Raw genomic sequence first — 56,568 nt, 5'->3', positions numbered from 1 at the left:
AAGGCAAAGGCCACGGCCTCGGGCACCAGTGCAAGGGCCACGGTCAGGCCGGATAGCAGCTCAATCCGCAGGCGTGAGAGGGTCAGCCCCTCATCTGGCACCCAGCGCAGATCGGGTATGGCAAGGCGATTGGCAAAGCTTGCCAGCAAGGCTCGGGGCATCAGACAGTCCTATAGGGTTTTATGTTCGCGCGAAGGCGCTGTTGTAGCGGGCGTGCCGGTATTGAGCTACTGCGGTAGGTGGGATGCAGCCATGCACCTGTTGCATACCCCAGGCTCGCGGCAACGTGATTTGCGGCGCAGGTGTCAAGCAATCAACTGTGAAATCATGCGTTGGATCATCCTGTTTGTCTTCTCAGCCCTTCCCGTCCTAGCACAGGATTTGGAAGGCAATGACACAGCCGGAAACTGGCGGGTGACGCATCACGAGATTTTCGGCATCTGGAATTCGATCTGTGACGAGCGAGAAGAAAACGGCGCGTTGCGACAACGGTGTTACATCCGGCGGGCCGAGGTGTTTTCGCTTCGGCCAAAATTTGCGGCACAGTTCGTGTTTATAACGCCAGAACCAGAAGGGTTTAAAGTTGAGTTCGGGATGGAACCCGGCACCTTCTTCAACCCATTCGGCTTTCGCATCGACAAGGGCGAAGAAACCATCTGGCGCACACGGCGTCCGGGGTGCCTGACCGGGTTGAGCTGCACTTTCGAAGATCAACGCGCCAAGGACGTGTTGGACGCCATGCTGACTGGAGATGCATATCGCTTTGTTTTCCGCGACCGGCACGGGCAGTCGCAGGATCTGACCTGGCCTCTGGACACGTTTGCCGCGGCCTGGGCCGATTTCACTGAGCAATCGCAACAACGCAACCTGTTGGCGAAACAGAACTAGCCCCCTTGTCAAACCTGGGCTCAGCCCGCACAAATCCAACAGCAAATCTAGACATGGAGCAGGACAGTGACCCAAACCAAGATAGCCGTCATTGGCGGATCGGGCATCTATGACATCGATGGGCTGGAAAATGCAGAATGGGTAGAGGTTGAGACCCCGTGGGGCAAACCCTCAGACCAGATCCTGACCGGATCACTGGATGGTGTCGAAATGGCCTTTCTGCCGCGTCATGGGCGCGGCCATGTGCATTCACCAACCGATGTACCCTATCGCGCCAATATCGACGCTTTGAAACGGCTGGGCGTAACGGACGTGATCTCGGTTTCGGCCTGCGGATCGTTTCGCGAGCATATGGCACCCGGCGACTTCGTGATTGTCGATCAGTTCATTGACCGCACCTTTGCACGGGAGAAAAGCTTTTTCAGCAGTGGCTGCGTGGCTCATGTCAGTGTTGCCCATCCCACCTGCCCGCGTCTGTCGGACGCTTGTGAGACCGCAGGCAAAGCCGCCGGCATCAAAATCCATCGTGGCGGCACCTACCTGGCGATGGAGGGCCCCCAGTTTTCCAGTCTCGCGGAATCGAAGATGTATCGCGAGCAATGGGGCTGTGACGTGATCGGCATGACCAACATGCCCGAAGCCAAACTCGCCCGCGAGGCCGAGCTTTGTTATGCCTCGATCGCGATGGTCACGGATTATGACAGCTGGCACCCGGACCATGGTGAGGTGGACGTAGCCGCCATTATCGCCACCCTGACCGGCAATGCCGACAAGGGCCGCGCGCTGGTCAAGGGCCTGCCTGCCTTGCTGGGGGCTGAACGTGCGCCATGCCCGCATGGCTGCGACAGGGCCTTGGAGTATGCGATCCTGACTGCACCTGAAAAACGCGACCCGGCGCTGTTGGCCAAGCTGGACGCGGTGGCCGGGCGTATTCTTTAAGGTCAGTTCTGTGGCAGGCGGTCCTGAACGGTTTGCCACAGACCATGCGACCACAAGTCGTTGTGAGTGCCGCCGGGGATCGAGAAAAACTCAGTCCCTTCTCCCCCCATCTCGGCTAGGCGCGCGCTGTGGTGCACAGGAACGGTTCGATCATCTGTGCCGTGGAAGATCAGCGTCGGCACCTCGATCATTTCGATGATGTCCCGGGTGGCAAACTTGTCTTGCATCAGGGCCGATACAGGCAACCACGGATAACGTTCCGCCGCCACGTCCGCAGTTGCGGTAAATGGCGCTTCCAACACCAGCATCTCGACCTCGGGTCGTTGCGCCGCTACTGACGCCGCCACCGCCGTACCAAGGCTTTGGCCATGCAGAACAACCGGCTCTCCAGAATTGCGCAATTGGTCAAAAAGCTCTAGCCCGTCCGAGATCAAGGCCGTTTGAGAAGGCGCGCCTGCGCTGCCCGGATATCCGCGATAGCTGGGGGCCAACAATCCATAGCCGCTGTTCAGTATCTCTCTGAGCCGGTCCGAGCGGTCGCCCAGATTTCCACTTTGACCATGAAAGAACAAAACCGTCGGGGCACCTTCGGTCGCGGCAGGGGCAGCCCATGCAGTCAGAACCGTCCCATCGGACATGGGCAGCGACAGAACATCGACATCCGCAAGGGCAACCGAGGCTGGATCGGGCAGCTCACCTTCAGGTTTGTACAGCAGCGATTGCTGATTGAAGTACATATAGCCGACGATGCCGCAATAAACGACCATCACGGCCAGCAAGACGCGAAGCAGCAGTTGTTTTACGCTATTGATCCGCCAAAAGGTCTTGGCGTCCGTACTTTGGATCTGCACTTTTGCCTCCTCCAATAACGTGCTCTACGAGTCTGGGCAGGTTCGGTGCCGTTTCAAGACGAACGTGCAAAGCTTCATCCAATCTTTAGCCTGTTGCCACAATGCCCGACTGCGTGAGTTTTGCATCTCGGATGGTTGAACTATAGCAGCGACCCGCAATGTTTGCGCTGAATATATTTTTTCAACAGACACTTAGCGACATTGCAAACAGACAAGCGAAGCCGGATGAAACGACTGGACGCGCTGGACATTGCCCGGTTTCTGGCCTTTTGCGGCATGGTTTTGGTGAACTTCCGTGTCGCCGCGCAGGTCGAGCCCGGATTGGACTTGATTAACGCGCTGGAAGGAAGCGCTGCGGCTTTGTTTGTTGTCCTTGCCGGGATTTGTCGCGCGTTCGGATTGGAACACGCACAGCCTGTGTGGCGATCGGGGCGCTGCTGACGCTGTGGCCCAAGCTCGAGCGGTTCCGGGTTGCGCCGATTCTGACCGCACCGGGGTGACAAACCCTGACCCTTTACACGGCGCATATTCTGGTCGGGATCGGCGTATTGGAAGAAGCCCGGATGCTGAATTGGTCGCTGAGCGCGCAACAGATCGTTTCATATGTCCCGTTTTTCTGCGTATTATCCTCGCTTTTCGCGATGGTGTGGTTCCGCAAATTCAAACGCGGCCCGCTGGAAGCACTGATGCGGCGCGTAACCGAGCGAACAAGGGCTTGACCTTGCCACCCCACAGGGGCTTGGTGTGACAATACGTCTGCAGGAGCCCCCATGTCGCTTGAACTCTGGCTGGCCTTTGTCGCCGCTTCCACAGCTTTGCTGCTGATCCCCGGCCCAACCGTGTTGCTGGTACTCAGCTATGCCCTGTCCAAGGGGCGCAGCGTCGCCGTGGCGTCGGCCACCGGGGTTGCGTTGGGGGATCTTGTGGCCATGACTGCCTCACTGCTGGGGTTGGGCGCGCTGGTGCTGGCCTCGGCCACCCTGTTTTCGGTCCTCAAATGGGTCGGGGCCGCCTATTTGGTCTGGCTTGGAATCAAACTGCTGCGCAGCGCGCCTGCAGGCGGGTTGAGCACAGTCGATACCGGGCGTGACGTGACCGCACGTAGCGTATTTGGGCACGCTGCGGCGGTGACCGCATTGAACCCGAAATCCATCGCCTTCTTCATCGCCTTTGTCCCGCAGTTCCTGCGCCCGGCTGATCCGCTGGGTCCGCAATTCGCCATCCTGATCGTGACGTTTGTTGGGCTGGCCGGGCTGAACGCACTGGCCTATGCGCTGCTGGCCGACCGGCTGCGGCGACTGATTGGGCGCGCCAATGTCATCACAACAATGACACGGTTTGGCGGGCTGACCCTGATAGGGATGGGTGTGGCCACAGCGGTTCTGCGCCGCCCGACCTAAGGTGGGCTTAATCCTCGGCGTGTTCCTTCATGAAGCCACGGATAAACCTGCGGATTTCGCGCGCGGCTGAAGTGTCCAGCTCTTTGCACAACTCGACAAAGGCGTCGCGTTCGTCCTTATCCAGACGAAGGACCAGTTGACTGTTTTTCTTGGTAGATCCCTTACCGTCTTTCCTGACCACGCGCACTGTCCTCAGCGAAATTTTGCAATTGCGGGCGATGCATTGTATATACATAGCATAGTGAATGTCGTTATCAGGCACTTAACAACAATAATAGGGATATGGCAATGAACCTTCATACTGCTCAGGCTTTTCTTTTGCGAGATCAACGCAATTGGCGCAAACCACATCTGTCGTGGTTGCCTGCCTCGCTATACCGATACAAAAGCCTGCCCCGCGCAGTCCTACCCCGTCGCCACTAACGGTGCGCCGGAATAGCACCTTGCATGGTGCCATCCGATGGGCCAAACACCCTTGGGTGTTTTGACGCTAAAAGGGTTGGCCCATGTCCAGAAATAAATCTGTCAAAGATTACATCCGAACCATCGTCGATTTTCCCCACGAAGGGATCATGTTTCGCGATGTGACAACCCTGTTTGCGGACCCCCGCGGATTTCGGATGGCGATTGACCAGATGCTGCACCCCTATGCCGGCGAACGGATCGACAAAGTGGTGGGGCTTGAAGCGCGTGGCTTTATTCTGGGCGGAGCGATTGCGCATCAGCTGAGCGTTGGTTTTGTGCCGATCCGCAAAAAAGGTAAGCTGCCCGGCACCACAATCAGCCAAGATTACAAACTGGAATACGGCGAAGCGATAGTCGAGATTCACGACGATGCCATCCAGCCCGGCGAAAAGATCCTGGTGGTCGACGATCTGTTGGCTACGGGTGGTACTGCGGCGGCAGGAATCAAACTGATCGAACGGCTTGGAGGCGAAATCGTCTCGTGCGCATTCATCATCGACCTGCCCGAATTGGGAGGCCGTAAGGTTCTGGAAGCGATGGACATGGACGTACACGTGCTGTGCGAGTTCGAAGGGCTCTGACCAGAAACCTTTTCACAATAACGTGACTGGAAACCTAAAGCCGCGCTGGCTTGGCGCGGCTTTCTTGTTGTTCAAGTCGCAAGTTAGCTCAAAATAAGTGATCTTTCTGTGAGGGCGCCGCGTAGCTCGGGTGATGCTGCTTGAAGCATTTTAACCCAGGGAGTCTCTCTTATGTTCCGCAAATTCGCCGCCGCCGGTGTCACCTCGATCCTGTTCAGCACAACCGCTTTGGCCGATGGCCATGGCAAAGATATCGTTGACACAGCCGTCGCCGCCGGCAGTTTTGAAACACTCGTCGCCGCCGTGCAGGCCGCCGAACTGGTGGACACACTGAAAGGCGAAGGTCCTTTCACCGTGTTTGCCCCCACCGATGACGCGTTTGCGGCTCTGCCTGAAGGGACGGTGGAAGATTTGATGAAGCCTGAGAACAAAGATCAGCTGGTCGCCATTCTGACCTACCATGTTGTGCCCGGCAAAGTGATGTCAGGTGATCTGAGTGATGACATGACGGCTGCAACCGTTCAGGGCGACGATATTACAATCGATCTGGATGCCGGTGTGATGGTGAATGACGCCAACGTTGTTCAGGCCGATATCGAAACAAAGAACGGTGTGATCCACGTGATCGATAAGGTGATCCTGCCTGCATCTTAAGGAATTTACCGGACACGGCTCGGATCTTGGGCCGTGTTCATCCTTTCAGGACCGCGCCAGGGTTCATGATGCCCTGCGGGTCCAAAGCCGTCTTTATGGCCCGCATCGCGCCCAGCTTGGCTGGATCGCCATAGCGTTCCAGATCGTCGGTCTTAAGGCGCCCCACCCCGTGTTCTGCACTGACCGAACCGTCAAAGGCGGCAACCAGATCATGCACTGCATGCTTGATTACTTTCCTTTGATCATCGAACTCTGATCGGCTCTGCCCTTCGGGCGGAAACACATTGTAATGCAGATTGCCATCCCCAAGATGGCCAAAACAATTGATCCGGAACGGCCCGAGGCCAGAGATCATTCTTCCACCTTCGCGAATGAAATCGGGAATTCTGGAAATCGGAATCGAAATGTCATGGCTCGAGACCGAACCGATCAGGCGATTGGCTTCGGGGATGCGCTCGCGTACTGCCCACAGATCGGCGCGTTGCGCCTGACTCTGGGCGATCACACCGTCCGCGACGAGGCCTAGCGTTTCGGCTTGCTCATAGAGATTTTCCAATGCATCTGACGCTGATTGCCCGTTAGCCAATCCCAGCTCGATCAAGACGCTCCACTCCGGGGGAGTGCTGAACGGTTGGCGGACATCCGGTAGAACCTCGGTCAAGAAATCAAGCCCTTGTCGGTGGATCAGTTCAAAAGTGCTGACCGTCTCGCCCACCTGATCCCGGGTCATGGCCAGCAGTTCAATAGCCGCATCGGGCGAGACAACTTGAAACATCGCCGTTCCGACTACGGCAGGCCGGGGAAACAATTTAAGCGATGCCGCAGTGATGATCCCCAGGGTGCCCTCGGCTCCGATCAGCAGGTTGCGCAGGTCATAACCTGTGTTGTCCTTTCGCAATCGGCTGAGACCATGCCAAATCTGACCGTTTGGCAGCACTGCCTCAAGCCCCAGGCACAGGTCGCGGGCATTGCCATAACGTAAAACATTGACGCCCCCGGCATTGGTCGACAGATTTCCCCCGATCCGACAGGATCCCTGCGCCGCCAGCGACAGGGGAAACAACCGACCAACCGCCTCAGCTGCGGTATGAACGTCTTGCAGAATGGCTCCGGCTTCAGCGATCAGTATATTCTCAGTCGGAAAAACAGACCGAATGGCTGTCATTCGTTCCAAAGAAATCAGCAGAGGCGCCGGGCCGTTCGTCATCACCTGCCCGCCGACCAAACCGGTACCGCCGCCATAGGGGACAACCGGCACCCGTTCGCGCGCAGCCAACCTCACCAGCGTCGCCACCTCTTCGCTGGTGCGGGGCAAGGCCAGCAACCCGATCTGTCCGGAAAAGCGCCCGCGCGGTTCTTCCAGATACCGTTCTTCCACGGGGCGCAGCGCGTCGTCACCCAGTTTCGAGCGGATCAACACAGCAAACTTGTCATCGGCGGGGTTCAAACTCATACACTTTCAATGCCCAACCCGCGCAGCCGCGGCAAGTCCTATTCCTGATCAATCAGATAGCGCGGCTCAAGCACTACAACCGTTGGCCGATCGGGCAAATCGCGCAGCGAAACAATGATTTCCGACACCCCATCGCGTTCAACCGGAAACGTGTCCCGGATATCCACCAGGAACCGGTCCAGCGAGAACCCCGAGAACCAGTGCATCGGAATGATGACAGAGCTTTTGAGCCGTTTCAGAACCGAAATCATGTCCGGCAGAGGCATGGTGGTCCCGCCATCGACGGCGGCCATGACCACATCCAACCGTCCAAGCGCAGCGAATTGTTCGTCCGACGGCACATGGTGCAAATGTCCCAGATGCCCAATGCACAGCCCCTCGACCTCGAACACAAAGATCGAATTCCCGCGCTCTTCCACTCCGCCATAGGCAGACCGGATATCGGTTGAGACATTGCGCACCAGCATCTCGCCCAGATCCAGATGATGCTCGATGCCTTGCCCGAACTCTCCCCATCCCGGGAGAACATGCGGGATAGCAGGGTCGGGATGTGCCGTCCAATGCGTGCTGTGGGCATGGTTCATCGTTACAATGTCGGGGATCAAATCTGCGCTTCCGATAAACCCGGTAAAATCCGTAACTGCGTTCAGCCCGCCGCGGGTCTGGATCATGAAAGACGCGTGCGCGATATAGCTGATCCGCACCGAAAACTCTGGCACAGGATCCTGCCACGCCGCTTTGTGCAGATATTCAATTCCGGGTGTGGCATCGGCGATGGCTACACAATGGCTCGACCGCCGTTCCTGCGCCGCAGCCCCGCCCGAAATCATCATCAATGCCGCAACCAACCAGCGCATATCCGAAGTTTAGCGCAGAATGCAGACAAGTCATGCCCCTTGTTGATCTGGCCTTAAATACCTCGGGTGAGGTGCAGCCTGCTGCGACGGGGGCAGAGCCCCTATCCCGCGTCCGTTTTACCGCGACGGTCGGACCGCAGGCTGGCGTACAGAACATGCGTCCGCCATCGTCCGTTAATCTGCAGATAAGACTGCGCCACGCCTTCGTACTTGAAGGACGAGCTTTCCAGCAACCCCCGCGACGCCCGGTTTTCCGGCAGGCAGGCCGCTTCGATCCGGCTCAGGTCCAGGCGGGTAAAGGCATGATGGACCATCGCCCCGATCGCTTCGCGCATGTATCCCTGACGGGCAAAGGCTTGACCGGTCCAGTACCCCAATGTGCCCGCCTGTGCGGGACCACGCCGGATGTTGTCCAGCGTGATGGCCCCAACCAGCACGTTATCCTCCCGACGAAACAGGAAAAGCGGAATCGCCGTCCCGCCCGCGACCGAGCGCTGTGCCCAATAGACACGATTGGTAAAGGACTTGCGGCTCAGATGGTCCTTGGCCCAGATCGGCTCCCAAGGTGTCAGATATTGTTTTGAGGCGCGGCGCAGCGCAGCCCAGTCGTTGAAATCAGAATGTACAGGCGGGCGCAAGCTGAGCCGCGCAGTCTCGAGTTTCAGCTTGCGTCTGCCCAACAGCATCACGCCGCCCGCCTCTCCTGCAGCTCAGCCAGTGTCGGCGCGGCTGAAACCGGTCCGTACAACGCCAGTGCCGCCGGTGCTTGCAGGGCCATGGTCTCGGCGAAGGCGCGCACATCTTCGGTACCGACGGCGTCGATCTTGGCAACGGTATCTTCCAAAGGAGGCACCCGGCCCCAGATCTGCACCAGGCGCGCCAGGCGTTCGGCCCGGTTCGAAGGGCTTTCCAGCCCCATCAGCATACCGGCCTTCATTTGCGCCCGAGCACGGGCAACTTCCTCGGCGCTCATGTCCTCAGCCGCACGCTTCATCTCATCAATGGTGATCGTCGCCAGTTCACCTACCTGATCAGCCGAGGTTCCTGCATAGATCGTTGTTGTCCCGGTATCCGCGTAAGCGCCGGTCTGGGCAAAGATCGTATAGCAGAGCCCGCGTGTCTCGCGCACCTCCTGAAACAGGCGCGAAGACATTCCCCCACCCAGAGCAGTCGAGTAAATCTGCGCCGTATAGATCGCATCATCACGATAGCCGGGGCTTTCCAGCGCCAAGGCGAAATGGGCTTGTTCCAGCTCTTTCTCCTGTCGCGCCTCTCCACCGGTGAACCGGGCCGTTTCGGGGATCAGTCCTTTGCGTGGCTTCAGATGGCCAAACATCTCTTCGGCCATTTTCATCAGTGAATCGTGATCCACCGCGCCCGCCGCCGACAGGATCATCTGCTCAGGTCCGTAGTGCTCAGCCACGAAACCCGACAGGTCCTCGCGCGAGAACGCACTGACCCGCTCGGTCGGACCCAAAATGGTGCGGCCCAGGGGCTGATCGTGATAGCTCTGCTCTTGCAGCCAGTCAAAGATCACATCGTCAGGCGTGTCATAGGCCTGACCGATTTCCTGCAGGATCACCCCGCGCTCGACTTCGATCTCGCGCGGGTCGAAAACCGGGTTCAGAACGATGTCGCCGATCACGTCCATCGCCAGCGCTACGTCGTCCTTCAGGACACGCGCGTAGTAAGCCGTGACCTCGCGCGAGGTATAGGCGTTGATGTAACCACCTACATCTTCGATCGCCTCGGCGATCTGCAATGCCGAACGCCGTTCGGTTCCCTTGAACGCCATGTGTTCAAGGAAATGCGCAATACCGTTCTGCTCGATCCGCTCATGCCGCCCACCGGCGGTTACCCAAATGCCGATGGCCGCCGATTGCAGCCCCGGCATATGTTCACTGACGATACGAAAGCCGTTCTTCAGTTGGTCTTGTCTGACAGTCACTCAGCGATGTGCCTTTTGATATGATCCTCGAGGGCACCCAGATCATTGGCAATCCGTGTCACCCGTTCCGGACGTTCATACAGATCAGACATCCGGGAGGGAAGAGGCGGATGCACATCGCTGGCCTTCTCAACCGCAGCCGGGAATTTTGCCGGATGAGCGGTGGCCAGCGTGATCATCGGTACGTCCGCCACGCGGTGATCTTCGGCAACCTTGATGCCGACCGCCGTGTGCGGACAGACCAGTTCCGCGCTGTGCGCCAGCGTGTGTTTGATCGTCGCCAACGTTTCCTCTTCCGACACGCGACCCGAGTCGAAATTCTCGCGCAAAGCCTCCATCGCACCTTGGCTGACATTGAAACCGCCGGTCTTGAGTTCGTCCATCAACTGCGCCACAGCACTACCATCCTCGCCATAGGCATAGTACAGCGCGCGTTCAAAGTTGGAGCTGACCTGAATATCCATCGACGGGCTGATCGAGGGTATGGTGTCGCCTTTGAAGTACCCCTCGCCAGACAGGCAGCGATGAAGGATGTCGTTCTGGTTTGTCGCCACCACAAGACGGTCAATTGGAAGGCCCATGCGTTTGGCAAGATAGCCCGCGAATATGTCACCAAAATTGCCGGTTGGCACAGTGAAACTGACCTTGCGATGCGGTGCGCCAAGGCTGACGGCGGCCGAGAAGTAATAGACGATCTGCGCCAGCACGCGGGCAAAGTTGATCGAGTTCACGCCCGCCAGTTTCACCCCATCGCGGAAGTCGAAATCATTGAACATGTCTTTCAACGCGGCCTGACAATCATCGAAATCGCCATCCACGGCCAATGAGTGCACGTTGCTGTCCGCAGGGGTGGTCATCTGGCGACGCTGCACTTCGGACACGCGGCCATGCGGATACAGGATGAACACATCCACCGCATCAAGCCCTCGGAACGCTTCAATGGCCGCCGAGCCGGTATCACCGCTGGTCGCCCCCACGATGGTCACACGGTCGCCGCGTCGTTTCAGCGCCACCTGAAACAGTTGGCCGATCAACTGCATCGCAAAGTCCTTAAAGGCCAGCGTCGGCCCGTGGAACAGCTCCAGCAGGAAGTGGTTTTCGTTCAACTGCTTCAGCGGCGCGCGGGCGTCATGACCAAACCCTTCATAAGCGCGGGCTACGATCTCTTTGAACTCATCCTCGGCAAACGATCCGCTGACATAGGGCCACATCACACGGAAGGCGATCTCTTCATAGGGCAATCCAGCCAGCGCCGCGATCTCGTCTTGCGTCATCACCGGGATCTCGGCGGGCAGATACAGGCCACCATCACGGGCCAAACCGGTCAGCATCGCCTCTTCAAAGGTCAGTTCTGGCGCTTGGCCACGGGTCGAGATGTATTTCATTGCTGTTCACTCTCAGAATTGGCACGGCTGCGCCACAGGAAGTAACCGGTCATCGCGGCCCAGACCAGAGCCAGACCAAACCAGGTGATTGCATATTGCAGATGATCGTTGGGGATGCCCGCCGTATCTACCGGCAAAGGTGTCACGTTCGGGTCGGTCTGGGACCGCGCGATCAGCAATACAGGCTCGGCCCCCAAGGCAGCAGCCAGATTGGGCACGTCCCGGGCAAACCAGATGTTGTCATCGATATCCGGTTCAGGCGTGTAACTGTCGATCTCATCCGGCCAGTGCAGATTGCCGGTGATCTCCATCGTGCCGGTCAAACGCTGTGCCTGCTTGGCTGTTGTCGGCACAAACCCCCGATCGACCAGAATTGTGCGGTCCTCGGTGCTGAAGGATTGGATGATGCGATACCCTGCCCCGACCTGTTTGACTGAGACCAGAACATGGATTTCTCCTGATTCCAGCTCACCCGAAACCGTTACCGGAAGGTATTTGTCCGCGTCCTTTGAGACTTGCTGCGGCAGGGCGATGGGGTTGGCTGAGATGCGGCTTTCGATCTCGGCCAGCACCTCCTTCTTCCAGGCCAGACGGTGCACCTGCCAGATGCCAAGCGACAGCAGCACACCCAAACCGGCGAGGCCGAAGATCAGCAGAAACAGAATGCGACGCATGTCAGGATCTAACCTCGTTGCAGAAACCGGCGTCTTGTTAAGGGGCGCGTGGGCCAAATTGCAACCACACAATTGTATGGAGCGCAATCTTGCGCCCGAAATAGAGAAAAAGCCGCCCCGAAAGGCGGCTTCTGCAATTGGAGCACCTGACAGGAATTACATCAGCGGAGCCTGACCCCAGATGTAAACCGCAAAGAACAGGAACAACCAGACAACATCAACGAAGTGCCAGTACCAGGCTGCGGCCTCAAACCCGACATGCTTCTCGGGTGTGAAGTCGCCCTTGAGCGCCCGGATCAGGCAGACCGACAGGAAGATTGTGCCGATGATCACATGTGCGCCGTGGAAACCGGTGGCCATGAAAAAGTTCGAATAGAACTGATCGCCCCCAAACTTCCAGCCATCATGGGCCAGCAGTTCGTAGTATTCGAACCCCTGCAGGAAGGTAAACGCGATACCCAGGGCGATACCAATGGCCAGACCCTGCACCAGCGCCTTGCGGTCATTGCCATGCACCAGCGCGTGGTGTGCCCAGGTGATCGCACAGCCCGACAGCAGCAGGACCAAAGTGTTGATCAGCGGCAGGTGGAACGGGTCAACCGCGTGAATGTCCGGCTGGATATATTCGGTGCCCGCATAGTCGTACATCGGATACATGCGATGTTTGAAGAACGACCAGAACCAGGCGAAGAAGAACATCACCTCGGACATGACGAAAAGAATGAAACCGTAACGCAGACCAATGCGAACGACAGGTGTGTGATCGCCTTGGCGGCTTTCAACCACAACATCGGACCACCAAGCGAACATGGTGTAGAGGACCCCAACGACGCCCATCCAGAAAATCCACGGCGTAACGCCATGCATCCAAAGGACGGCTCCGAACAGCATCACAAAACCGCTGACGGCTCCGATCAGAGGCCAGATCGACGGGGCCAGAATGTGATAATCATGGTTTTTTGCGTGTGCCATCAGCGTCCCTCACCTACAGGCGTTAGTTCGTGTTTGTTTCTGCCTGCGCTTCCAGGGCTGCATAGCCCTCTGGCAGGTCAATTTCGTAGAATGTATACGACAGCGTGATCGTATGAACATACTTTGCTTCAAGATCTTCGACCAGTTCAGGGTCGACGAAGAAGGTCACCGGCATCTCTACGCGTTCGCCCGGTTGCAGCACCTGTTCTTCAAAGCAGAAACAGGCAATTTTCTGGAAGTATCCGCCAGCCGAATAGGGTGCCACGTTGTATGAGGCCTGACCGGCAATCGGGCGATCGGTTGGGTTGTAAGCCTCATAAAAGGCCAGTCCGGTCTCACCGATGCGCACTTCCATCTCGCGCACGACGGGTTTGAATTCCCATGCCATATCTTTGGCCTTGGATGCATCAAACCGTACGGTGATTGTGCGGTCCAGAATTTCTTCGGGGGCAGTTTCGGCAACACCCGTGGTGCCGCCAAATCCGGTCACACGGCAGAACCAGTCGTAGAACGGAACCGCTGCCCAGGCCAGGCTGCCCATCAGGACAACCACCCCCACGGTTTGAGCAACCGTCTTCTGAGGGCCGGACAGAGCCATCAGTTCTGAACCTCTTGGGTGGCCATGTTAAAGTCAGTGCCCGAGACCTTAACGATAGTCAGGCCAAAGATGATTACGATAAAGGCCGCCAACGTCAGGCCAACGCCCAGATTACGGCTGAACCGGCGCTGATGCAGTTCGTGACTTTTGCGAAGGCTCATGACCAACCTCCCAGACCATAAGGTTTCAGCAGAGCTTCGGCCAGAATGGCACCGAAATGCAAGAACAGGTAGAGCAGCGAAAGCTTGAAGAAGCTGCGTTCGACCTTGAAGTTATCGGTTTCAGAGTCATCCTCGGTCCGGCGCGAAATCCGCCACGCTCCACGCAGGAACAACGCGTTCAGCACCAATGCGACCGTCAGATAAATCGGACCACCGATGCCCGAGAATGCAGTGCCTACGGCCAGAATCGCCAGCAGAGCCGTGTAGACAAGTATATGAACACGGGTCGCGCGACGACCATGCGTTACGGTCAACATAGGTACGCCCGCATCGTCATAATCCGAACGCATGAACAGCGCCAGTGCCCAGAAATGCGGCGGAGTCCACATAAACGTCAAAGCAAACATCAGCCACGGCTCAACCGCCATGGATCCGGTTGCGGCCACCCATCCGATCACAGGAGGGAACGCACCTGCTGCTCCACCGATCACGATGTTTTGCGGCGTCGAACGTTTCAGCCACATCGTGTAGATCACCACGTAGAAAAAGATGGTGAAGCCCAGAAACGCGCCTGCGAACCAGTTGGTCGCAAGACCCAGCATGATCACCGACAGGCCGGACAAGCCGAGACCGATCGCCATCGCCTCGCCCTCTTCCACCTTGCCGGATGGGATTGGGCGGCCCTTAGTGCGTTTCATAACCTTGTCGATATCCGCGTCCCACCACATGTTCAGCGCGCCCGAAGCACCGCCACCGATGGCGATGAACAAGATGGCGCAGAAGCCAACGAATGGGTGGACCGGAACGGGGGCCGCCAGTAGACCGACCAGCGCCGTGAACACGACCAGAGACATCACGCGTGGCTTCAGCAGGGCGAAGTAGTCGCCAAAGCTGGCCTCGTCCGCGTGGGCGGTCGCTGTGCTGGCATTGATGCTTGCGTCGGTCATCTTGGGTCCTTTTGGGCGAAAGCTGCGCGGTCCACCCGCACAGCCTGCTTTTGTGTCAGGCAGGTTTCAACCCACCCTTATCGCGGTCAGTTTGAAGCGACCTGATAGCTCTGCGGCAGGCTTGCATATTGGTCGATGGCGCCTTGCAGCCACTCGTCATAGGCTTCCTGGCTGACCACTTTGACGGTGATCGGCATGTACGCGTGGTCTTTACCGCAGAGTTCGGAACACTGACCAAAATATACGCCTTCTTTCTCGGCTTCGAACCACAGTTCAGCCAGACGACCGGGCACGCCATCCTGTTTCACGCCAAAGGACGGGATAGTCCACGAATGGATCACGTCAGAAGCGGTGACCTGCATCACAACGACTTTGCCAACCGGCACGACAACGGCAGTATCGGTGGCCAGAAGCCATTCGTCATCGCTGTAGCCTGCGTCCGCCAGCTTGGCGCGCATGGCGTCATCCAGAACAAAGGGAGTCACATCCGCATCGGCAGGGCGCGATCCTTCATCCAAAGTGGCCGGATGGCCCAGCAAGTAGCTGTCGAATGCAAAATCGTGATCGACATATTCATAAGTCCAGTACCACTGGTTGCCGACAACTTTGATGGTGATGTCACCTTCCGGAATTTCCTGCTGTTTGAACAGAACCGGCAGCGAGAAGGCACCGATGAAGACCAGAATCAGGATGGGGCCGAGGGTCCAGGCAATCTCAACCGGAGTGTAATGCGAGAACCGTGCCGGGGTGGGGTTGACGCGCTGATTGTAGCGCACGATGCAGTAGACCAGCAATCCGGCAACCAGCAGGCAGACGGCGGTGATGATCACCAGAATCATGCCGTCCAGACGCTGAATTCCTGTGGCAAGGCTGGTGGCCGCGGGCTGAAAACCCATACCGCCGTCAACCGGTTTGCCAATAATCTCAAGCTCCTGAGCCATGGCGGGAAGGCTGGAGAGGGCTGTCATAAACCCTGAAAGCATCAAAGCATTCTTCATGTTCTGTCCTGATCGTTTGATCTTTGCGTCCCTGGCGAAAAGGTGTGAATCGGTCGCACCTCTCCCGTTGTCTTTAGCCGCGTTAAAAACCATATTCCCTCGGGTAGATAAAGCAAAATGCTTGCGTCAAACAGACGCTATTTTTGATCTGGATCAAACCCGAAAGGTCCCAACTCATGTCCGACGCCCCGTTTCGCCCCTTTGAAAGCGCTCTTCCGCACGATGAAGCGCTGGCCATTTTGAGCTCGGCCACGGACGGTGCCGAAGACGGAGAGTTGTTTGTCGAGCGGCGAAAATCAGAGTCACTGGTGTTCGATGACGGGCGTTTGCGGACGGCGTCTTACGATGCGTCCGAAGGATTCGGACTGCGTGCCGTACAGGGCGAAGTGGCCGGGTATGCCCATTCAACGGACGTTTCGATTCCCGCTTTGAAACGTGCCGCTGAAACTGCACGCCTGGCCGTTGGTGATGGTGGGGGCGCTCTGGCCGAAGCTCCACGCTCAACCAATACCCGCCTGTATACCGATGAAGATCCCATCGAATCCGCCGACTTCCCGGTCAAGATCGAAACTCTGCGCGAGATCGATGCTTTTGCCCGCGATCTGGATCCACGTGTGGTGCAGGTCAGCGCAATGATTTCAGCCGCCGTTCAAGAGGTCGAGATTCTGCGCCCCGATGGCGTGATGGTCCGCGATGTGCGTCCGATGACGCGGGTGAATGTGTCGGTGATCGTCGAGCAGGATGGTCGCCGCGAAAGCGGATCGGCGGGTGGCGGTGGTCGGGTTGGTCTGAGCGGGTTGATCGACCCTGTCGACTGGCAGGCCAAGGCCCGAGAAGCACTGCGTATCGCCCTGGTAAACCTGGACGCGGTCCCCGCCCCTGCTGGTGTCATGGAAGTTGCGCTTGGCCCCGGCTGGCCAGGAATTCTGTTGCACGAGGCCATTGGCCACGGGCTGGAAGGTGATTTCAACCGCAAGGGAAGTTCGGCCTTTGCCGGGCTGATGGGACAGCAGATCGCCTCGAAAGGCGTGACCGTCGTGGATGACGGTACGATTTCTGATCGCCGCGGCTCGATCACCATGGATGATGAAGGCACGCCCAGTTCGCGCACGGTGCTGATCGAAGACGGCATTCTGACCGGATACATGCAGGACCGCCAGAATGCGCGGCTGATGGGAGTTGCGCCCACTGGCAACGGAAGACGGCAAAGCTATGCGCACAAGCCCATGCCGCGCATGACCAATACGATCATGCTCGGGGGGGAGGCCGATCCAGCCTCTCTTGTCGCCGATATCAAAGACGGCATCTGGGCGGTTGGTTTCGGCGGCGGACAAGTTGACATCACAAATGGCAAGTTCGTTTTCTCGTGCACCGAGGCGTATCGGGTCGAAAACGGCAAGATCGGCGCGCCGGTCAAAGGGGCCACGCTGATAGGCGACGGGCCTTCGGCATTGAAACGTATCCGTGGCCTCGGCAACGATATGGCGCTGGATCCGGGCATGGGTACCTGCGGTAAGGATGGACAATGGGTGCCCGTAGGTGTTGGCCAGCCGACCGTCCTGATGGACGGATTGACCGTCGGCGGCTCAGCAGCCTGAGTCGGGCGCAAGGGTCAGAGAGAGGCGCAGGGTTAACCTTGCGCCACCTTTTTTACGACATTTACGTTTGGTGATGTCAGCAGTCACACAGGCGGGATATTAATTTTTTTATTTATTTTTAAATACTTACCGATATTTGGTTCAGCAATGCTACAAAAAATCGCTTCTAATTTTCGACGATTCACAAGCTGTTAACCGCCCATCCCGTAAACCAGTTCTGCAACAAGGCGGAGCACCGGATGACCGAAGAGCAGCTTTCTTCCAATCACCCCCCACTCCCACCCACCACGGAAGAGGACCGGTTCTCGTGGCTTCGCCTGTTGCGTTCTCGCAAGGTTGGTCCGACGACGTTTCGTCGGCTGCTGCGCGAACATGGCTCGGCGCAGAACGCGCTGGCCGCGCTGCCCGAAATGGCACGCGCTGCCGGTATAAAAGGGTATGAATCCTGCCCCCCCGGCGTGATCGAGGCGGAACTCAAGGCCGCAAAAGCGGCTAAAGCGCGGCTTTTGTGCCTTGGGTCCGCTGATTTCCCCGAGGCTTTGAATAATCTGAACGATGCCCCCCCTCTGCTTTGGGCAGTTGGAGACGTTTCACTTCTGCAAAAACCCGCGATTGCGATGGTCGGTGCGCGGAACTGTTCCTCGCTCGGCGCGCGCATGGCGCGTGGATTGGCTTCTGAACTGGGCGGTAAAGGGCACGTGATTGTGTCTGGTCTGGCGCGTGGCATTGATACTGCTGCGCATATGGCAGCGCTGGGTACCGGCACCATCGCAGTCATGGCAGGTGGGGTCGACGTGATCTATCCTGCCGAAAACACGGAACTGGCCCACGACCTCGCCTCCAAAGGTTTGCGGCTTTCAGAACAACCGATGGGCGTGACACCACAGGCGCGGCACTTCCCGCGCCGCAACCGGATTATTTCGGGCCTCGCGCAGGCCGTTGTGGTGGTCGAGGCCGCTGCCAAATCCGGCAGCCTGATCACCGCGCGTGACGCCCTGGATCAAGGGCGCGAAGTTCTCGCCGTGCCCGGTCACCCTTTCGATGCGCGGGCCGCCGGTTGCAATCTGCTGATTCGCGATGGCGCAACGCTGGTGCGATCCGCCGATGATGTAATTGAAGCCTTGCCCCAGATGAACGATCTGTTTTCTCAATCACCCGAAACGCCCCCTGAACCAATCACACGCCCTGCACGAGCCCTGCATGTGCAAATCCTCGAGCGGCTCGGCCCCTCGCCCATCGCCGAAGATCAATTGTTGCGTGATATCGCGGCCACAGCCGGTGAGCTTGGCCCGGTACTGATTGACCTTGAACTGGATGGGCGAATCCAGCGCCAACCCGGCGGCCTGTTGTCGCTGGCAGGCTGATCGAACCTTTGCCCAGGTCAATCCGGCTTCTGAGTGTCTGTGCTAGCACGCTGAAATCATGACGCTTTTCCAATTGCAAAAGGAACGCATTGACAATTCCTGCTTGCCCCACACATTTTGCACCACCATAGAAGGCGCCAAATTCGTCGAGCGAGGTTTCCCCTTAAATGCCTGTAGTTGTTGTAGAATCTCCGGCCAAAGCAAAGACAATCAATAAGTATCTTGGCCCCGACTACACTGTTCTGGCCTCTTACGGCCATGTGCGGGACCTGCCGCCAAAAGACGGATCAGTCGATCCTGAGCATGAATTTTCGATGAAATGGGAGGTAGGCAATGACAGCCGCAAGCATGTCAAGGCCATCGCCGACGCGCTGAAAGAAGACAACGCGCTGATCCTCGCCACTGACCCCGATCGTGAGGGCGAGGCGATCAGCTGGCACCTGCAGGAGGCGTTGACCAAACGCCGGTCAATCAAGAAGGACACGCCTGTCAGCCGTGTGACCTTCAACGCCATCACCAAGGAGGCTGTCACTCAGGCAATGCAAAACCCGCGCCAGGTCGATATGCCGTTGGTCGAAGCCTATCTGGCCCGCCGCGCGCTGGACTATCTGGTGGGCTTCAATCTTTCTCCGGTTCTGTGGCGCAAACTGCCAGGTGCGAAATCCGCGGGCCGCGTACAGTCCGTCTGCCTGCGCCTGATTGTCGAACGCGAGATGGAGATCGAGGCATTCAAACCTGTCGAATACTGGTCGGTCAAAGCACTGTTCGAGACGCCGCGAGGGCAAACTTATGAGGCGAGACTGGTCACGCTGGCGGGTAAAAAGCTGGACAAACATGATCTGGCCAACGCCACGCAGGCGGAACTGGCGGTACAAGCCGTCACCAGCCGCGCGCTAAGCGTCACTTCAGTCGAGGCCAAGCCCGCTGCTCGAAACCCCAGCGCGCCATTCATGACGTCAACCTTGCAACAAGAGGCCAGCCGTAAATTCGGTATGGGTGCACGCCATGCGATGCAAGTGGCGCAGCGGCTCTATGAGGCGGGGTATATCACATATATGCGGACCGACGGCATCGACATGGCACCCGAGGCCGTGGCGGCAACACGGGATGCCATCGCGGATCGCTTTGGCGCAGAATATGTGCCGGACGGTCCGCGTATCTACAAGAACAAAGCAAAGAACGCACAGGAAGCGCACGAATGTATCCGCCCGACGGATATGTCGCGCGACGCCAAGGCACTGAAGGTCACGGACGAAGACCAGCGCAAGCTTTATGATCTGATCTGGAAGCGTACCATCGCCTGTCAGATGGCAGCCGCCCGTCTGGAGCGGACTACGGTCGAGATTGGCAGCGCCGACGGTCAGGTTGGCCTGCGTGCAACCGGTCAGGTCGTGATGTTCGATGGATTTATGCGAGTCTACGAAGAAGGCCGTGACGACGTGGCAGACGAGGACGAAAAGCGCCTGCCGCAGATCATGCAGGGCGATCCTGCACGCTTTGCCAAGACTTCCCTGAAGGATCAGTTCGCCAAGGCGACCAGCGACAGCGGTGACAAGGTCGCGAAAGAGGCGATCCTGTCCGAGAACGAATCCGTTCTGGCCCTTCAGCATCACACCCAGCCGCCTCCGCGCTATACCGAGGCGACGCTGGTCAAGCGGATGGAAGAGCTGGGGATCGGACGACCTTCGACCTATGCCTCGATCGTAACGACGATTCAGGACCGGGAATATGTACGCAAGGACAAGAACCGGCTGATCCCCGAGGAAAAGGGGCGGATTGTCACGATTTTCCTGCTGAATTTTTTCCGGCAGTACGTGGGCTATGAGTTCACCGCCAATCTGGAAGAAGAGCTGGATGACGTCAGCGCCGGCGACCGCGACTATAAGGACCTGCTGGGCAAATTCTGGCGTGATTTTTCAGCCGCGATTGGCGAGACGTCCGAGCTGCGCATCTCTGAAGTGCTGGACAAGCTGGACGAAGCTTTGGCACCTCAGCTGTACCCGCCGCGCGAGGATGGATCCGATCCGCGTATCTGCCCGAAATGCGGTGCCGGTCAATTGCACCTGAAGACCTCTCGTACGGGTGGGTTCGTTGGGTGCGGAAATTATCCGGAATGTACCTATACGCGCCCGATTGCCGGTGAGGGTGCGGAAGGTGATGAAAAACTGCTGGGCGAAGATGCTGGCGATGAGATCTGGCTGAAATCCGGACGGTTCGGTCCTTACGTTCAGCGGGGCGAACCCACGCCCGAGAACAAAAAGCCCCCGCGCGCATCGCTTCCACGCGGTTGGAGCAAAGATGACATGGATTTGGACAAGGCGCTGACTTTGCTGTCCCTGCCCCGTCAGATCGGTGAACACCCTGAGGGTGGCATGATCAGTTCGAATTTCGGGCGGTTCGGTCCTTATCTGATGCATCAGCTGCCGGAAGAGGCGAAACCGGTTTATGCCAACCTCAAGGACCCCAACGACGTGTTCGAGATCGGCATGAACCGCGCCGTTGAACTGCTGGCCGAAAAGCGCGCCAACCCCGGTCGTGGACAACGAGCCGCCGCGAAACCTCTGAAAGAGCTGGGCGAGCATCCCGACGGCGGTGCGATGCAAGTTCTCGACGGGCGTTACGGACCATATGTGAAATGGGAAAAGGTCAACGCGACCATCCCCAAGGACATCAAGCCCGAAGACGTGACACAAGAATTGGCCATCGAACTGGTTAACGAACGCGCGGCCAAGAAGGGCACCAAGAAAAAAGCAGCGCCAAAGAAGAAAGCCGCTGCCAAAAAGACGACTAAGAAGGCAGCTGGGTAGGTAGAAATACCAACACCCCCTTGGTTTCATTGACTTCCCTATGACGTGGCGGCACAACCTGCCCATCACCATGTCATTGGGGGAGTTTTCCATGAAGAAAGTCTATGCCAATGCCACCGAAGCGCTCGATGGGGTGCTGTCGGATGGCATGCTGATTGCCGCAGGCGGGTTTGGCCTGTGCGGCATTCCGGAGTTGCTGCTTGAGGCCATCAAGGAATCGGGCGTCAGAAACCTGAGCTTTGCGTCGAACAACGCCGGTGTGGACGATTTCGGCATCGGCATCCTGCTGCAGACCAAGCAGGTCAAGAAGATGATCAGCTCGTATGTCGGTGAAAACGCCGAATTCATGCGCCAGTATCTGAGCGGCGAGTTGGAACTGGAATTCAACCCTCAGGGCACTCTGGCGGAACGGATGCGTGCCGGTGGCGCGGGTATCCCCGGCTTCTACACAAAAACCGGTGTTGGAACCGTGATCGCCGATGGCAAAGAGCACAAGGACTTCAACGGCGAGACCTACATCCTTGAAGAAGGTATTTTTGCCGATCTGGCCATCGTCAAAGCCTGGAAGGCCGACGACACCGGCAACCTCGTGTTCCGCAAGACTGCCCGAAACTTCAACGTTCCTGCGGCGACCTGCGGCAAGATCTGCGTGGCTGAAGTGGAAGAGATCGTTCCGCGCGGTTCACTGGAACCGGATTCCATTCACCTGCCCGGCATTTATGTGCATCGCATCATTCAGGGCGATCACGAAAAGCGCATTGAACAGCGCACCATCCGTAAGAAGGAGGAAGCATAATGCCCTGGGACCGCAATCAAATGGCCGCACGCGCGGCAGAGGAACTGGAAGACGGCATGTATGTGAACCTCGGAATCGGCATCCCGACGCTGGTGGCAAACTATGTGGGTGACAAGGACATCACCCTCCAGTCCGAGAACGGCATGCTGGGCATGGGTCCCTTTCCTTTTGAAGGTGAAGAAGACCCTGACCTGATCAATGCGGGCAAGCAGACAATCACCGAATTGTCCCGCACGGCTTACTTCGATAGTGCCACATCCTTTGCCATGATCCGCGGCGGCAAGATCGCAGCTGCGATTCTGGGTGCCATGGAAGTGGATGAGAAAGGCGACCTGGCCAACTGGATGATTCCCGGCAAGCTGGTGAAAGGTATGGGCGGCGCAATGGATCTGGTCGCAGGCGTCGGCCGAGTGATCGTCGTCATGGATCACACCAACAAGCACGGCGATAGCAAGGTTCTGAAGGAATGCACCCTGCCATTGACCGGTAAAGGCGTCGTGGATCGCATTATCACCAATCTGGGTGTGCTTGATGTGGTCGATGGCGGTTTGAAAATTGTCGAACTGGCAGAAGGTGTCAGCGAAGACGAGATGCGCGCCGCCACTGAGGCGACAATCGTTTCCTGATCATGAAGGCCCGCCGGATCACGGCGGGCCTTTTTCAGTTTGAGGTCTGAAAAACGCAGCCATCGGAAATCAGATCCGGCGGCGTCGTGCACAAGGCCCGCGCGATCTGGAACGCGGCCAGGACCTTTGGCACATAGTCTCGGGTTTCAGCATAAGGCGGCACGCCGCTGTGTTTGCGCACTGCCCCTTCACCCGCGTTATATCCAGCCAGTACCAGAATCGGATCATTTCCGAACTCTTCCATCAGCCAGTTGAGGTACTTCACACCGCCGGCGATGTTCTCAGAGGGCTGCAGGCTGTCTTTTACACCAAACCGGGCCGCTGTGGCGGGCATCAACTGCATAAGCCCCTGCGCGCCGGCAGAGCTGACGGCGTCTGCGCGACCAGCTGATTCCACCGAAATTACAGCCAGCACCAACGCGGGTGACACATTTGTTCCCACAGTCGAGCGCAAAATCTCGATCCCGCGCTCTTTAGCTATGTTTTGCAGCGATTGCAGTCGCGGTGATCTGACATTGGTCGCGGCCAAGGCGTTGATAGCTGCGTCAAGCCGCCCGGCCCCGCCTTCATCAATGTTTGGCGAAATCCGATTCCAAAATGCCTTGTACGACCCTTTCGGATCTCTTTTGACTTCCGCACCCGGCACCGATGGCGGAGCGACTTTTGTTCGCGCAATGATTTCGGGAACCACCAGTTCAGTGCCCGTACTGGGCGCAGAAGGGTTGGCTGCATGCTCTTCCGGTGTGATCTGCACGTTTACACGCGGGCGTTCGCCGGGCTTGGGCGCTTTGACTCGCTTGTATACGCCGCGCGGCTCTACCTCGGTCGCATTTACAGATGCGGTACCCGATATCAGAAACGCCAGCACACCGGCGCATTGGAGTGCGTTCCGGAGATTCATTTGCCTGCCTCGTGTTTTCTTTTTACGCGATTTGAACCCCGAATCTTCCCGCAAGGCCAGAAAAACAAAGCGAAATGGGGCAATTTCGCCTCATTTGGCGCAATTTTGCATCGCTACAGGGTCTTCGATTTAGATGTGATGATTTTTTTAATGTTTATTTTCAATGATTTATAAAATTCATAACCAAAAAGTTAAGCCGCTCGAAAAAAAATCGGCGTTTGGCCCAATTCCTGCCACGCCCAACAGTCAAACATAGTCCCATACCGAGACGGACATGAGCGGACTGAGAGAGAATGCTCTGAAAGACGCCGAGGTTTGTTAAACTCTTTTTGATCCTTTAGGAGGGACGTAACATGATCAAGTTCATCAAGAACTTCCGCAAAGACGAAGATGGCGCAGTAACAGTTGACTGGGTTGTTCTGACCGCAGCAGTCATCGGCCTGGCTGCCGTTGCATACAACCAAATCTCCGCAGGCGCGACCGGTCTGGCAACAGACGTAAACAGCGCACTGAACAGCACAACGCTGAGCACCGGCAGCAACACCACCACAGGTGGTATCACCGGCGAAGGCACCAACTAAGTTTTTTGCTTTCGAAAGATTACAGGACCGCGCCTTCCAGGCGCGGTTTTTTTGTTCTTCAATACTGCCTGCGTATAATCTACAAATTTGAATTCAGGCCAATACTCTTGGACAGCACGGCAACTTGGGCACCCCTTCAAACAATCCAAAATCCTGTACTTTGCACTTTTCAAAACAAAAAAAGACCCTCGAAAGTGCAGAAACCTACGTTTTTCTAACAAAATCAACATTTAGCCTGATTTCCGCCACTCGGGCGAACCAGTTATAAGAGACGTTGTGAGAAAGACTGGGACAACACATTGGAGATAAGCGTATGCTCAGCTTCCTAAATCGGTTCAAATCAGATGAGACAGGAGCGGTAACAGTTGACTGGGTGGTGTTGACCGCTGTGGTCATCGGATTGTCTGGCGCGACCTACCTGGTAATCAGCTCAAGCGTTAACGGCTTGGGTGGGGACATCAATGGAGCCATGAGTTCCTCCGTTGTCAGCACTGGCTCAAACACCACCCCCGGCGGTTTTGTTACAGAAGGAACCAACTAAACCTCGACAGGTTTTTTTATGAATTCCTTGGGCCTTTCATCCGACCGGCCGGACGTAAAGCGCTGCGACCCTAGGGGCGCGGCGTTTTAATGTTTCGCTCGATCTGATGCTACGCGGGGACGACCACCGCATCTCCAACGCGGAATTGTGCGTAAGGCGGCGCAGAATCTGACGGCAAGGCTGATTTGTCCCACATTTCGACACAATTTGAAGTTAACAAATAGGCTGTTTCAATGTTGTTCCTTGGCCGCTAAGTAATCGACCAAACAAAATAATGAGGTACACGCATGCGAGCAGTATTCGGACTTGTCCTGATTGTCGGCGTTGCTCTGGCTGGGGGCGCCGTTTACATGGCGCGCAATTATATTGCGGCTTATCAAAACGAGCTGGCACGTCAGAGACTCGCTGCGGAAGAAGCACTGGCCAATGCCAAAGTCGATGTTATTCCGACCGTTACTGTATATGTCTCGAATCGCGCACTGAAATACGGCGAGCGACTGACTGAGGAAGATATCCGCGCTGTTGACTGGCCGGAAAACGCAATTCCGGAAGGTACATTCTCTGATCTCACGGTCCTGTTCCCCCAAAGCGGCGCGAATGAGCGTTTCGTTTTGAGAACAATGGAAAAGGACGAAGCGATCATGGAGGTCAAGATCACCCGACCAGGCGAGAAAGCCGGCCTGACGTCACGTCTGGAAAAGGGTATGCGTGCCTTTGCGATCAGCGTTGACGTGGCCTCTGGCGTTTCTGGTTTCTTGCGGCCCGGCGATAACGTCGACATTTACTGGACCGGCTCCAGTGGAACGATCGAGGGGAGCAGCGGTGGAATCACTCGTCTGATTGAGACCAATGTGCAACTCATCGCCGTCGACCAGACCGCTGGTTCAGACGTCGCCAACACAACGATCGCACGCACTGTTACGGTTGCCGCCACGCCGGAACAGGTCGCCGCATTGGCGCAGGCCCAAAACACGGGGCGTCTTTCCCTGGCATTGGTTGGGGTGCAGGATGAATCCGTTGCGTCTACGATTGAAGTGGATCAACGCAAGCTGTTGGGAATTCAGGAAGCAGCCCCGGAACCCGAGGCAAAAGCTGAAAAGGTCTGCACAACGCGAATTCGCCGCGGTGGCGAGATCGTCAACGTGCCCATCCCCTGCACAAATTGACGCCAATTCAGAATGTTACAGGTTCAGAGCCGCACCATGGGTGCGGCTCATTTTATTGTGATTGTTGCCATTTCCCCACATAAGGAAACTTCCGGAAACCATTGATTATTGCAATAAATTCGGATTTCGCGCAGTCTCTCCCCCTATAGGGCATAAGACCCAAAAAATGAGGCGTGATCGGAGAGGCAGGTCACATGACAGTACGTTCCTGGATCAGCGCAACCCTGCTGGGGTTGTCGCTTGTTATGGCCCCTATCGGCGACACCGCCCGGGCTGAAACTTTACGTGTGGTAAAAAAGGGGACTGTGGAAACACTCGACGTCCCGATGAACCGTGCGATTGTCGTAGAAAGTGAGCAACCCTTTGCAGAGCTCAGCATTGCCAACGCGGGCATTGCAGATATCTCTTCGCTGTCGGACCGCACAATCTATGTTTTGGGTAAGGCCCCGGGCCTGACTACGCTGACGCTGTTTGATGGTGCAGGAAATCTTCTGGCCAATGTACGCGTTCGTGTCGCACCCGATGTCACGGAATTCAAAGAGCGCTTACGTCAGATCCTGCCCAACGAACCGATTGAGGTTCGCACCGCTAATGACGGTATCGTATTGTCCGGTACTGTTTCCGGTTCAGCCAAACTGGCGCGCGCGCTGGAACTGGCCGAGCGGTATGCACCCGAACGTGTCTCAAATCTGATGTCCGTCGGCGGCGTTCAGCAGGTCATGCTGAAAGTTCGCTTTGCGGAAATGAACCGCTCTGTTGCCAAAAGCCTGACGGCGTCGCTTGGCTTCGGCGGTGGTGATGTGACCGGTGGCTTCAACACGCTCAACAACCAGTTCGCACTAAACAACGCTTTGGCAGACAACATTCCGACCATCCAGTCAAATACCGGCGCGATCCTGTTTGGATTCGGTGCTGGATCAACGCAGGTCCGGCTGTTGTTGGAAGCCCTTGAAACCAAGGGCTTAGCACGTAGTCTTGCTGAACCCAATCTGTCTGCCCTGTCCGGTCAGGAAGCATCATTCCTTGCCGGTGGCGAGGTTCCGATCCCGGTTCCGCAGGATGATGGCGTTGTGGCCATTGAGTACAAGGCCTTCGGCGTTGAGATGGACTTCATCCCGCGGGTCGTGGATGGCGATCTGATCAACCTTGAAATGGGGACAGCGGTTTCAAGCATCGATAACAGTTCGGACTTCACCATCAACGGTGATTCGGTTCCGAGTTTCATCACCCGCCGGGCTAACACCACGATTGAACTACGGGACGGTGAAAGCTTTGCTATTGCAGGTCTGATTCAGGACGATTTCGCAGATCTCAGCAACCAGGTCCCTTGGTTGGGTGATGTGCCGGTTTTGGGAGCGCTGTTCCGCAGTGCAAACTATCAGCGCGAACAAAGCGAACTTGTTGTCATCATCACTGCGCATCTGGTTTCACCGACGCGGGGCGAAGCTCTTGCGCTTCCAACAGATCGGGTCAAACCTCCCAGCGAATTTGACTTGTTCGTGAACGGCAAAGTGGCGCGCACACAGCGTACCGGGGCCGGCGGAGCATCAGAAGTTGCCAGGCAGGATTTCGGCAGCTCCTACGGCTACGTCCTAGATTGATCAGGAGGATAGGACCAATGCAGAAGTGGATTATCACACTGGGTCTTTCGGTCGCTGTCGCCGCATGTACGCGCGAGGCCGGGTACGAGATCGATACAGGTACTTTTGGCAATGCGACACTAAACAACGTCCAGGTTCAAAGCGGTGAATTGACCTACGCGCAGATTCTCAGCCGCCGGTTTGCAGCGGATGTGCCCAGCCAGGTGAACTTTGCCTTCAACAGCTCGCAACTGGATGCTTCGGCTCAGCGCATTCTGTTGCAGCAGGCTGACTGGATCAAACAGTTCCCCGAAGCCCGATTCCGCGTTTATGGTCATACAGATGCTGTGGGATCGACCAGCTACAACAAAAGCCTCGGCCTTCGCCGTGCGCAGGCTGTCGTCGCGTTTCTGGGACAACAGGGCATCTCGCGCTCGCGCCTTGAAGCGGTGGTCTCTTTTGGCAAGACACAGCCGCTGGTCGCAACGCAGAATCGGGATCGCCGGAACCGCAGAACGGTAACCGAGGTTTCAGGTTTTGTTGATCGCAATCAACAGCTTCTGGACGGGAAATACGCGGAAGTCATCTACCGGGAATACGTTGAAAGCGCGACATTCGAGACAACGATCCAGGAAGTGAAAGCTGAAGACACCGCTGGCGGTGGATAATACAATCGAAATGGGCGACATCGTCGCCCATTTCCCTACAATTGGTTCTTTTGCGCCCAATTCTTGCCCAACTTCAGAGCAACATTGTGAACAATAGGGTGACCTGCGGCCAAATTTGACCGTATTGGGGCGACAGCACATCAATCTGGCGGATTTCGTTCATATGACATGCTGAGCCCTCACGACGAGGATAGTGTTTATGACCAGCGCAACGCCGCAAGACGACAATACTGCAATCTTGGCCTGCACCATCAGTCGGGATGTCCAGAATTTCGACCTTTTGATCGAAGACATGGAAGCCATCCTGGGCGAGCGCTGGGGTGATCTGGGATTTGCAGAAGCGTTGGCGTTTTTCAGTCAACCCGAAGCCGAAACGCTGGAATTCGTAGCACTTGCTATCGACGGAGAAGATGAAGACAACCTGTCCTTGATGGGTGAGATTATCTCACAAGCCAAGGAAAAGAAGGTAAAAGTTGTCCTGATCGCCGAGGACGTTACTCCGGCGTCGCTGCACCAATTGCTGCGCAAGGGCGCGGACGAATTTGTGCCCTACCCTCTTCCGGAAGGCGAATTGCAGGAAGCCATTGAACGCATGAAGCAACCGGATCCGGTTGCCGTGGCGCAAGCGGCTGCTGTTCCCTTGACGGGTGGCGAATCAAAAGAAGGCGCATTGTTTGTCGTTCAGGGTCTGGCAGGCGGTGTCGGAGCAACGACGCTGGCGGTTAACCTGGCCTGGGAACTGGCCTGTGCTTCTGACAAAGAAGCGCCATCTGTTTGCCTGATCGACCTGGATCTGCAATACGGCACCGTTTCAACCTATCTGGACCTGCCCCGACGCGAAACAGTGTTCGAAATGCTGTCGGACACGGATGCGATGGACAGCGAAGTGTTCTCGCAAGCTCTTCAAACATATGAAGAAAAAATGCAGGTTCTGACCGCACCTTCCGATATGGTACCGCTGGATTTGATTACGCCGGAAGACATCCAGCGCGTGATTGACATGGCGCGTGCGCATTTCGATTACGTCATTGTTGATATGCCTAAGACGCTGGTCCTGTGGTCGGAAACGGTTTTACAGGCCGCCCATGTGTATTTCGCCATGATTGAGCTGGACATGCGGTCCGCCCAGAATGCCCTGCGTCTGAAGCGTGCACTGCAGGCCGAGGAGCTGCCGTTCAACAAGTTGCGCTTTGCGCTGAACCGGGCGCCCAAGTTTACCGATCTGAACGGGAAAAGCCGTGTGAAACGCATGGGAGAAAGCCTTGGAATCTCCATCGACCTGCAATTGCCTGACGGCGGCAAGCCGGTCATGCAAAGTGGTGATCATGGTCTGCCTCTGGCAAATGCCGCAGCCAAGAATCCGCTGCGCCGGGAAATCGCAAAGCTGGCAAAGTCGCTTCACAGCCTCGGCACCAGTGCCGAAGAAGCTGCGTAACATCGTCCCAAGGGGGGATAAGCCGTGTTTTCAAGATACAAGAAGCAGCCCGCAGCGCAGCCGGTAAAAGCACCTGCGCAGCCCGCCGAAACAGCAGCGCCCGCTGCGCAAGAGGCGCCTGTTGCGACGGCGGTGGCACGCAAACCCGTGAAAAAGATTGCAGGTGAGGTCGCGGGTTCAGACCGGGACCGCAAACGCAAAGAGCGGCTGGGTGAGATCAAAATCGAACTGCATCGCGAGCTACTGGAAAACCTGAACCTGGCCGCGCTGGAAAACGCGGGCGAATCTGAGTTACGTGCCGAAATCAGTGCAATCGCCAGCGAAGTTCTTGAAACCAGAAATATCGTTCTGAACCGCGAAGACCGGTCTCAGCTGAACAAAGAGCTGTATGACGAGGTGACTGGTCTCGGTCCTCTCGAGGCGTTGCTGCAGGACGATACGGTGAACGATATTCTCGTGAACGGCCCACAACAGATCTTTGTGGAACGCGCCGGCAAGCTTGAAATCAGCGACATTACCTTCAAGGATGAAAAGCACCTGATGCGGATCATCGACAAAATCGTCTCCGCTGTGGGACGTCGTGTTGATGAATCAAATCCTTACGTTGACGCCCGTCTTGCCGATGGCTCGCGTTTCAACGCCATGGTGCCGCCGATTGCGGTTGATGGCTCGCTGGTATCGATTCGTAAGTTCAAGAAAGACAAGCTGGGGATCGACGATCTCGTCAATTTCGGTGCCTTCACCGAAGAAATGGCCGCTTATCTCCAAGCTGCGGTCTCGACCCGTCTGAACATCATCGTTTCGGGCGGTACCGGTTCGGGTAAAACGACCACGCTAAACGCCCTGTCCAGCTTTATCGATGACGCCGAACGCATCCTGACCATCGAGGATACGGCGGAACTTCAGCTGCAACAGACCCATGTGGGCCGGATGGAAAGCCGCCCGCCCAACGTGGAAGGCAAAGGCGAAGTCAGCCCGCGCGACTGTCTGAAAAACGCCCTGCGTATGCGCCCCGACCGCATCATCGTGGGCGAGACCCGTGGCGCTGAGGTGATCGACATGTTGCAGGCCATGAACACCGGCCACGACGGATCGATGACCACGATCCACGCCAACTCGGCGCGGGACGGTATTTCGCGTCTGGAGAACATGATCGCGATGGCCGGGATTGAAATGCCCATCAAGGCTGTTCGCAGCCAGATCTCGTCGGCTGTGAACCTGATCGTGCAGGCCAGCCGTCTGCAGGACGGCTCGCGCCGGATGACCTCGATCACCGAGATCACCGGCATGGAAGGCGACGTCATCTCGATGCAGGAAATCTTTCGTTTTCAACGTGTTGGATTGACACCCGATAACAAGATCATCGGTCACTTCACCGCGACAGGCGTACGCAGCCACTATTCAGAGCGTTTCCGCCTGTGGGGTTTTGATCTGCCAGCATCCATCTACGACCCAACCACAATGTAGGAGAACCGGGTATGCAACTGCCTATGGAGGCGATCATTTACGTCGCCATCTTTGTGGGGGTCCTTGCCTTGGTCGAGGGCATCTATCTTGTCGCCTTCGGCAAGTCCATCAGCCTGAACAGCCGGGTCAATCGCCGTCTGGACATGCTGGAAAAGGGTGCCGGACGCGAACAGGTGCTGGAGCAGCTGCGCAAAGAGATGCAGCAGCATATGAAATCTCAGAGCATCCCTCTGTATTCGCTGCTGGCGGATAAGGCGCAAAAGGCAGCAATCGCGTTCTCTCCACGCCAATTGATCATGATCATGGGTCTGGTCTCGGCCATGGCCTTTGTTGGCCTGAGCATCGGCACCGCTACGGACACAGCGCTGCGCATCGCAATTTCCATCGCAATCGGTATTGGCGGTGTTTACGCGTGGGTCAACCACAAAGCCAAGAAACGCATGGGGATGATCGAAGAACAACTGCCTGATGCGGTTGAACTGATGGTGCGCTCATTGCGTGTCGGCAATCCGTTTGTCTCGACAATTCAGGTGGTTTCAAACGAAGTTCAGGACCCGTTGGGAACCGAATTTGGCGTCATCGCTGATGAATGCGCCTATGGTCGCGATGTGGGCGAGGCGCTGAAGGACATGGCTGAACGTCTGGATATGCAGGATCTGCGCTTTCTGGCTGTGGCCGTAGGAATTCAGCAGCAATCCGGCGGTAACCTTGCAGAGATTTTGGCCGGATTGGCACAGGTAATCCGGGCACGTTTTCGCCTGTTCCGACGCGTCAAGGCGATCACCGCCGAGGCACAATGGTCCGGCAAGTTCCTGTCCGGGTTTCCCGTTGCTTGTCTGATTTTCATTCTGGTCAAGGACCCGGGCTATTACGATGAGGTACTGGATCACCCGTGGTTTATTCCCGCGTGTTTTGTTGTTGCTATCCTGCTGACACTGAACCTGATCGTCATGAAAATCATCACCAATATCAAGGTCTGAGGGCAGTACCATGGAATTTCTGACCAGTATCAATGACCTATTGACCCGGCACCTGGGCGAGTTTGGCCCCCTGATCATCGTCGGTGTACTTGGCCTGATTATGGTTCTGGTCGCTGTCACGCTGATGATTAAGCAGCCGGAAGACCCCCTGAAGAAACTGCAAAGATCGAATGCGGCCCCTCAAAAGCAAAAAAAGGGAAAGAAAGAGCAGCTTCGAAATACAAGCCGAAACGAACAGCTTGAGAAGTTCGCAACTTTTCTGGAACCGAAAAACGAAGAAGAGTACTCAGCCGTTGAGCTGAAACTGCGCCAGGCGGGCTACCGGTCAAAGGATTCGGTCCGGTTCTTCCATTTCGCGCAGTTTTCTCTGGGTATCCTTGGCATTTTCGTTGGTGTTCTTTTGGTTACGGTTTTTTCCGGCGGCCAGGAGTTTACCGGGCAACAGATGATGATCCGGGTGTTTGTCCCGGGCGCGATAGGTTATTTCGCACCAAAATATTGGATTACGCGCCGGGTTGAAGAACGGAAAGAAGCAATTACTGCCGGCTTTCCTGATACGCTTGATCTGATGCTGGTCTGCGTTGAAGCGGGTCAATCGCTGGATCAGGCCATTGTACGTGTGGCCAGCGAAATGAGCGCGTCTTATCCGGATATCGCTCAGGAATTCGAAACTGTCGCGTATGAAATGAAAGCCGGTAAGGACAAAGACACAGTCCTGCGCGATTTTGGCGTGCGTTGTGGTGTGCAGGACGTGAATTCGTTTGTTACCGTAATGATCCAATCGGCGACATTCGGTACGTCGATTGCCGAGGCGCTGCGGGTTTATGCCGGTGAGATGCGCGACAAACGTGTGATGCGCGCTGAAGAGGCCGCGAACAAGTTGCCAACTAAGATGACTCTTGTCACAATGATGCTGACAGTGCCGCCGCTGCTGATCATTCTGGTTGGCCCGTCGGCGAATGTCATTTCGAGTTTCGGGCGTGCGGGCGGATAAAACCCTATGAAAGCTGAATTTAGGTGCTTCCCTTCCGGGTTTCGCCGAATTTTCCAGGCCACCATGGTTCTTGCCGTGGTGGCTTCTTGCACAGAAGGGCAGTCGCCCAACGGTCTGGACGCACCAGGAATTGATACAAAAGCTCAGGCAGAAGACAGCATCACAGTTGGAAACCGGTTGATGGCGGCCGGGGAATATGAGTTGGCGCTGGAGAGCTTTTCGCGCGCCGCGCTTGATCAGGGCATGACGACACAGGTTCTGACTTCTCTGGGTACCGCGAATGTCGGATTACGCCGCTTGGGACAGGCCGAAAAACTGCTGCGCCGTGCAGTCGAAGACGACCCGGACTGGCCAGTGGCCTGGAACAATCTCGGTGTCCTGCTGATGGAGAAACAGGAATACCCTGAGGCCGCGCAGGTGTTTCAGCGGGCCTATGCTCTGGACAATGGCGAAAGTGACGCAATCCGGGACAATCTGCGCTTAGCACTCGCAAAAATGGAAAATCCTGTTAATAATACTCCCCAAGAACAACAAGAATATACGCTGGAGCAGCTTGGCGACGGGCAATTCACGCTACGCAAGATCCAGTAATTGAGGCGAGAGCAGTAAAGGACGCAAAAAATGCGCCAACAATTCTTGATTCCGACTGTCATTATCAGTGGTCTAGTCCTGTCGGCTTGTGCAAAGGAAACCGAAGAGGAAAAGGTTGAACGCACATTTCAGGAAGTGAACGTTATTGACGAAACCAACCTGAACGATGTGCTTCTGAGTGCCGCTGATCCAAATGAGGCGGTGACCTATTTCCACGGTGCCGCCCTTAAAAACCCTGACCGGATTGATCTTCAACGCGGACTGGCAATTTCTTTGGGCCGTGCCAAACGCACCACCGAGGCAGCGACCGCGTGGAAGCGCGTGACAACGATGAACGGTACGAACGCTGCGGACAAGGTCGAATACGCGGATGCGCTGGTCCGGAACGGCGACTGGTCGCAGGCAAAAACGGTTCTGGATTCGGTTCCTCCGACCTTTGAAACCTTCAAACGTTATCGCCTTGAAGCGGTGGTTGCGGATTCCCGGAAAGAGTGGAAGCGGGCAGATCATTTCTATGAAACTGCTGTCGGGCTGACGACACGTCCGGGCAGTGTGATGAACAACTGGGGCTATTCCAAACTGACCCGCGGCCAGTATGCCGAAGCTGAGCGGCTGTTCTCAGACGCGATCCGCCAGGACAGCTCGCTGTTTACCGCCAAGAACAATCTGGTTTTGGCCCGATCGGCGCAAGGCAACTATAGCCTGCCGGTTGTCCCCATGACTCAGATCGAACGGGCGCGTTTGCTGAACACAATGGGTATTTCAGCAGTCAAACAAGGCGATGTAACAACCGCCAAAAACCTGTTCCGTGAAGCCATTTCAACCCACCCGCAGCATTTCGACGAGGCCGTCCGCTCGCTTCGGGCACTTGAAGGGGCCTGACCATGCAAATACCCGCGGTGGCAGCGGCCTGGTTTCTGCCGTTTGTGCTGCCGATCTGCTTTTACGTGGCATTCACGGATATGCGTGAGATGCGGATCAAGAACCATGCAGTCGTGGCGCTGACACTGGTTTATTTAGTAATCGGTCTGATCGCTATCCCGCCCTGGTCTACTGGCAGTCTCAGCGGCAACCTGGGGCCATTCACCGTATCGATGCCGATCTATTTCTGGCAACTGCTGCATGTCGCTGTGGTTTTGATTATCGGCATCATCCTGAACGCTGCCGGGGCGATGGGTGCAGGCGATGCCAAGTTTCTGGCAGCAGCAGCCGCGTTTGTCTGGCTAGGCGATCTCAAGCTTGTGCTGCTTATCCTGACCGCCTGCATTCTGGCCGCCGTGGTCACGCACCGTTTGGCAAAAATCACAAAGCTGCGCACCATTGCGCCGCATTGGGAAAGCTGGGATCGGGGCAAACAGTTTCCGATGGGGTTTGCGCTGGGTGGATCGCTGGCCATGTACCTGATTTTGGGCACTGTTCTCGGATCGTAAACTATCATCAGCGCGCCTTGTCCCTGCCTTTGTCCCGCCACAAAGCTGCGTCATTTTCTTCAAGACGCCCATTTTTGGGTTACTGGCGTGACATTTTGATGGACGAGCACCGCGCATGAATATGCAGACTTCCTCTGTTATGGCTCCCCCCACCCCCAAGGGTCTGGGCGAAATGAAGCTTCCGCTGGTGATGATGCGGGATATTCTGCTGAAGACAATTTTCCGCAAAAACGCCAGTACTGTATCAGAAGTGGCCGAAGCCATCTGTCTTCCAGGTTCAGTCACTCAGGAACTGGTCGATATCGCGCGTGATCAGAAATTGCTTGAAGCGACAGGAACGCTGAACGCCAACAGCGGCAACGAGATGGGATATCAACTGACCGATGCAGGCAAGGCCCGCGCACTGGATGCGCTGAGCCAGTCGGAATACTTCGGTGCAATGCCCGTACCGCTGGATGTCTATCGCGAGCAGGTCAAGCGTCAGTCGATCCGCAACATTCAGGTCACACGAGACCAACTGGTTGGCGCTATGGGTCATCTGGTTCTGCCCGACAGCCTGTTGGACCACCTGGGCCCAGCGGTCAGCGCCGGTCGGTCGATCCTGATGTATGGCCCTCCGGGCAACGGTAAGTCTTCAATCTCGAACGGCATACGTGACGCGCTCGGGGACAACGTCTATGTACCCTACGCCATCGAATACGCGGGTCAGGTGATTACGGTCTATGATCCGATCGTTCACACGGCGATCGAGCAGGAACCGGATGATCCCAACAGTCTGCGTCGTCGCAAACGGTTCGATTCCCGCTATGTTCAGTGCGAACGGCCCACCGTTGTAACCGGCGGTGAACTTTCGCTGAGCATGTTGGATCTGGTCTATAACCCAACCGCCCGCACCTATCAGGCCCCGTTACAGCTGAAGTCGACCGGTGGCATTTTCATCGTGGACGACCTTGGCCGTCAGGCCGAACCGCCGCAGGCACTGGTCAACCGCTGGATCGTTCCGTTGGAAGAAAACAAGGATATTCTCGGGCTGCAATCCGGTGAGAAATTCGAAGTGCCTTTCGACACGCTGGTCATCTTCTCGACCAACTTCCACCCGAACGAAATCTTCGACCAAGCGGCCCTTCGACGGATCTTTTTCAAGATCAAGATTGACGGCCCGAACCAGGAGAACTTCCTGAAAATCTTTGCCATGGTGGCCCGCAAACGCGGTATGCCGCTGGACGAGGCGGCGCTGGTGCACCTGCTGAAGGTCAAGTATCCAACCATCAACAACATCTATGCCAACTATCAGCCGATCTTCCTGATCGACCAGATGATCTCGATCTGCGAGTTCGAAGGCATTCCCTATCAGATGAGCCCGGACCTGATCGACCGAGCCTGGGCCAACATGTTCGTAAAAGACGAGAAAATCGTCAAATAACGCCGTGCCAATCCCTCCTCCGGGCGGGTAGTCTGTGTCCATGACGCAGATTCCCGCTCGGATTGGTACGTGGTTTTCCTCCAAAGGCTGGTCCATTCACCCGCATCAGCAAGAGATGTTTGACCGGGCGAATGATCCGTCGACTTTGCTGATCGCCCCGACTGGCGGCGGCAAGACAATGGCCGGGTTTCTGCCTTCCCTGTACGAGCTGGCTGACGGGGACCATAGAGGGCTGCATACAATCTATGTCTCACCACTCAAAGCGCTGGCGGCAGATATCAAACGCAATCTACGCACACCGGTGGACGAGATCGGTCTGCCCATCCGGATCGAAGATCGTACCGGTGATACCTCGGCCACACAGAAGAAACGCCAAAGGGCCGACCCACCCCATATCCTGCTAACCACACCCGAGAGCCTTGCCCTGCTGACCTCTTACGAGGACGCGCCGCGGATGTTCGATGGAGTGCAACGGATCATTGTCGATGAAATCCATGCTCTCGCCGAAAGCAAGCGCGGCGATCAATTGATGCTGGCCGTGGCGCGCTTGCAACGTCTCAACCCCGATCTGCGCCGCGTCGGCTTATCGGCCACGGTCGAAGACCCCGCAGCAATTGCCCGCTTTCTGGCCCGTCACCCAGACCCCTGCCAGGTTGTGCAGGCCGATCCCGGCCCGGACCCGGACATCCAAATGCTGGAAACGACTGAGATGCCGCCCTGGTCAGGAGGTGGCGCGGCGTATTCGATCCCGGCAGTGCTTGATCAAATCCGGCAGCACAAGACCACGCTGATTTTCCACAACACGCGCGCTCAGGCCGAGATCTTCTTTCACAACCTATGGCTTGCCAATGACGACGGCCTGCCCATTGGCATCCATCATGGCAGTCTTGACCGGCAGCAACGCGAGCGGGTCGAGGCAGCCATGGTTCGGGGCGATTTGCGCGCCATAGTCTGCACTGGCTCGCTGGACCTGGGGATTGATTGGGGCGATGTAGATCTGGTGATTCAGATCGGCGCGCCCAAGAATGTCAAACGGCTGGTGCAAAGAATCGGACGGGCCAATCACCGCTATAACGCGCCTTCCAAGGCCCTGCTGGTGCCCGCGAACCGATTTGAGGTGGTGGAATGCGTTGCCGCACTGGAGGCCGCCAAGGCCCATGATCTGGACGGAGAGCCCCGCGGTGCCGGCCCCCGCGATGTCTTGTGCCAACACATCCTGATTGCCGCCTGCGCCGGACCGTTCGGTGCCGACGACCTGTATACCGAGATGACATCCGTCGGGCCTTTTGCGCAATTGACCCGGCCCGAGTTTGACGCCTGCCTGGATTTCTGTGCCACCGGCGGCTACGCCTTGCGCTCCTATGATCGCTGGCAAAGGCTGCAGCAGCGTGCCGACGGGCAATGGCAGTTGCGCGATCCGCGCGCAACTTCACGCATTCGCATGAACCTGGGCACGATTCAGGATACCGACACCCTGATGGTGCGTCTGAAGCGCAGCCGTGGCGGCAAACCGTTGGGAGAAGTCGAGGAGGCATTCGCCGCTTCCCTGACCCCCGGCGATACATTCCTGATCGGCGGACAAATCGTGCGCTATGAGGGCTTGCGTGAAATGGTGGTCGAGGTCAGCCGCCGCGCAGATCGCAAACCCAAGATTGCGACATTCTCGGGCACGAAATTTGCGACCTCCACGCAACTTAGTGACCGTATTCTGCGCATGTTTACCCAAGATAACTGGCCGCAGCTGCCCTCTCATACTTCTGATTGGTTGGCCTTACAGCGCCGGATGTCTCGACTGCCCCAACGTGATCGGTTGCTGATCGAGAGCTTTCCCAGCGATGGGCGTGAGCATCTCTGCGTCTATGGCTTTGCCGGACGCAACGCGCAACAAACACTGGGCCTGTTGCTGACCAAGCGGATGGAAGAAACCGGGTTGGCTCCGCTGGGTTTTGTCTCCACGGACTACGCCACGCTGATCTGGGGGTTGGATGCGGTCACGGACCCCCGCCCCTTGTTTCAACCTGATGCACTGCGCGACGGGTTGGAGACCTGGCTGGCAGGCAACGCGGTTATGAAACGCACCTTTCGCGCTTCGGCCACCATAGCGGGTCTCATTGAACGCAATATGGGAGGACAACGAAAAAGTGGAAGGCAGGCCACGTTTTCATCAGACATCCTGTATGACACCCTGCTGAAATATGATCCCGATCACCTTCTGATGCAGATCACCCGCGAAGAAGCCATGCGCGGACTGGTCGATTTCGGCAGGATCGAGGCGATGCTGGCCCGTATCGGCAACCGTATCGATCTGTTGCGGCTGGACCGCGTTTCCCCGCTGTCCGCGCCGCTGTTTCTTGAAGTTGGCAAGGTGCCCGTCAAAGGGGCGGCCGAAGAAAGGCTGTTGGCAGAAGAAAGCGCGCGTCTGCTGCAGGCCGCAGGGCTGGACCAGCTTTGATCCTCTTGAACAAGGCACAGAAAAACGTCAAGAACGTATCATGAACGTGTGCGAGTTTTCTTTTTTTGGCCAGCGGCTCGGTGCTTTGCCGTCTGGCGCACTGTGGTGGCCAGAGCAGCGACTGCTCTGCGTCTCGGATCTGCATCTGGGAAAATCCGAACGTAATGCCCGGCGCGGCGGGGCTACGCTGCCTCCATATGACAATCGCGAAACGCTGGACCGACTGGCGGGCGATCTGGAGCACACCAAGGCTGAAACCGTCGTCTGTCTGGGCGACAGTTTCGACGATCTTGAAGCTGTTCGGGCATTGCCCGATGCAGAAGCGCTCAGAATTTCAACCTTGCAGGCAGGGCGTCAATGGATCTGGATCGAAGGGAACCACGATCCCGGCCCGATCGAGATGGGCGGCTCTCATCTGTTCGAATGGCGGTGCGACCCGCTCGTCTTTCGGCATATCGCTCAGGATCAGCCGCGGGGCGAAGTTTCGGGCCATTATCATCCGAAAGCACGAATTCGGATGAAAGGGAGGAATATCTCACGGCCCGCCTTTTTGCTGGACAGCAATCGGCTGATTCTGCCTGCCTACGGTACCTACACCGGGGGATTACGCAGTTCGGATCGGGCACTATCAGATATCATGGGCGCAGAAGCAAAGGCCATTCTGACCGGCCCACAACCGCACATGATGCCCATGCCACGCTAAACTCAGATCAACCCGTCTTCTTCCAACATAGGTTTGTATTTGCGGCTGACCGGAACCAGATCACCGTTTATCAAGCGCAAAAAGGTCTTACCGCCCGACTTTTCAACGCCAACGACAGAAGCGTCCACCACCCAATGTGAACGGTGTGAACAGTGTCCGGGAACCGGTTCCATCTCGGCAATTGCATCCGTAAAGCGTGAGCGGACTGTGAACGTGCCTACCGATGTGACAACGTCCACATTGTGATCCCTAACCGTCAAACGATGGATTTGACCGTCGAAATTGGGTGGCAAGCGCTTGATGAGGCGCGGCTTCTCAATCTCACGCACAGAACCCACCGAAATGTTCAGTTCACTTCGCTGCACAAGAACCAAACCCGTCGCGAACAAGACTCCGTACACCGCTACGGTCTGGGCCCCCGGTACTATGTGACCGCCGCAGGTGAACAAGACCCATGCCAACAACCAAAGGGGCGGCGTGAACAAGACGAGAATCAAAGCGGCGAATGCCAGATCACGGACAGGAACATTCAACAATACTGGATTTTTCTGCATCAGCTTGCGCGCCAACCCGGTAACCGTAAGGGCAAGGACCATCACTCCGGTCCAGAACAGAAGGCGCAAACCGAAGGTCAGATCAGCGACGAGAAACGGGGGAAACGCGTAGGCAAGCAAAGGAAGAAAGACCAGGCCCGCCGTCACTCGCTGTGGGGTACATGCTTTCAGAATAGTGCTAATCTTAGACGTCATACCGCTTTTGTGCGCGATCTAACAGAACTCAATCTGAGCACGACTAGCACCGATGCACCTTACCTGTAACCAACTGGGAATACAGGGATATCACGATTTGTTAAGCTGTCAAACCCATTTGGAGTAAAATGACTTTGGCGTCCGGTGATTGTCCAGCGCTGCCTTGCTCAACCAGGGGGGGGTGTCGGGCCGAATGGGTCGGCCCGACCAGATTGGTTTAAGCAGTCAAACCTTCAGGTTCGGGCAAAGCGTTGGCACGGCAGCAGGCCGTCAACGTGTTTGCCAACAGGCAGGCAATGGTCATTGGACCTACACCACCCGGAACCGGAGTGATCGCACCTGCACGCTCGGAAGCGCTGGCATAGTCCACGTCCCCGACCAGTTTGTTCTTACCGTCGCGTTCAATGCGGTTGATACCCACGTCGATCACGGTCGCGCCTTCTTTGATCCAGTCGCCCGGCACCATCTCGGGCCGACCCACGGCAGCCACGACGATGTCAGCGCGACGCACAACATCCGGCAGGTCCTTGGTGCGCGAATGCGCGATGGTCACGGTGCAGCTATCGCCCAGCAACAGTTGCGCCATCGGCTTGCCCACAATGTTTGAACGGCCGATCACAACCGCGTCCATACCGGACAGCGAGCCGTGATAGTCGCGCAACATCATCAGGCAGCCCAGCGGAGTGCAGGGAACCATCGACTTCTGACCGGTACCCAGCAGGCCCACGTTCGAGATGTGGAAACCGTCAACGTCCTTGGCGGGATCAATTGAATTAATCACCAGATCTTCGTTCAGGTGCTTGGGCAGCGGCAGCTGAACCAGAATGCCGTGAACAGCTGGATCATTGTTCAGCTTGTCGATCAGCGCCAGCAGATCCTCTTCTGAGGTGTCGACGTCAAGCTTGTGCTCGTACGAGTTCATGCCGACTTCGACGGTCATCTTGCCCTTCGAGCGGACATAGACCTGGCTTGCGGGGTCTTCGCCCACCAGAACCACGGCCAGGCCGGGGGTGATACCGTTTTCTTCTTTCAGCTTTGCGACCTGATCAGCTACTTGCCCACGCACTTTTGCAGCAAATGCCTTACCGTCGATAACCTGAGCTACCATTCTTCGATTCCTTCTTTCAAAAAACAGATCGGGCGCAAAAAGCGCCCGGTCGGTCAGTCGATGCCAATTACGCGCTCTTCACGTGCAATCGACCAGTCAATCAAGATGCGCCACAGCTTTTCAGCCAAATCCGGGTCCATCCCCAGCGCGTCCGAGCTTGCGCGCACGCGTTGCACCACCTCTTCGACGCGGGCCGGAATTCGGGCCGGAAGGCCCTCACCCGGCTTAAGCTGAGACGCGCGGTCGATATAGCTGGCGCGTGTCACCAGCATCTCGATCAGTTGGCGATCCAGCTTATCGATCTCAACCCGCAGGTCCTGCATCGTGTAACAGTGCTGGGGCGGTGTCAGAGTGGGCATCGTCATCTCCTCATGGCCCGGGAATGAATCCCCGGACCACGAGATGGTTGAAAAAGCGGCTTAGAACAAGCCCTCGATCTCACCTGCGTCGTTAAGGCAGATGGTTTCAGCGGCCGGTTTGCGGGGCAGACCGGGCATGGTCATGATCTCACCACAGACAACCACGATGAAACCGGCACCTGCGGACAGGCGAACTTCACGTACCGGAACCGAGTGTCCGGTAGGTGCGCCGCGCAGGGTCGGGTCGGTCGAGAACGAGTACTGGGTTTTCGCCATGCAGACCGGCAAGTTGCCATAGCCCGCTTCTTCCCACTCACGCAGTTGGTTGCGGATCTTGTTATCGGCCAGAACTTCGTCGGCACGATAGATGCGCTTGGCAATGGTTTCGATCTTCTCGAACAGCGGCATGTCATCGGGGTAGATCGGCGAGAAGTTGGCGCTGCCACCTTCGACGATTTCCACAACTTTTTCAGCCAGAGGAGCGGAACCTTCCGAACCCAGCTCCCAGTGACGCGAAAGAACCGCCTCGACGCCATGCTCACCGCAATAGTCGCTGACCGCCTGCACTTCGGCATCTGTGTCGGTGACGAAGTGGTTGATGGCGACGACAACCGGCACACCGAACGATTTCACGTTTTCGATGTGACGGCCCAGGTTGGCGCAGCCCGACTGCACCGCCTCGACGTTTTCGGCACCCAGATCGGCTTTGGCCACGCCGCCATTCATCTTCATCGCGCGCACGGTGGCAACCAGCACCACGGCCGACGGTGCGATACCCGCCTTGCGGCATTTGATGTTCATGAACTTCTCGGCACCCAAATCAGCGCCAAAGCCCGCTTCGGTGACGACATAGTCAGCCACTTTCAGAGCGGTCTTGGTGGCAATAACCGAGTTACAGCCATGTGCGATGTTCGCAAACGGGCCACCGTGGACGAAGGCCGGGTTGTTTTCCAGCGTTTGCACCAGGTTTGGTTGCATCGCGTCTTTCAGCAGAACGGTCATCGCGCCTTCGGCCTTGATGTCGCGGCAGTAAACCGGAGTCTTGTCGCGGCGATAAGCCACAATGATGTCGCCCAGACGCTTTTCAAGGTCTTTCAGGTCGTTGGCCAGGCAGAGGATCGCCATAACTTCGGACGCCACGGTGATGTCAAAACCTGCTTCGCGCGGGAAGCCGTTCGATACGCCACCCAAGGACGCCGTGATCTGGCGCAGCGCGCGGTCGTTCATGTCGACCACACGACGCCATGCAACACGGCGGGTGTCGATTTCCTGCTCGTTGCCCCAGTAGATGTGGTTGTCGATCATTGCCGACAGCAGCGAGTGGGCTGAGGTGATCGCGTGGAAGTCGCCTGTAAAGTGCAGGTTCATCTCTTCCATCGGAACAACTTGCGCATAACCGCCACCCGCAGCACCGCCCTTCATACCGAAGTTCGGGCCAAGCGAGGCTTCGCGGATACAGATCATCGCGTTCTTGCCAATGCGGTTCAGGCCGTCGCCCAGACCGACAGTGGTAGTGGTTTTGCCTTCACCTGCCGGGGTCGGGTTGATCGCGGTAACCAGGATCAGCTTGCCGTCTTCACGGTCCTGCACCGAGTTGATGAAGTCCTGGCTGACTTTGGCCTTATCATGGCCGTAAGGCAGCAGATCCGCAGAGTCGATGCCGATCTTGGCACCGATTTCCTGAATCGGCTTTTTGTTCGCTTCGCGGGCGATTTCGATATCGGATTTGTAGCTCATTGGCCGGGGTCCTTGATTGAATATCGTGCAATACCGACGCAATTCGTCGGCGCTATGCATTCCATACCCTTGTGTACAATCTCAATAGCCATGGATTCCGACATTCTGGCGTCGCGAAGCGTCGTAAGTTCGTTTCAGCGGTTTCTAATCGGAAACCTGTATGTTTTCGTGACCCCAGGCTGGCTGATCCGGAACAAATAACTTCAGCCGGTCCCCCAGTTGAACGCGCCCTGGGCGTTCAACCCATCCAGTAATGCCCCGGCGCCCAACCGCCGCAGGTTTGAACGCTGCACCATGCCCAGGTTGATCCGCCTCAATCTCGCGCCCTGGCAAAACACAAGGGGCGTTTTCCATGTCTACGGTTATCGTCATCCCACTTGTTGCCTGTAGGCGTGAAGATGGAGGGATATGCGAGAAATCCGGAATCCCACGCAGCACTATGGACGCGCCAAGATAAGACGGATCAAGCCGGTCCAGCCCAATGTCTTGCGCGATTTGCTGAAGTTCTTCTTCGGACAGAACTGACAGTTGACGCACATTTCGGATTTCGGTGCCTTTTGAATAGAGGTTGGAGACCCTGACACAAGACGCGCGATTGAGCCCCTCGTGCCGCTCGCCCTTTACGCCGTCGAAGCCCAGATCAAGCGTATCAACAGCCTCGGCACGCAAGGATTGTCCCGCAGGGACATGGCCAAGCCAAACCACTTCGGCGGAAAATTGGGTATCGCGTAAAAACGGCATAGCCTTCCCTTTTCGTCCATTTTCTTGCGGGCATAATGCCCAGCAAAACCCTGAAGAAAAGAGAAAAGACCCGAAGCTGGCTCCGGGTCTCTTTTTGATTATGCGGTAGGTTCAGGCTCCATCCCACCGTCCGGCGGAGACTTCTTCGCCTTTGTCTTGGGAATAGCCGTGACACTGGGCGCGCTGCCCTCATCCGGCTTGTCGCCTTCGTCATCGCCTTCGCTGGGTGAATCACCGTTCATGACGCGTTTGATCTCATCGCCCGTCAGGGTTTCATACTCCAGCAGGCCCTGCGCCAGACGCTCCCACTCTTCAGTCTGATCGGTCAGAATTTGGTGCGCCCGTTCATATCCTTGCTGGATCAGGCGCTTTACCTCTTCCTCAATCAGTTCTTTGGTATGGGCAGACACCGAGAAGCCAGCTGTATTGCCTTGGTATCCCTCATGCGCCTCGGCATAGTCGATATTTCCGACCTTGTCAGACATACCCCAGCGCATCACCATGGCGCGCGCCAACTGGCTGGCCTGCATGATGTCTCCGGCCGGGCCGTTCGAGACGTGATCTTCACCGTATTTGATCACCTCGGCGGCTTTACCTGCCATTGTCATGGCCAGCTTTTGCTCACACTCATCGCGGTGATAGTTCAGGCGATCCATCTCAGGCAGAGACACAACCATACCCAGCGCACCACCGCGCGGAATGATCGTCGCCTTGTAGACCGGATCGCATAGCGGCAGGGTCAGACCGACCACGGCGTGACCGGCCTCGTGATAGGCAGTCTTTTCCTTCTGGTCCTGTGTCAGCACCATCGAGCGGCGCTCGGCCCCCATCATCACCTTGTCCTTGGCGTTCTCAAAGTCTTCCATGGTGACAAAGCGACGACCCACCCGCGCGGCCATCAGCGCGGCCTCGTTCACGAGGTTGGCAAGATCAGCACCCGAGAAACCCGGCGTACCGCGTGCGATGATGCGCAGATCGACATCGGGGCCCAGAGGCGTCTTGCGCGCATGAACGCCCAGAATCTTCTCACGGCCTTTGATGTCGGGATTGCCAACGGTCACGTTGCGGTCAAACCGGCCCGGACGCAGCAGAGCGGGGTCCAGAACATCCTTACGGTTGGTGGCCGCCAGAATGATCACACCTTCGTTGGCCTCGAACCCGTCCATCTCGACCAGAAGCTGGTTGAGGGTCTGTTCGCGTTCATCGTTACCACCGCCATAGCCTGCGCCACGATGGCGACCAACGGCGTCAATCTCGTCGATAAATACGATACAGGGCGCATTCTTCTTGGCCTGCTCGAACATGTCGCGGACACGAGATGCACCGACACCGACAAACATCTCGACGAAGTCGGAACCCGAAATGGTGAAGAACGGTACGCCCGCTTCACCCGCGATGGCGCGGGCCAGCAATGTCTTACCGGTACCCGGAGGGCCAACCAGCAGCGCACCCTTTGGGATCTTGCCACCAAGGCGGCTGAACTTTTGTGGGTTGCGCAGGAACTCGACGATCTCTTCCAATTCTTCTTTGGCCTCATCGATGCCTGCGACGTCATCGAACGTCACGCGACCATGCTTTTCGGTCAGCATCTTGGCCTTGGACTTGCCAAATCCCATCGCGCCGCCTTTGCCGCCACCCTGCATCCGGTTCATGAAATAGACCCAGACACCGATCAGCAGCAGGAACGGCAGCAAAGTGATCAGGAACGACTGGAAGCCTGACTGCTGTTGCTTGACCGCCTGCACGGGAATGTTTTCTTCGATCAGGAGTTTCGTCACCTCGGCATCGCCGGGTTTGATCGTGACATAGCTTGAGCCGCTTTGAGTGGTATAGCGGATCTGTTCGCCATCCAGTGTCACATTCTTGACTTCACCGCTTTGCGCGGCACTGACAAAGTCGGAGTAAGTTCTTTCGTTGCTCTGAAGCGTTCCGCCCGGTCCACTGAACAGATTGAACAGTGCAAGGATGAGCAGGAACAGAACGACCCAAAACGCGATATTGCGAGCGTTGCCCAAGGAAATTCTCCCAAAAGTTCCGGCAGGTGAGGAGCTGCCAAGTTACCTCTTAAAATAGAGAGGTTTGTGGTATGTTCAATGCGATAAAAAAGATGCGTAGAACTCGGGCCATTCTGGTGACGTGTCGGCGTGCCATCCATTCGCAAACCCCGCCAGCGGAGCAGCCAGCACCGTTTCTCCCTTCCAGACCGCAGGCGTCGCGCTCAAAGCAAGTCTGGGACGGCACGTTGCGCGCCATTCAGGCACCTGTCGCAATCCATCATCGCCCAAAGCACGGATTTCAGCACCTGAAATTTCGGGTCCGGTCAAACGCCATTTTCCATCCCAAACTTCCTTGGGTGCAGTAATCTGAGCCTCCACGGCCTTAAATTCCCTGCAAATCCAAACACTCTTGCCCTCAGGGATCAACAGACAACCACCGGCCGATCCGGGTCGCCCCTGTATCAAAGCATCCATCGCCTGCTCGACCGTGGACTGTCGTGGCGGGTAGCCCGGCCCCGCGATCCAGGCGAGGCTTCCAACCAGCACGCGGCGTCGGATTTCTTTGGGCAACGCGGTGAAACCGGCCCTGTCCACCTTCACATCACCTTGCTCAACTTGCGCTACATTCTGTGCAGAATCCTGCGCAAACACACCCAAGGCAGCATGTGCCTGCGCCAGATTGTCGGCCACTCGAGACAATGAAAGCGCGTCAATTCCCAACGGCTGGAGGCCACACAGGGCCTCTCTCGCCTTGATACGGTCGAAACGTGTGTCCTGATTCGACGAGTCTTCAGCCCATGATACGCCAATACCAGTCAGATAGGCACGCAGGTCCTTTCGGGTGATCCCCAACATTGGCCGCAACAATGTCAGCCCGTCACGTTGCCGACGTGCCGACATGCCGGACAGGCCTGTAACGCCTGACGCCCGACCCAGCCGCATTAGGAGAGTTTCCGCCTGATCATCCGCTGTATGACCCAAGGCAATGGCGTCAATTCCTCGATCCCGCGCCCAGTCGGTGAGTAATCTATAACGTGCCTGACGCGCCTGATCTTGCAAATTGCCTTCGCCGTCCCAACCCTTCCAACACAATGTCTGGTGTGACAGCCCCAGCGCTGCGGCTTGACGGGATACGGCCTCGGCTTCTCCCGCGGATTCTGGTCGTAGGCCATGATCAACGGTGACTACAAAAAGAGTGATCGTTTCGGTTTGCGCGATCTCATGCAAAAGATGCATCAGGGCGACAGAATCTCCGCCCCCAGAAACAGCAACACCCAATTTGCGCGGCAGGTTTTCGGGCAACCGGGTACGAAGTTCCGCTAGTAGTTTTTCTGAGTGGTGACTCAAGAACACCCCAGCGCAGACATCTCTTGCGTAGCATTTGCAAACGCGGGTGCAGATGGAAAGCGGACGCCAACTTCATTGAGCGTAATGCAAGCCTGATCGGTCTGCCCCAAACGCCCCAGCGCCGCGCCCAATTCATACAGGGCCTCGGGGGCAAATGCGCCCTCAGAGTCGCCGGTAAAACTTGCCAGGAAAGCCCGTGCGGCTTCTCGGGTGTCACCGATGCCCTCAAGAGCGTGACCACGTTTCAAGTGCGCTTCGGGTGCAAGGGGGCTGCCGGGATAGGATATTTCGAACTGCGCAAACATGTCTGCCGCGGTTTGGAAATCTCCGTCCAACAAAGCTTGCGATGCTGCGTCGAAATCGGCGCGCTCGCCCACGGCCAATTCGCCCCCATCCGATGCGGGAGGCGTCACTGCGTTCACCGGGGCCGTTTCCGTTGTCACCGTTTCGCCACCCAGCGTCGAGGTCTCACCCAGCGTCGATAAATCTCCGCCTTCGAGTTCGACCAGCCGGAATTCCAGATCACCGATACGGTTGGTACCGTCGGTGACGATATTCTGCACCCGCTGGTTCAACTGTTCCGTCTGACGGGTCAGGCGCTGCAATTCCGCTTCAATAGCGTCAACGCGCTCAAGAACCGAACTGCCGGACAGGTTCGGCGCTGGCGACCCTGTGGTGGAAAATTCGCGCTTCAGACGCTGAATCTCTACATGAAGCACCGTCAGCTCCTGCCGGATATCCGCCAAGGTTCGCTGATCCTGTGCCTTTGCAACACCAGCCGTCGCCACGGCGGCCGCCAATACCCATCCTGCAATACGCATTTTCTTACCCCAGAGTTGACCCGGTCAGCACTGTCACTGCGCGGCGGTTCTTGGAATAGCATTCCTCGGTGCTGCAAATCTCGATCGGGCGTTCCTTGCCGAAGCTGACTGTATTCAGGCGATTACCCGCAACGCCGCGCGAGATCAGATACTCACGGGCCGCGTTCGCCCGGCGTGCACCCAGCGCGAGGTTATATTCTCGTGTGCCCTGCTCATCCGCATGACCTTCTATGTTCGCAACAAAATCCGGGTTGGCCAGCAGCCATTCCGCCTGACCTTGCAGAACGGTCTGCGCCTGTGGTGTCAGGGTCGACTGATCGACGGCGAACAGAACACGATCACCTACAGTCTGCTGGAAATACGCGGGCGACCGCGGATCGCTCGGCGAGCCCGGTACAATTGCACCGGTGCCGCCAGCACCGCCTCCCAAGGCAGAGGGGTCATTGTTTGTACAGGCGGCGATCACACTCAGCGCGCCCAGCGCCAGGACTTTGCTCAATACGTTCATTTCAAGTGCCTCGTGTTTTGATTATTGCCGCCTGTCTATCACAGGGACGATTCGTTGTGAACTTTGCTGCGATCAATTCTGCAAGGGTCCCCAGGACGGGTCACTACCGCCATCCGGAGTGCGCACCGGACGCAGGTTGCGGCCTGAAATATCCACCGAATACAGAGAGGCCCGACCACTGGCACCCTGTGTTTCACGGGTGAACATGATGACCCGGCCATTGGGCGACCATGTGGGGCCTTCATCCAGGAACGAGGCCGTCAGCAAACGCTCCTCGGACCCATCGGTGCGCATCACGCCAATATGGAACCGACCCTGATTTTGCTTGGTAAAGGCTATCAGATCCCCTCGCGGCGACCAGACCGGAGTGCCATAACGGCCTGCGCCAAAGCTGATCCGCGTTGCTTCGCCACCATTTGCGGGCATCACGTAAAGTTGCGGGGTACCCGACCGGTCGCTTTCAAACACAATCCGGCTGCCATCGGGCGAATAGCTTGGCGCGGTCTCAATCGCTGGCGTGTTGGTCAGACGTGTGCTTTTCCCCGAGGCCAGATCCATTTTCCACAGGTCCGTATTACCGCCCTGAATCAAAGAATACACAATCGAACGGCCATCCGGCGAGAAGCGGGGCGAGAAGCTCATGGTCCCGTCCTGCGTTTTCAGTTCCTGCCGTTTGACGCGGCCAACATCCAGCACGTAAATGCGCGGGCTGCCGCTTTCGTAGCTGGTGTAAAGCAGCCGGTCACCTGTGGGTGAAAAGCGCGGTGCCAGAACAATTGCGGAGCTGTCGGTCATGTACTGCACATTCGCGCCGTCATAATCCATGATTGCCAGACGCTTCAGCCGCTGGTTCTTCGGTCCACTCTCAGACACGAAGGCCACGCGGCTGTCGAAATACCCGCCCTCGCCTGTGATCCGGCTATAGACCTGATCGGCCACCTTATGCGCCATGCGCCGCCATCCTTCGGTGGTCCCTGCAAGCTGAAGGCCGTTGCCCAGTTCCTGACCCGAGAATACATCCCAGACGCGGAACCGCACCGTGAGGTTTTTGCCCGAGACATTGACGGCACCGGTGATCAGCGCATCTGCGTTAATCGCCTTCCAGTCGGCAAACTGAACCGGTGCTTCAAAACTGCTGACCCGGCTGATAAACGCATCCGAAGAGATTTCGCGAAACAACCCGGTTCCCGTCAGATCAGCTGCCACCACACGAGAGATGTCCTGTGCATACTGCGCGGCCGAGGGGCCATCGGGCACAAAATTCGGCACCGCAAAGGGCAACGGTTCGATAATGCCCTCGTCCAGTTCCAGACGCAGAGGTCCGCTTTGTGCATGAACCGGCGCAGACAACAGCGTCAGGCCGACAAAGAGGCTGGTCAGAAGTTTCATCATTTGATCCGCATCCTCTCGGGATTGAATGTAATCTCAACATCCTGCCACTGAGCGTATTTGTCAGCAGGCAAGTCATATCCTTTGGCCCCGCAGCGCAAAATCGCGCGCCGGGCGGCCTGATAGGCCTGATTGGCAGCGCCAGAAGATCCGCCGGAACTGTCCAGCATCCGAATGCTGCCTCCTACGACCGTACCATCGCGGTTCAGCGAGAACGCAACAACAACCACAGTGTTGAGCGCATCAGTGGACAAAGACCCCACGTTCCAGCACCTGGAGACGGCTAGTCGCATGGCGTCCTTTTCACCGCTGGTCAGCGGTGGGCCGGAAGGCTCGGACCCGCCCCCCAAGGCTTCGGCCAGAGCGTCGTTGATCGCAGATTCATCTGCTAGTGCCTCAGATTCCGGAGGCTCCTCGGGCGCTTCAGCAACCTCAGGTTCAGGCGGGGGACTTGGCCGGTTTGGGCGCACGCGTGGGCGAGGTGAGGTCAAGGGAGATATCTCGTTGGTTTCTTCCGCCTCGGTTACAATCTCAGGCGCCGCCTCTTCTGGTGCAGTCTGGTCCTGCTGTTCCTGCTGAACTTCTGCGCCCTCATCCAGGGACACCGGCGGGGTTTCGAAATCATCGGGTTCTGCCTCGGGCGGAGGCGGCGCTATGGCCTCGGGCGCGACACGATCCGACGGGCGTGGCTGTGCCTCAGGACCTGGCGGCACGGGTTGCGCTACGGTATCGACCTCTGGCTCGGTCAATGTCGGCGGTTCGTCCGGCACCTCAGGTTCTGGGGGGGCTTCAACAATAACCGGCGCAGGCTCGGGTTCCGGTTCAGCCGGTGCGACAGGTTCCGGGCGCGGCTGCTCCTCGACCACGGGTTCGGGTGGCTTGGTCTCAGCCTCCGGCTCGGGCGGTTGTTGCAATGCCGTCGGCACTTCGGGGATTTCAGGCGCATCCCGCTGGGCCGTCATGGCCGCGAATTGTTCAGCGGTGACCACAGACACATCCTGTACGGCCATCGGCAGCGGCTCGGACCGGAAGGTGCCGCCCAACAGCGCCACTCCGATCAGGCTGACATGCGCAATCGCCGAAATCTTGGTGCCGGTATCCACCGTGCGACCTCACTCTCCACCTTCATCCAGCGTCGGCCCGCCCGTATCGGTCACAAGGCCAACGTTGGAAAACCCGCCCGCGTTCAGCGCGCCCATGACCTGCATCACCTGCGCGTAGGGGATCGCGCCATCAGCTCTCAGGAAAACCCGGTCACTGCTCCGCTCTGCGGCAATCGCCCGCAGCTTTCCAATCAACTCTTCGCGCAGCACATCAGTCGTCTGGATTTGCACCCGGCCTTCTGCGGTCAGGGTCACAGTCAACGGTTCTTCGTTATCACCCGGTAACGCACTGGCCGCGGTCTTGGGTAAGTCGACCGGAACGCCGACAGTCAACAACGGCGCGGCCACCATGAAGATGATCAGCAACACCAGCATGACGTCCACAAAGGGTGTCACGTTGATCTCGGCCATGGGCTGTGCGCGACCACGACGCCGTCCGCGCCTGCGCCCGTTTCCACCCGAAGATTGCTGAACCGCCGCGCCCATTGTCAGCTGTCCAACTGGCGCGACAGGATGGTGGCGAATTCGTCGGCGAAGGCTTCGTACCCGCCAACGATGCGGTCACTATCCGCGCTGAGCTTGTTGTAGAAAATCACAGCCGGAATCGCAGCCAGAAGGCCCAGCCCCGTGGCCAATAGCGCCTCCGCAATGCCGGGTGCGACAACAGCCAAGTTGGTGTTCTGTTGTTCGGCAATCTCGATAAAGGCATTCATGATACCCCAGACGGTACCAAACAGACCGATAAACGGAGCGGTTGAGCCAACCGTTGCCAGAATGGGCAGGCCTTTCTGCAACGTTTCGGCCTCTTTGGCGATGGCCACATCCATCGAACGGTCTATCCGCGCGGTCGCTCCGGCGATCAATCCACCATCATTTCGGTGCGACCTCCGCCACTCGATCATGCCCGCGGCAAAAATCTTTTCCGAACTGCCATCCGGTTGGGCACCGGTCTGCTCGAACAACTCATCCAATGGGTTGCCGGACCAAAAACTTTCGTCGAAAACCTGTGCCTCACGACGAGCCGCGCGGTAATTGATCAGCTTTTGAATGATGATCCCCCAGGACCAGATGGATGCGCCGATCAGCATCAACATCACCAATTTGACGACAAAAGTCGCGCGGGCATACAGCCCCCACATGGAGAAATCGATCTCCTGCGCCAGCGCCAGCGTTTCAGCTTCCATGAACCTGCTCTTTGTTTTGCCTGACGGCCTTCATTCGGCCTTGTTTTGCCAAACGCTAACGCAGTTGGGCCTGAAATGCCAACAGAACCACCCCTGGCCCCCAAATTGTTACATCAATGCGCGAATCTCTGCCGGGAGGCGGATCGGCTTTCCGTCCTTGTTGATGCACACAGCGGTGACCGAAGCGCGAAAAATCTCTATCTCTCCGCGCCGGACCAGCTGCGCCATGGTCAGCCGCACGCCCGAGATTTCTGTGACTTCGGTCTCGACGATCAACTCATCATCGAACTTGGCGGGCGAAAGGTAATCAGCTTCAAGCCGACGCACGACCCACACTATGCCTTCTTCCCGCATTGCGTTCTGATCGTTACCCAGATTGCGCACCCAATCCGAACGGGCACGCTCAATGTACCGCAGGTAGTTCGCGTGATAGACAACACCGCCCATGTCGGTGTCTTCATAATATACGCGAACCGGGTACGTGTGTTTCATTGAGGTAGCTCCAACCGGGCAAACAACCTGAGAGCATGAGACGCATCCTGCGCTGCCGCCGGCAAAACCGGATCATAGGCAGCCCGGATCAGAGCGGCAATGTCGGGACGTAAGATTGTGGCCTCACCCGCCACAGCCAGCGGAGATCGCGTCCGAAACGCTGTTTCGGACCACAGCAGGACAGTCTGAACCACCTGGCTCAGGGCAAGCGTTTCCGCTGGAACCCTGGACAATTCCTTGTCCATGCGCAGGAACACAAAAGCCGCGCGGATTGAGCCATCTTCTTCGAACCGGAAAACGCGGTATTGATTTGCATCGGCTTCAACCAATCGTGCGACCAACGGTTCAAGATCGGGGATCAGACGATCCAGGTCAGGCACCTCAAGCAATTCCTGCCAGTCCCGGAAGAAGAAGACCATGCAGTTGGCGCCAAGTTCAGGGTCGGTCTCAGCCATCTTGTGACCTGCCAAAGTTACAACCGCCTCGAATGCGCCCTTCACGGTGGTCAGCGTCTCATCTTCAACGCCAAACACAATAGGCACGATAGGCCGCCCCCAGCGGGCGAACAGAAACTCACCGCCTTCGCGCGTAAACAGCGCCTCAATCTCTTCCGGTGTCACGGCCAGCCCTTCATCTTTTGGAAAACACTCTTGCCGTAGGCATAAAATCTACGGGCAAAGGCTTCAACCAAACAGATCGCTCTGCCGCTTGGGTGCGGCGAGACCCAGATGCGTCCAAGCCTTTTGCGCCAGCATCCGCCCACGGGGGGTTCTCTGGATCAGGCCCTGTTGCAGCAGATAGGGTTCAATAACTTCTTCCAAAGAGTCGCGGCTTTCTGACAGAGCAGCCGACAACGTCTCTATCCCAACCGGCCCACCCGCGTAGTTTTCGGCGATCAGTTTCAGATAGCGCCGGTCCGCGCCATCCAGCCCAAGATTGTCGACGCCCAAACGCGTCAAGGCACCGTCGGCCAACTCGCGTGTAATCCGCCCATCCCCTTCGACAATGGCGAAATCCACCACCCGGCGCAGCAAACGCCCGGCGATACGCGGTGTTCCGCGAGACCGGCGCGCAATCTCGCGTGCTCCGTCATCATCCGCAGGCGCGCCCAGCTTCCGCGCGTTGCGGGTGACGATCTCGTGCAACTCGTCGATTGTATAGAACTGAAGCCGTGTCGGAATACCAAACCGGTCTCGTAAGGGCGTTGTCAGCAGACCCATACGCGTGGTCGCCCCCACGAGCGTAAAGGGCTGCAACTCGATCCGAACGGTGCGGGCCGCGGGGCCTTCACCGATCACCAGATCCAGCTCGAAATCCTCCATCGCGGGGTAGAGCACCTCCTCCACCGCAGGGTTCAGTCTGTGGATCTCATCGATGAACAGCACATCGCGCGCTTCCAGATTGGTCAGGATCGCCGCCAAATCACCCGCCTTGGCCAGCACCGGCCCCGAGGTCATGCGGAAATTCACCCCAAGCTCTCGTGCCATGATCTGTGCGAGGGTCGTTTTTCCCAAACCCGGAGGTCCGTGGAACAAAGTGTGATCCATCGCCTCGCCCCGCTGGCGGGCGGATTGGATAAAGATGCGCAGATTGGCACGCGCCTCGGCCTGACCGATGAACTCGTCCAGCCCCTGCGGGCGCAGAGCGCGGTCGTTGTCCTCGGGCAGTGGGTCCGGGCGCACGGTGGGATCAGCGTCTACCATTCACTTAGCCTTTCGGAGCCAGCAGTCTGAGCGCCGCACGGATCAAATCAGTCTCACCGGCTTCGGGCTGATTGGCAGCGGCCTCGGCAACAGCTGCTGCCGCGTCAGATGGCCCATATCCAAGATTGGCCAGCGCCGACAAAGCTCCGGCGGACGCAGCGGCGGCACCCGATGGCTGTATAGGTGCCCGTTTTGGCGCGGGCGCAGGTTCGGCCCGTTCAACAACCTCAAGCTCGGGCCCGTCCATCGCATCAGTAACCGTGCCGCCCATCGCCATGACGCCGGGCGCCTTGTCCTTGAGGTCCAAAACGATCCGCTGGGCCGTTTTCGGCCCCACGCCTTTTGCAGCTTTGACCGCACTCCAATCGCCCAGAGCGATTGAGCGGCTGACACCGTCCGGTCCCAAAGCGCTGAGAATAGCCAGCGATACCTTCGCACCGACACCCTGAACCGAGCACAAAAGACGATGCCATTCTTTCTCGACCAAAGAGAGAAAGCCATAAAGTTGCATCAGGTCCTCGCGCACGACCATGTCGGTATAGATCGAAACCGCTTCGCCCACGCCCGGCAACGCCGCCATGGTCCGGTCCGAACAATAGACGATGTAGCCAACACCACGAACATCGATCAGCACGTGATCCGCCGCGCGGTAGTCCAGCCGTCCAGTCAGTTTGCCAATCATGCCCGCACCTCTTTCACACGCGCCTGTTGTGTCTTTCCGTAATAGGCATGGCAGATCGCAATCGCCAGCGCATCTGCGGCGTCGGCCCCTTTGGGCAAACAGCCCGGCAGTTGCAGTTTGACCATGTGCAACACCTGCTCTTTCTCGGCATGGCCCACGCCAACCACGGTTTTCTTGACGCGGTTGGGTGCGTATTCCCCTACCGGCAATCCAGCCTGCGCCAGTGTCAGCAACGCGACACCCCGCGCCTGACCCAGTTTGAGCGTACCGGCGCCATCCTTGTTCACAAAGGTCTGTTCGATGGCAGCCTGATCCGGTTGGTGGTCCGCGATCACTTCGACAATCTGGTTGTGCAGCGACAATAGCCGCTCCCCCAGATCATCCCCGTCCGACTTGCACAAACCGTTGGCCACATGGCTCAGGCGGCTGCCATTTGATTCGATGACGCCCCATCCCAGGGTCCTAAGCCCTGGATCAATGCCCAGAATTCGCATGTTTTGCCTCGGCCTGCTCGGGTTTTGTGATCTTTTTTCCACGCCTAGCACGAAGCGTGAACATTTTCCAAGTTAATTGGCCCAAGGGCTGAAAACGACACACCTGTCTCAGGGGCGACTTAACATGCGATTTGCGACTTCGGAAAGTCTGAATTCGACGCCATTATTAACGTTTTTTCATCAATTATTTAGGGTCAGGATGCATTGATTTTCGTTGTGCCACGTGATTCACGTTTTGAAAAACGGAGCGGTGACATGAGCGACCTTTATTGGCTGACCG

The 56,568-nt window shown here is 57.3% G+C and carries 60 protein-coding genes (1 of these 60 only partly in view); 27 read left to right on the top strand and 33 right to left on the bottom strand.

Annotated elements, in window-relative coordinates; all coding sequences use genetic code 11:
* On the bottom strand, nt 1-161 hold the start of the coding sequence (locus ACR0K5_RS19990; RefSeq protein ID WP_480631299.1) for a SulP family inorganic anion transporter. It extends 1,474 nt beyond the left edge of the window; the window shows 161 of its 1,635 coding nt (coding positions 1-161); its start codon is at nt 159-161; the stop codon falls past the left edge of the window.
* Between the two features lie 166 nt (nt 162-327).
* Here ACR0K5_RS19990 and ACR0K5_RS19985 point away from each other — a divergent pair, with 166 nt between their 5' ends.
* Complete coding sequence (locus ACR0K5_RS19985; protein WP_480631298.1) at nt 328-888, top strand: invasion associated locus B family protein; 561 nt, start codon at nt 328-330, stop codon at nt 886-888.
* A 66-nt stretch (nt 889-954) separates the two neighbouring features.
* Complete coding sequence (locus ACR0K5_RS19980) at nt 955-1,827, top strand: S-methyl-5'-thioadenosine phosphorylase (RefSeq protein WP_480631297.1); 873 nt, start codon at nt 955-957, stop codon at nt 1,825-1,827.
* Between the two features lie 2 nt (nt 1,828-1,829).
* Here the strand turns inward: ACR0K5_RS19980 and ACR0K5_RS19975 are convergent, their stop codons facing one another.
* The gene (locus ACR0K5_RS19975) at nt 1,830-2,678 is read right to left on the bottom strand and encodes an alpha/beta hydrolase (RefSeq protein ID WP_480631296.1); all 849 of its coding nucleotides are present in this window, start codon (nt 2,676-2,678) and stop codon (nt 1,830-1,832) included.
* A 225-nt stretch (nt 2,679-2,903) separates the two neighbouring features.
* Here ACR0K5_RS19975 and ACR0K5_RS19970 point away from each other — a divergent pair, with 225 nt between their 5' ends.
* The 3 genes from ACR0K5_RS19970 to ACR0K5_RS19960 all read left to right on the top strand — a co-directional run bounded on the left by ACR0K5_RS19970 (nt 2,904) and on the right by ACR0K5_RS19960 (nt 4,078).
* The gene (locus ACR0K5_RS19970) at nt 2,904-3,119 is read left to right on the top strand and encodes a hypothetical protein (protein ID WP_480631295.1); all 216 of its coding nucleotides are present in this window, start codon (nt 2,904-2,906) and stop codon (nt 3,117-3,119) included.
* A gap of 122 nt (nt 3,120-3,241) precedes the next feature.
* Entirely contained in the window at nt 3,242-3,397 is a 156-nt protein-coding gene (locus ACR0K5_RS19965; protein ID WP_480631294.1) for a DUF418 domain-containing protein, read from the top strand.
* A gap of 51 nt (nt 3,398-3,448) precedes the next feature.
* Nucleotides 3,449-4,078: a LysE family translocator gene (locus ACR0K5_RS19960; protein WP_480631293.1), complete on the top strand. Its 630-nt coding sequence runs from the start codon at nt 3,449-3,451 to the stop codon at nt 4,076-4,078.
* 7 nt (nt 4,079-4,085) lie between these two features.
* Here the strand turns inward: ACR0K5_RS19960 and ACR0K5_RS19955 are convergent, their stop codons facing one another.
* On the bottom strand, nt 4,086-4,259 hold the full coding sequence (locus tag ACR0K5_RS19955) for a hypothetical protein (RefSeq protein WP_480631292.1): 174 nt from the start codon (nt 4,257-4,259) through the stop codon (nt 4,086-4,088).
* Between the two features lie 325 nt (nt 4,260-4,584).
* Between ACR0K5_RS19955 and ACR0K5_RS19950 the strand changes: the two genes are divergently transcribed.
* Both ACR0K5_RS19950 and ACR0K5_RS19945 read left to right on the top strand, forming a co-directional pair.
* Nucleotides 4,585-5,124, top strand: a complete 540-nt coding sequence (locus tag ACR0K5_RS19950; RefSeq protein ID WP_480631291.1) for an adenine phosphoribosyltransferase — start codon at nt 4,585-4,587, stop codon at nt 5,122-5,124.
* A gap of 171 nt (nt 5,125-5,295) precedes the next feature.
* Nucleotides 5,296-5,778: a fasciclin domain-containing protein gene (locus ACR0K5_RS19945; protein WP_480631290.1), complete on the top strand. Its 483-nt coding sequence runs from the start codon at nt 5,296-5,298 to the stop codon at nt 5,776-5,778.
* A gap of 37 nt (nt 5,779-5,815) precedes the next feature.
* Here the strand turns inward: ACR0K5_RS19945 and ACR0K5_RS19940 are convergent, their stop codons facing one another.
* From ACR0K5_RS19940 to coxB, 11 genes are all read right to left on the bottom strand, one after another.
* The gene (locus tag ACR0K5_RS19940) at nt 5,816-7,231 is read right to left on the bottom strand and encodes an FAD-binding oxidoreductase (protein ID WP_480631289.1); all 1,416 of its coding nucleotides are present in this window, start codon (nt 7,229-7,231) and stop codon (nt 5,816-5,818) included.
* Between the two features lie 38 nt (nt 7,232-7,269).
* The gene (locus ACR0K5_RS19935; RefSeq protein ID WP_480631288.1) at nt 7,270-8,088 is read right to left on the bottom strand and encodes an MBL fold metallo-hydrolase; all 819 of its coding nucleotides are present in this window, start codon (nt 8,086-8,088) and stop codon (nt 7,270-7,272) included.
* Nucleotides 8,089-8,189: 101 nt separating this feature from the next.
* Nucleotides 8,190-8,774 (bottom strand): GNAT family N-acetyltransferase, encoded by a 585-nt coding sequence (locus tag ACR0K5_RS19930; RefSeq protein ID WP_480631287.1) that lies wholly within the window; start codon nt 8,772-8,774, stop codon nt 8,190-8,192.
* Entirely contained in the window at nt 8,774-10,036 is a 1,263-nt protein-coding gene (locus tag ACR0K5_RS19925) for a M16 family metallopeptidase (protein ID WP_480631286.1), read from the bottom strand. The genes ACR0K5_RS19930 and ACR0K5_RS19925 overlap by 1 nt, the downstream gene beginning before the upstream one ends.
* Nucleotides 10,033-11,421: a threonine synthase gene (gene thrC, locus ACR0K5_RS19920; RefSeq protein WP_480631285.1), complete on the bottom strand. Its 1,389-nt coding sequence runs from the start codon at nt 11,419-11,421 to the stop codon at nt 10,033-10,035. Before thrC ends, ACR0K5_RS19925 begins: the two co-directional genes overlap by 4 nt.
* Nucleotides 11,418-12,095: an SURF1 family protein gene (locus tag ACR0K5_RS19915; RefSeq protein ID WP_480631284.1), complete on the bottom strand. Its 678-nt coding sequence runs from the start codon at nt 12,093-12,095 to the stop codon at nt 11,418-11,420. Before ACR0K5_RS19915 ends, thrC begins: the two co-directional genes overlap by 4 nt.
* Nucleotides 12,096-12,251: 156 nt before the next feature.
* Entirely contained in the window at nt 12,252-13,067 is an 816-nt protein-coding gene (locus tag ACR0K5_RS19910; protein ID WP_480631283.1) for a cytochrome c oxidase subunit 3, read from the bottom strand.
* A 22-nt stretch (nt 13,068-13,089) separates the two neighbouring features.
* Nucleotides 13,090-13,665, bottom strand: coding sequence for a cytochrome c oxidase assembly protein (locus ACR0K5_RS19905; RefSeq protein WP_480631282.1), 576 nt, complete (start codon nt 13,663-13,665; stop codon nt 13,090-13,092).
* The gene (locus ACR0K5_RS19900) at nt 13,665-13,826 is read right to left on the bottom strand and encodes a hypothetical protein (RefSeq protein ID WP_162896804.1); all 162 of its coding nucleotides are present in this window, start codon (nt 13,824-13,826) and stop codon (nt 13,665-13,667) included. The genes ACR0K5_RS19905 and ACR0K5_RS19900 overlap by 1 nt, the downstream gene beginning before the upstream one ends.
* Complete coding sequence (cyoE, locus tag ACR0K5_RS19895) at nt 13,823-14,773, bottom strand: heme o synthase (protein WP_480631281.1); 951 nt, start codon at nt 14,771-14,773, stop codon at nt 13,823-13,825. The genes ACR0K5_RS19900 and cyoE overlap by 4 nt, the downstream gene beginning before the upstream one ends.
* Nucleotides 14,774-14,859: 86 nt before the next feature.
* Nucleotides 14,860-15,771, bottom strand: a complete 912-nt coding sequence (gene coxB, locus ACR0K5_RS19890; RefSeq protein ID WP_480631280.1) for a cytochrome c oxidase subunit II — start codon at nt 15,769-15,771, stop codon at nt 14,860-14,862.
* A 176-nt stretch (nt 15,772-15,947) separates the two neighbouring features.
* Here coxB and tldD point away from each other — a divergent pair, with 176 nt between their 5' ends.
* The 5 genes from tldD (at nt 15,948) to ACR0K5_RS19865 (ending at nt 22,962) form a co-directional block, all read left to right on the top strand.
* Nucleotides 15,948-17,369, top strand: a complete 1,422-nt coding sequence (gene tldD / locus ACR0K5_RS19885; RefSeq protein ID WP_480631279.1) for a metalloprotease TldD — start codon at nt 15,948-15,950, stop codon at nt 17,367-17,369.
* Nucleotides 17,370-17,608: 239 nt separating this feature from the next.
* A complete protein-coding gene (gene dprA, locus ACR0K5_RS19880; protein WP_480631278.1) occupies nt 17,609-18,733 on the top strand; it encodes a DNA-processing protein DprA in 1,125 nt (374 codons plus the stop codon).
* 167 nt (nt 18,734-18,900) lie between these two features.
* Nucleotides 18,901-21,540, top strand: coding sequence for a type I DNA topoisomerase (gene topA, locus ACR0K5_RS19875; protein ID WP_480631277.1), 2,640 nt, complete (start codon nt 18,901-18,903; stop codon nt 21,538-21,540).
* Between the two features lie 91 nt (nt 21,541-21,631).
* Nucleotides 21,632-22,336, top strand: a complete 705-nt coding sequence (locus ACR0K5_RS19870) for a CoA transferase subunit A (RefSeq protein WP_480631276.1) — start codon at nt 21,632-21,634, stop codon at nt 22,334-22,336.
* A complete protein-coding gene (locus ACR0K5_RS19865) occupies nt 22,336-22,962 on the top strand; it encodes a 3-oxoacid CoA-transferase subunit B (RefSeq protein WP_480631275.1) in 627 nt (208 codons plus the stop codon). The genes ACR0K5_RS19870 and ACR0K5_RS19865 overlap by 1 nt, the downstream gene beginning before the upstream one ends.
* A 34-nt stretch (nt 22,963-22,996) precedes the next feature.
* On the opposite strand, the gene ACR0K5_RS19860 is transcribed toward ACR0K5_RS19865, so the two are convergent.
* Entirely contained in the window at nt 22,997-23,863 is an 867-nt protein-coding gene (locus ACR0K5_RS19860) for a lytic transglycosylase domain-containing protein (protein WP_480631274.1), read from the bottom strand.
* 353 nt (nt 23,864-24,216) lie between these two features.
* Here ACR0K5_RS19860 and ACR0K5_RS19855 point away from each other — a divergent pair, with 353 nt between their 5' ends.
* The 15 genes from ACR0K5_RS19855 to pdeM all read left to right on the top strand — a co-directional run bounded on the left by ACR0K5_RS19855 (nt 24,217) and on the right by pdeM (nt 39,874).
* Entirely contained in the window at nt 24,217-24,444 is a 228-nt protein-coding gene (locus ACR0K5_RS19855) for a Flp family type IVb pilin (RefSeq protein WP_480631273.1), read from the top strand.
* Nucleotides 24,445-24,757: 313 nt separating this feature from the next.
* Nucleotides 24,758-24,985, top strand: a complete 228-nt coding sequence (locus ACR0K5_RS19850; RefSeq protein ID WP_480631272.1) for a hypothetical protein — start codon at nt 24,758-24,760, stop codon at nt 24,983-24,985.
* 287 nt (nt 24,986-25,272) lie between these two features.
* Entirely contained in the window at nt 25,273-26,151 is an 879-nt protein-coding gene (cpaB, locus tag ACR0K5_RS19845) for a Flp pilus assembly protein CpaB (protein WP_480631271.1), read from the top strand.
* Between the two features lie 194 nt (nt 26,152-26,345).
* A complete protein-coding gene (locus tag ACR0K5_RS19840) occupies nt 26,346-27,752 on the top strand; it encodes a type II and III secretion system protein family protein (RefSeq protein ID WP_480631270.1) in 1,407 nt (468 codons plus the stop codon).
* A gap of 17 nt (nt 27,753-27,769) precedes the next feature.
* Nucleotides 27,770-28,399, top strand: coding sequence for an OmpA family protein (locus ACR0K5_RS19835; RefSeq protein WP_480631269.1), 630 nt, complete (start codon nt 27,770-27,772; stop codon nt 28,397-28,399).
* 199 nt (nt 28,400-28,598) lie between these two features.
* On the top strand, nt 28,599-29,834 hold the full coding sequence (locus ACR0K5_RS19830) for a CpaE/TadZ family protein (RefSeq protein WP_480631268.1): 1,236 nt from the start codon (nt 28,599-28,601) through the stop codon (nt 29,832-29,834).
* A gap of 24 nt (nt 29,835-29,858) precedes the next feature.
* A complete protein-coding gene (locus tag ACR0K5_RS19825; RefSeq protein WP_480631267.1) occupies nt 29,859-31,301 on the top strand; it encodes a TadA family conjugal transfer-associated ATPase in 1,443 nt (480 codons plus the stop codon).
* Between the two features lie 11 nt (nt 31,302-31,312).
* Complete coding sequence (locus tag ACR0K5_RS19820; RefSeq protein WP_480631266.1) at nt 31,313-32,281, top strand: type II secretion system F family protein; 969 nt, start codon at nt 31,313-31,315, stop codon at nt 32,279-32,281.
* Between the two features lie 10 nt (nt 32,282-32,291).
* Nucleotides 32,292-33,275: a type II secretion system F family protein gene (locus ACR0K5_RS19815; protein ID WP_480631265.1), complete on the top strand. Its 984-nt coding sequence runs from the start codon at nt 32,292-32,294 to the stop codon at nt 33,273-33,275.
* A 63-nt stretch (nt 33,276-33,338) separates the two neighbouring features.
* Nucleotides 33,339-33,866, top strand: coding sequence for a tetratricopeptide repeat protein (locus tag ACR0K5_RS19810; RefSeq protein ID WP_480631264.1), 528 nt, complete (start codon nt 33,339-33,341; stop codon nt 33,864-33,866).
* Nucleotides 33,867-33,896: 30 nt separating this feature from the next.
* Nucleotides 33,897-34,748, top strand: coding sequence for a tetratricopeptide repeat protein (locus ACR0K5_RS19805; RefSeq protein WP_480631263.1), 852 nt, complete (start codon nt 33,897-33,899; stop codon nt 34,746-34,748).
* A 2-nt stretch (nt 34,749-34,750) separates the two neighbouring features.
* Complete coding sequence (locus ACR0K5_RS19800) at nt 34,751-35,296, top strand: prepilin peptidase (protein ID WP_480631262.1); 546 nt, start codon at nt 34,751-34,753, stop codon at nt 35,294-35,296.
* A gap of 115 nt (nt 35,297-35,411) precedes the next feature.
* Entirely contained in the window at nt 35,412-36,719 is a 1,308-nt protein-coding gene (locus tag ACR0K5_RS19795) for an ATPase (RefSeq protein ID WP_480631261.1), read from the top strand.
* Between the two features lie 40 nt (nt 36,720-36,759).
* The gene (locus ACR0K5_RS19790) at nt 36,760-39,171 is read left to right on the top strand and encodes a ligase-associated DNA damage response DEXH box helicase (protein WP_480631260.1); all 2,412 of its coding nucleotides are present in this window, start codon (nt 36,760-36,762) and stop codon (nt 39,169-39,171) included.
* A 40-nt stretch (nt 39,172-39,211) separates the two neighbouring features.
* Entirely contained in the window at nt 39,212-39,874 is a 663-nt protein-coding gene (gene pdeM / locus ACR0K5_RS19785; RefSeq protein WP_480631259.1) for a ligase-associated DNA damage response endonuclease PdeM, read from the top strand.
* A 2-nt stretch (nt 39,875-39,876) separates the two neighbouring features.
* Here pdeM and ACR0K5_RS19780 read toward each other — a convergent pair whose 3' ends face one another.
* From ACR0K5_RS19780 to ruvC, 18 genes are all read right to left on the bottom strand, one after another.
* Nucleotides 39,877-40,623, bottom strand: coding sequence for a LytTR family DNA-binding domain-containing protein (locus ACR0K5_RS19780; protein ID WP_480631258.1), 747 nt, complete (start codon nt 40,621-40,623; stop codon nt 39,877-39,879).
* 217 nt (nt 40,624-40,840) lie between these two features.
* On the bottom strand, nt 40,841-41,731 hold the full coding sequence (gene folD / locus ACR0K5_RS19775; RefSeq protein ID WP_480631257.1) for a bifunctional methylenetetrahydrofolate dehydrogenase/methenyltetrahydrofolate cyclohydrolase FolD: 891 nt from the start codon (nt 41,729-41,731) through the stop codon (nt 40,841-40,843).
* Between the two features lie 53 nt (nt 41,732-41,784).
* Entirely contained in the window at nt 41,785-42,090 is a 306-nt protein-coding gene (locus ACR0K5_RS19770) for a chorismate mutase (RefSeq protein ID WP_480631256.1), read from the bottom strand.
* Between the two features lie 60 nt (nt 42,091-42,150).
* The gene (locus tag ACR0K5_RS19765; RefSeq protein ID WP_480631255.1) at nt 42,151-43,827 is read right to left on the bottom strand and encodes a formate--tetrahydrofolate ligase; all 1,677 of its coding nucleotides are present in this window, start codon (nt 43,825-43,827) and stop codon (nt 42,151-42,153) included.
* A gap of 144 nt (nt 43,828-43,971) precedes the next feature.
* Complete coding sequence (locus ACR0K5_RS19760; protein WP_480631254.1) at nt 43,972-44,568, bottom strand: MOSC domain-containing protein; 597 nt, start codon at nt 44,566-44,568, stop codon at nt 43,972-43,974.
* 98 nt (nt 44,569-44,666) lie between these two features.
* Complete coding sequence (gene ftsH / locus ACR0K5_RS19755) at nt 44,667-46,583, bottom strand: ATP-dependent zinc metalloprotease FtsH (RefSeq protein ID WP_480631253.1); 1,917 nt, start codon at nt 46,581-46,583, stop codon at nt 44,667-44,669.
* Between the two features lie 75 nt (nt 46,584-46,658).
* Complete coding sequence (tilS, locus tag ACR0K5_RS19750; RefSeq protein ID WP_480631252.1) at nt 46,659-47,918, bottom strand: tRNA lysidine(34) synthetase TilS; 1,260 nt, start codon at nt 47,916-47,918, stop codon at nt 46,659-46,661.
* Nucleotides 47,909-48,733, bottom strand: coding sequence for a tol-pal system protein YbgF (gene ybgF / locus ACR0K5_RS19745; RefSeq protein ID WP_480631251.1), 825 nt, complete (start codon nt 48,731-48,733; stop codon nt 47,909-47,911). Before ybgF ends, tilS begins: the two co-directional genes overlap by 10 nt.
* A gap of 4 nt (nt 48,734-48,737) precedes the next feature.
* Nucleotides 48,738-49,241, bottom strand: a complete 504-nt coding sequence (gene pal / locus ACR0K5_RS19740; protein ID WP_480631250.1) for a peptidoglycan-associated lipoprotein Pal — start codon at nt 49,239-49,241, stop codon at nt 48,738-48,740.
* A 72-nt stretch (nt 49,242-49,313) separates the two neighbouring features.
* A complete protein-coding gene (gene tolB / locus ACR0K5_RS19735; protein WP_480631249.1) occupies nt 49,314-50,633 on the bottom strand; it encodes a Tol-Pal system beta propeller repeat protein TolB in 1,320 nt (439 codons plus the stop codon).
* Entirely contained in the window at nt 50,630-51,733 is a 1,104-nt protein-coding gene (locus ACR0K5_RS19730) for an energy transducer TonB (protein ID WP_480631248.1), read from the bottom strand. Before ACR0K5_RS19730 ends, tolB begins: the two co-directional genes overlap by 4 nt.
* 9 nt (nt 51,734-51,742) lie before the next feature.
* Nucleotides 51,743-52,219: a protein TolR gene (gene tolR / locus ACR0K5_RS19725; protein WP_050603166.1), complete on the bottom strand. Its 477-nt coding sequence runs from the start codon at nt 52,217-52,219 to the stop codon at nt 51,743-51,745.
* A 2-nt stretch (nt 52,220-52,221) separates the two neighbouring features.
* The gene (tolQ, locus tag ACR0K5_RS19720) at nt 52,222-52,917 is read right to left on the bottom strand and encodes a protein TolQ (RefSeq protein WP_480631247.1); all 696 of its coding nucleotides are present in this window, start codon (nt 52,915-52,917) and stop codon (nt 52,222-52,224) included.
* A 108-nt stretch (nt 52,918-53,025) separates the two neighbouring features.
* On the bottom strand, nt 53,026-53,409 hold the full coding sequence (ybgC, locus tag ACR0K5_RS19715) for a tol-pal system-associated acyl-CoA thioesterase (protein ID WP_480631246.1): 384 nt from the start codon (nt 53,407-53,409) through the stop codon (nt 53,026-53,028).
* Nucleotides 53,406-54,029, bottom strand: coding sequence for a hypothetical protein (locus tag ACR0K5_RS19710; RefSeq protein ID WP_480631245.1), 624 nt, complete (start codon nt 54,027-54,029; stop codon nt 53,406-53,408). The genes ybgC and ACR0K5_RS19710 overlap by 4 nt, the downstream gene beginning before the upstream one ends.
* Nucleotides 54,030-54,092: 63 nt before the next feature.
* Nucleotides 54,093-55,112, bottom strand: a complete 1,020-nt coding sequence (ruvB, locus tag ACR0K5_RS19705) for a Holliday junction branch migration DNA helicase RuvB (RefSeq protein ID WP_480631244.1) — start codon at nt 55,110-55,112, stop codon at nt 54,093-54,095.
* Nucleotides 55,113-55,116: 4 nt separating this feature from the next.
* Entirely contained in the window at nt 55,117-55,794 is a 678-nt protein-coding gene (ruvA, locus tag ACR0K5_RS19700; protein WP_480631243.1) for a Holliday junction branch migration protein RuvA, read from the bottom strand.
* The gene (ruvC, locus tag ACR0K5_RS19695; protein ID WP_480631242.1) at nt 55,791-56,288 is read right to left on the bottom strand and encodes a crossover junction endodeoxyribonuclease RuvC; all 498 of its coding nucleotides are present in this window, start codon (nt 56,286-56,288) and stop codon (nt 55,791-55,793) included. The genes ruvA and ruvC overlap by 4 nt, the downstream gene beginning before the upstream one ends.
* Nucleotides 56,289-56,568: the final 280 nt, after the last annotated feature.

The sequence above is a fragment of the Ruegeria sp. AB9 genome, assembly GCF_056542585.1.
This window is presented reverse-complemented; position numbering and strand designations above follow the sequence as displayed.

Excerpts from the sequence above, each read along its gene's own strand:
- ACR0K5_RS19820 (WP_480631266.1), top strand. The coding sequence starts at position 31,313 with ATGCAACTGCCTATGGAGGCGATCATTTACGTCGCCATCTTTGTGGGG.
- ACR0K5_RS19810 (WP_480631264.1), top strand. The coding sequence starts at position 33,339 with ATGGTTCTTGCCGTGGTGGCTTCTTGCACAGAAGGGCAGTCGCCCAAC.
- ACR0K5_RS19930 (WP_480631287.1), bottom strand. The coding sequence starts at position 8,774 with ATGCTGTTGGGCAGACGCAAGCTGAAACTCGAGACTGCGCGGCTCAGC.
- tolB (WP_480631249.1), bottom strand. The coding sequence starts at position 50,633 with ATGATGAAACTTCTGACCAGCCTCTTTGTCGGCCTGACGCTGTTGTCT.
- ACR0K5_RS19985 (WP_480631298.1), top strand. The coding sequence starts at position 328 with ATGCGTTGGATCATCCTGTTTGTCTTCTCAGCCCTTCCCGTCCTAGCA.
- ACR0K5_RS19855 (WP_480631273.1), top strand. The coding sequence starts at position 24,217 with ATGATCAAGTTCATCAAGAACTTCCGCAAAGACGAAGATGGCGCAGTA.
- ACR0K5_RS19950 (WP_480631291.1), top strand. The coding sequence starts at position 4,585 with ATGTCCAGAAATAAATCTGTCAAAGATTACATCCGAACCATCGTCGAT.
- ACR0K5_RS19815 (WP_480631265.1), top strand. The coding sequence starts at position 32,292 with ATGGAATTTCTGACCAGTATCAATGACCTATTGACCCGGCACCTGGGC.
- ACR0K5_RS19835 (WP_480631269.1), top strand. The coding sequence starts at position 27,770 with ATGCAGAAGTGGATTATCACACTGGGTCTTTCGGTCGCTGTCGCCGCA.
- ACR0K5_RS19760 (WP_480631254.1), bottom strand. The coding sequence starts at position 44,568 with ATGCCGTTTTTACGCGATACCCAATTTTCCGCCGAAGTGGTTTGGCTT.
- ACR0K5_RS19800 (WP_480631262.1), top strand. The coding sequence starts at position 34,751 with ATGCAAATACCCGCGGTGGCAGCGGCCTGGTTTCTGCCGTTTGTGCTG.
- pal (WP_480631250.1), bottom strand. The coding sequence starts at position 49,241 with ATGAACGTATTGAGCAAAGTCCTGGCGCTGGGCGCGCTGAGTGTGATC.
- ACR0K5_RS19795 (WP_480631261.1), top strand. The coding sequence starts at position 35,412 with ATGAATATGCAGACTTCCTCTGTTATGGCTCCCCCCACCCCCAAGGGT.
- ACR0K5_RS19960 (WP_480631293.1), top strand. The coding sequence starts at position 3,449 with ATGTCGCTTGAACTCTGGCTGGCCTTTGTCGCCGCTTCCACAGCTTTG.
- cyoE (WP_480631281.1), bottom strand. The coding sequence starts at position 14,773 with ATGACCGACGCAAGCATCAATGCCAGCACAGCGACCGCCCACGCGGAC.
- dprA (WP_480631278.1), top strand. The coding sequence starts at position 17,609 with ATGACCGAAGAGCAGCTTTCTTCCAATCACCCCCCACTCCCACCCACC.
- ruvA (WP_480631243.1), bottom strand. The coding sequence starts at position 55,794 with ATGATTGGCAAACTGACTGGACGGCTGGACTACCGCGCGGCGGATCAC.
- ACR0K5_RS19905 (WP_480631282.1), bottom strand. The coding sequence starts at position 13,665 with ATGGCTCTGTCCGGCCCTCAGAAGACGGTTGCTCAAACCGTGGGGGTG.
- ACR0K5_RS19910 (WP_480631283.1), bottom strand. The coding sequence starts at position 13,067 with ATGGCACACGCAAAAAACCATGATTATCACATTCTGGCCCCGTCGATC.
- ACR0K5_RS19790 (WP_480631260.1), top strand. The coding sequence starts at position 36,760 with ATGACGCAGATTCCCGCTCGGATTGGTACGTGGTTTTCCTCCAAAGGC.
- ybgF (WP_480631251.1), bottom strand. The coding sequence starts at position 48,733 with ATGCGTATTGCAGGATGGGTATTGGCGGCCGCCGTGGCGACGGCTGGT.
- ACR0K5_RS19805 (WP_480631263.1), top strand. The coding sequence starts at position 33,897 with ATGCGCCAACAATTCTTGATTCCGACTGTCATTATCAGTGGTCTAGTC.
- ACR0K5_RS19900 (WP_162896804.1), bottom strand. The coding sequence starts at position 13,826 with ATGAGCCTTCGCAAAAGTCACGAACTGCATCAGCGCCGGTTCAGCCGT.
- ACR0K5_RS19940 (WP_480631289.1), bottom strand. The coding sequence starts at position 7,231 with ATGAGTTTGAACCCCGCCGATGACAAGTTTGCTGTGTTGATCCGCTCG.
- ACR0K5_RS19765 (WP_480631255.1), bottom strand. The coding sequence starts at position 43,827 with ATGAGCTACAAATCCGATATCGAAATCGCCCGCGAAGCGAACAAAAAG.
- ACR0K5_RS19865 (WP_480631275.1), top strand. The coding sequence starts at position 22,336 with ATGCCCTGGGACCGCAATCAAATGGCCGCACGCGCGGCAGAGGAACTG.
- ACR0K5_RS19830 (WP_480631268.1), top strand. The coding sequence starts at position 28,599 with ATGACCAGCGCAACGCCGCAAGACGACAATACTGCAATCTTGGCCTGC.
- topA (WP_480631277.1), top strand. The coding sequence starts at position 18,901 with ATGCCTGTAGTTGTTGTAGAATCTCCGGCCAAAGCAAAGACAATCAAT.
- cpaB (WP_480631271.1), top strand. The coding sequence starts at position 25,273 with ATGCGAGCAGTATTCGGACTTGTCCTGATTGTCGGCGTTGCTCTGGCT.
- pdeM (WP_480631259.1), top strand. The coding sequence starts at position 39,212 with ATGAACGTGTGCGAGTTTTCTTTTTTTGGCCAGCGGCTCGGTGCTTTG.
- ACR0K5_RS19840 (WP_480631270.1), top strand. The coding sequence starts at position 26,346 with ATGACAGTACGTTCCTGGATCAGCGCAACCCTGCTGGGGTTGTCGCTT.
- ACR0K5_RS19915 (WP_480631284.1), bottom strand. The coding sequence starts at position 12,095 with ATGCGTCGCATTCTGTTTCTGCTGATCTTCGGCCTCGCCGGTTTGGGT.
- tldD (WP_480631279.1), top strand. The coding sequence starts at position 15,948 with ATGTCCGACGCCCCGTTTCGCCCCTTTGAAAGCGCTCTTCCGCACGAT.
- tolR (WP_050603166.1), bottom strand. The coding sequence starts at position 52,219 with ATGGGCGCGGCGGTTCAGCAATCTTCGGGTGGAAACGGGCGCAGGCGC.
- ACR0K5_RS19965 (WP_480631294.1), top strand. The coding sequence starts at position 3,242 with ATGCTGAATTGGTCGCTGAGCGCGCAACAGATCGTTTCATATGTCCCG.
- tolQ (WP_480631247.1), bottom strand. The coding sequence starts at position 52,917 with ATGGAAGCTGAAACGCTGGCGCTGGCGCAGGAGATCGATTTCTCCATG.
- ACR0K5_RS19860 (WP_480631274.1), bottom strand. The coding sequence starts at position 23,863 with ATGAATCTCCGGAACGCACTCCAATGCGCCGGTGTGCTGGCGTTTCTG.
- ruvB (WP_480631244.1), bottom strand. The coding sequence starts at position 55,112 with ATGGTAGACGCTGATCCCACCGTGCGCCCGGACCCACTGCCCGAGGAC.
- ACR0K5_RS19935 (WP_480631288.1), bottom strand. The coding sequence starts at position 8,088 with ATGCGCTGGTTGGTTGCGGCATTGATGATGATTTCGGGCGGGGCTGCG.
- ACR0K5_RS19850 (WP_480631272.1), top strand. The coding sequence starts at position 24,758 with ATGCTCAGCTTCCTAAATCGGTTCAAATCAGATGAGACAGGAGCGGTA.
- thrC (WP_480631285.1), bottom strand. The coding sequence starts at position 11,421 with ATGAAATACATCTCGACCCGTGGCCAAGCGCCAGAACTGACCTTTGAA.
- coxB (WP_480631280.1), bottom strand. The coding sequence starts at position 15,771 with ATGAAGAATGCTTTGATGCTTTCAGGGTTTATGACAGCCCTCTCCAGC.
- ybgC (WP_480631246.1), bottom strand. The coding sequence starts at position 53,409 with ATGAAACACACGTACCCGGTTCGCGTATATTATGAAGACACCGACATG.
- ruvC (WP_480631242.1), bottom strand. The coding sequence starts at position 56,288 with ATGCGAATTCTGGGCATTGATCCAGGGCTTAGGACCCTGGGATGGGGC.
- ACR0K5_RS19770 (WP_480631256.1), bottom strand. The coding sequence starts at position 42,090 with ATGCCCACTCTGACACCGCCCCAGCACTGTTACACGATGCAGGACCTG.
- folD (WP_480631257.1), bottom strand. The coding sequence starts at position 41,731 with ATGGTAGCTCAGGTTATCGACGGTAAGGCATTTGCTGCAAAAGTGCGT.
- ACR0K5_RS19780 (WP_480631258.1), bottom strand. The coding sequence starts at position 40,623 with ATGACGTCTAAGATTAGCACTATTCTGAAAGCATGTACCCCACAGCGA.
- ACR0K5_RS19870 (WP_480631276.1), top strand. The coding sequence starts at position 21,632 with ATGAAGAAAGTCTATGCCAATGCCACCGAAGCGCTCGATGGGGTGCTG.
- ACR0K5_RS19970 (WP_480631295.1), top strand. The coding sequence starts at position 2,904 with ATGAAACGACTGGACGCGCTGGACATTGCCCGGTTTCTGGCCTTTTGC.
- ACR0K5_RS19945 (WP_480631290.1), top strand. The coding sequence starts at position 5,296 with ATGTTCCGCAAATTCGCCGCCGCCGGTGTCACCTCGATCCTGTTCAGC.